The following is a 57,671-nucleotide window of genomic DNA, read 5'->3' on the forward strand; positions in this document are numbered from 1 at the left end:
GGTTGTCGGCGGGGTCGTACTCGAAGTGTTTTTGCACCGCCGCTGGCAGCAGCGAGGGTTGGCTGCTGTGGCGGCGTTGACGCGTGCGCAGGCGGCCGCTGCGGTCGTATTCGCTGCGGGTGCTGATCTGCCCTTGGGTGCGCAGCACTTCGCGGTGCAGGCGGTCGCGTTCGAAGTCGCTGATGACCTGGCCGTCGAGGTTGATCTGGTGCAGGAGGCCGCTGCCGTAGTACAGGCGGTTGACCCAGCGGCCATCGGGCAGTTGGGTCTGGATCAGGTTGCCGAGTTCGTCGTAGTGGTGTTGCAGGCTGCCGGCGGCGCTGTTTTCGGCGAGCAACTGGCCGAGGGCGTCGTAGGCGAAGCTCAGGGTTTGCGCGTTGCCTTGCAGGTCGGTGAAGGCGGGTTACACGCCTGCTTTTGAGGTGTAGGCGATCCGTGGCGAGGGAGCTTGCTCCCGCTCGGCGGCGCAGCCGTCGTGAGCCGGCTGATGCGGTTTATCTGGAGAATGCGTCAGCCTGTTTTGGGGCGGCTTCGCCACCCAGCGGGAGCAAGCTCCCTCGCCACGGGTTGGTGGTGTCGCGGTTAGCGTGGGTCGACGTTATCCAGCACACGGTTGGCCAGCATTGAACTCAGTTCGATCAATTGCTGGATGCCGAGGGCGATGTGGCGGCGGGGGCCTTCCAGGTCGAAGGCCAGGTTGCTGATCATCGCATCGGCTGACGCGAGGTTTTCGCTGAGGTTGGCGAGCAGGCATTCGTTGTCGGCGTTTTTTGCCACGGTGAAGAGCTGGCCCGGTTTGGATGCATCTTCGGGTTTTTCCGGTTTGGGTAACAGGTAGTGATCCAAGACGCGTTTGGTGGTTTCGTCGTGCTTTTTGGCTTTGGATTTGGTTTGCGCGGAAGTGTTGTCCGTTTCCGGAGGGTTTGGAGTTATTTTGAACATAAGCTGGAATCCTCGAGTTAGGCCGCGACCCTTTCCCTACTAAAAGAAGGGTGGCGGCTGTACGCAGGTTAGTAGACCGGGGATTCCAGCATTGCCGGCGCGCCGAAGCGCCCTGCGCACAGCCACCATCAAGGACAGGAATTGGAACACCTGCCTGAGTGGATAGCTCATGCATCTTGCGGAAAACCTCGGGCTACTAAACCCGACCACTGATGGGCAGTGGCAGGGAAACGATAGAACCCATGGGCAAGGCGCACAAGCGGACGGATTCTGGCGTAGTTGTAGGCAATGGCGCAAGGATTCGTAGCTTGGTGGAAGTGTTGTGGGGGGAGAATAAACAAGCCTTCGTAATGCCCAGGATTCGGGGCGAGGGAGCGTGCTCTCGCTCAATGGCGCAGCGGTTTTTCTGTAGGAATGCGCCGGCCTTTTTGGGGCGGCTTCGCCGCCCAGCGGGAGCAAGCTCCCTCGCCACGGGAATTTGCGCTTAACCTGCGCCTAGTAATTTGTTCGCAAGCGCCAGATCGAACGGCTTGTTCCCAAATATTGATTTAGTCGCCAGGGCTTTCTTGAGCACATCCGAATCCAGGCTCAGATTGTTTTTGTGCGCTGCAAAGACAATCGTCAGGAATGGAAACGCATAGTTATCCGGCTCGGCCAACACGTCATCGATTAATGCGGGGGAGCCAAGAACGCTGTGCTCTGCCTTGGGCAGGTAAAATTTCTCGAGCCGTTCGGTTATTTTTTTGACGGTTGCGCTGATGGCTTGAGGGGACGGAGTTCTGATGATGCCGCCCAGCTCGTCACCGAACTGTTTTGCTTCCTCCGACAAGGAGCTCTTCGACAAAAATGATGAATTCAGCAGCCGGCTCTCGTAGGGTGGAGATTGCTCTTTACAGAAGCTGAAGGCCTCGCACGTATAGATCTCCAACCCCGCGTAATAACCGTCGGCCTTGGTCAAGTGTTGAACGTAGATTTCCCCAAGCTTTTCCTTGGCAGCGAGCAGGTCAAGTTTATTTTTGCTGGCCTTCAGGTCAAGGTGGGGTGACGTTGTTTGCTTCAGCGCCGCCAGTAACTCCGCTTCCAGGTACTTGCGAATTTCCACACTCATGACGTAGACCTGAGCGAGTCTCGTGGGGCAATCACTTCATGCTCATCCGTTGGCTCGATCGCCATATAAATGTCAAAGCTTGTCCGGGCTAGAAACCGAGGGCTCTAGAGCCATGCTTTGGTCAGGCCTTTTTTCCAAGTAAAACTTCAGATATTTTTTGGGTCTTTCTTGAAAGGCTCGAGCTTTGCCGAAGCTGTAGGCGTCATCAAAGTACCTATAAGCCTGCGCGTGGTCTCCCAGCTCAAAATAGACCATTCCCAGGTTAATCAGCGGCCCTGTATCGATATCCGATTCCCGGCCATCCAAGGTCTTTTGTGCCCAGTCTTTAGCAGCCTCGAAATCCCCATTGTCAAAATGCAGGTTGAAAAAAGAACCTGTGACCCAGGCTGACAAAGGTGTCCATTCCAGCTTCGGTTCAGGAAGCAATTCCCAAGCTTTTTGGTACAGGGCTTGAGCTTCATTTTTTTTGTTTTGCTCATCGAGCTCATTACCCGACGCCATGATGCGCATTACTTCGTCTGCCAGCGTCGGGCTTTCATCTGCCAAGCCTTTCATAGACGTTCCTGTTACGGCTTTCTGCCGGGCCAATAAAATCACCGGGGTCCTATCTCTATCTGTCGGGAGCGAGCCTTTGGCGGCTTGTCGACAATGACTGGATGCCGGGGCGGTGTGGCGTGGTGATCCTTTCGGACCGAGAGAGTGTCGTTCATCCCGAGAGATCACTGACCGGGCGCCACCATCAATCCCTGTGGGAGCGAGCTCGCGATGGCGGCAGCACGTTACATCTCCGATCCCTCCAGATTGATCCTCTACGCGTTAACTTTGTAGCGGTGAAGTCAACGCGATACTTTTCCAGCTCGCCTTTCGTTTTTTCTCCAAGAGCGAGGCTAAAGCGTCGCCCTCAGGCAGCCCTTTCTTCGGCAGCTTGAAGGGAACCAGAACGTAGAGCTTTACCGAGTCCTCATGGTGTTCATCCACGGGTTCTTCGGTGGTGTTCCAAATTTTGTCCACGACCAACAGCGCGTCGGTATCGCTCGGCCAGCTGAGCTGGGCGAAGTCTTTATCTATTTTTGAAATGATCTGGCCTTCCGACAAGGGGCCGTTATTGAACGTGTGGCGAGCGAGCAGGGAGAGCAACTCAACCGGGAAAACCCAAGGACTGTGCGGGGGAAAACCTTGCTGCGTGAGAGGCCAGTCGCCGGGCAAGCATACGAATAATTCGGTATGAGGGCTTTTGGCAAAAAGTCCGATGGTGAAGAGTAACTTGAACTTGTTCTTACCCTCGATGCAGCTGATACGCAGCTCCAGCCCCGCTTCATTACTGAAGGGACTTAGTTGCGCGGGTAAAACCCAACCTGCTGTGTTGTGCACGAAAGTGGCTATAGGTCCGCCGAATTCTTCGGCCGGGTTCTCAATAACGTCCATGATACTGACGGCCCCGGCATTTCTTAAGACGGCCGCCATGTCTGTAAATCCCCAGGTATTGGCGATGTCCAACGGCGCGGTATTCAGCCGGGTGTGTAGTCGATTGATGTCGGCATGGTGTTCTATAAGAAGATTGACGATGTGCTGGTGCCCGGAGGTGATCGCGTCAATCAGCGGGGTGGTTATGCTGTCAGGCCAACCGTCTACCAAGGCACCAGCCTCAAGAAACCATTGGCATGTTTGCAGATGCCCGTTGCCGGCGGCGGCGGCAAGGGGGGTGCTGTTGCCGGAACTCGCGGCAGGTTGGTCCAGTGCGATACCTAAAGCCACCAATAAGCGGCAAACTTCGGTTTGACCCTGTTCGGCAGCCATGTGCAGTAACGTCTCCTGCCCCTCAAGGCCATACAGGGGCAGGTGCAATAGAGCGGGATTTTCCTCCAGATGCTTTTTTAGCGAGGCTTCATTTCCCGAGGCGATGTCGGCATGAATGACGGATAAAGTCTCGATGTTCTTCTCATAAATTTCTTCTGGGTTGGTCATTTAAAAAATTCCTTTTGCCATTTGATCACCCATTTTTTTCAATGCGTTTTCGACACTGGCCGTCCCACCGATGTCCGCTTTCTGAAGAATTTCATAAACCTTTTTCGCGCTGGCTACCGAGTGATTTCCCCCACCATTTTGGGCCCAAGTGAAGTTGCGCGGATCGTCGTTCAGGCCGATTTTGTGTTTGGCCAGAATTTTTTGCGAGTCGGTAATGTATTTTCGATTTTGCGCTTTCCAGCTTTTCGGAGCTTTTTCGCGGACGATATGATGGTAGTGCGGCTTCACCATACCCTTAGGCGCAGGACCCATCGCTCTCTTCTGTGAGGCGCTGAGTCGACAAACTTCCCAACCCCAAGGATCCACCCACCCAATAGGATTCGGTGCGTATTGATAGAGGTTGAATCCACCCGCCAACCCAATCGGATCCGGCGTAGTAAACCGTCCCACATCCGGATCATAAAACCTGAACGTATTGAAATGTAGCCCCGTTTCCCGATCCAGGTACTGCCCTTGGAACCGCAAATTCTGCTCTTCGATGTAATACGGCTCGCGCACTTCCTCCAGCGTATTGCCCCACACCCGATACGTCGCCTGCCAAACGTTGTGTCCGTCGGCTTCGGTGAGTTGTTCCGGCAGGCCGTTGAGGTCGTTGTGGTAGTAGCGGATCTTTTGCAGCGGGCCGCTGCCGTCGACGCGGGCCAGGGGTTCGTAGCCGTCGTCTTCATAGAGGTACAGGCTGGTTTGCTGGTGGCGGTGTTCCTGCAACAGGCGCAGGCCATCCCAGGTGAAACGGGTTTCGCCCAGCGGGTAACCATTGCTGTCGTGTTCGGTTTTTTCGATGCGCCGGCCCAGCGGGTCGTAGGCCATTTTCACCACGCTGCCGTTGTCGCTGCGCACCTCGATCAAGCGGCTTTCGGCGTCGTAGGCAAAGTGCTGCACGCCGCGTTTGGCGCTGCGTTTTTCGATCATCCGGCCGAAGGCGTCGTAGCGGTAGCGCTTGTCCTGATAGGTCAGCAGTTTGTTGTGCACCACCAATCCGGCGCCGGGCGCTGGGCCGTCGAGCAGGTTGGCGGCGGCGTCGTAGGTGAAGGTCTCGCGCTGGCCGTGCAGGCTGTCCTGGCTGGCGATGATGCGGCCGGTGGCGTCGTAGTGCAGGAGCTGGCGCTGTTGCGCGGCGGGTTGCTGGTCGAGTTTGCCGATGAGGTTGTCGGCGGGGTCGTACTCGAAGTGTTTTTGCACCGCCGCCGGCAACAGCGAGGGTTGGCTGCTGTGGCGGCGTTGCCGTGCGCGCAGGCGGCCGCTGCGGTCGTATTCGCTGCGGGTGCTGATTTGCCCTTGGGTGCGCAGCACTTCGCGGTGCAGGCGGTCGCGTTCGAAGTCGCTGATGACCTGGCCGTCGAGGTTGATCTGGTGCAGGTGGCCGCTGCCGTAGTACAGGCGGTTGACCCAGCGGCCATCGGGCAGTTGGGTCTGGATCAGGTTGCCGAGTTCGTCGTAGTGGTGTTGCAGGCTGCCGGCGGCGCTGTTTTCGGCGAGCAACTGGCCGAGGGCGTCGTAGGCGAAGCTCAGGGTTTGCGCGTTGCCTTGCAGGTCGGTGAAGGTGACGGCGGTGAGTTGGTCCAGCGGGTCGTAGCTGTATTCAGTGCGGCCATCGTCGGTGACTTTGGCGATCAGCCGGCCCACGGCGTCGCGTTCCAGGCGATGGACGATGGGCGCCGGCGGTGTTTCGGGAATGAGCGCCAGGCCCGTGCCGTACGGCGCAGGCATCGCCGTCACCGCCGCGACGTTGTCGAGGCGGTCGTAGTCGTAGCGCTTGGCGCTGCCGTCCAGGTCTTGTTGTTCGGTCAACCGATCCCCGATATCCCAGGCAAACCGGTAGCTCTCGCCATTCTCGTTGGTCAGCGCTTGCAGCCGGCCGAAGCTGTCGTAGGCAAACTGCACCTGCCGGCCCTGGGCGTCGGTGCGCTGGCGGACCTGGCCGCGGCGGTTGTGTTGGTAGCGCGTGGTGTGCCCGGCCGGGTCGGTGTAGCCGGTGAGTTGGCCGGCGGTGTCGCGCTGGTAGTGTTCGGTGCGGCCGTCCGGCAATTGGCTGCTGAGCAGACGCCCCTGGGCGTCGTAGCGGAATTGGGTGCGCTCGCCGAGGGCGTCGGTGATGGTTTGCAGGTAACCGCGCGCGTCGTAGCTGAAGCGCGTCGGGTAACCCGAGCAATCGACGTGTTCCACCAATTGGCCGAACGGGTTCCAGCGCAGCTTCTTGCTTTTGCCGGTGGCGTCGATGATCTCCACGACTTGGCCATGGGTGTCGTAGCGGTAGCGGGTGATGTGGCCCAGCGGGTCGGTTTCCGCGGTGCAGTTGCCGCGTTGATCGTAGCGGTATTTCCAGCTGTGGCCGACGGCGTCGGTGTCCACCAGCGGCAGGGCCCAGTGTTCGAGCCATAACGTCGAACCGCTGCGGCCCAACGGGTCGGTTTCGCTGAGCAGGTTGCCGGCTTCGTCGTAGCTGAATGTGTACTGGCCGCCCTGTGGATCGGTGGCGCTGAGCAACTGGCGCTCATCGTTCCATTCGAACAACCACGTCTGGCCGAGGTTGTCAGTGAACTGGGTGATCTGGTGCTGGCTGTTCCAGTGCCGGGTGCTGACGCGCTGCAAACTGTCGCTGATGCGGGTGATGCCGGCCTTGAGGTCATAGTCGAACTGGTAGGCGTCGCCTTCGTCGGTCCAGTGCCGGACCACGCGCCATTCCTGGTCGTCGATCAGGGCCCATTCGTAGAAGCAGTGCAGGCCGCTGGGCAACTGGTGCTCGACCATCCGTTGCCCGGCGTCGTAGCTGAAGCGCCGTTGCACCTGGCCGGTGGCGTCGCGCACTTCGGCGAGGGTGTTCGCCGCGTCGTAGGCGTAGCTGACCAGCACCTCGCGCGATTGGTCGGGGTAGAGGCGTTCGATGTGGGTGACGCGTTCGCCTGCGCGGATCAGCTCGACTTGCACCAGGTCGAAGGTGTCGCGCAGCCGCACCAGGCGTCCGGCGTCGTCGTAGTCGAGGTGGATGCGGTTGTCGTTGCGGTCACCCAGCTGGTTCAGGCGCAGGTGTGATGGGTTGGCGGGCGAAGGTTCGAACAAGCGGTACAGGCCGTCTTCGCTTTCGATCAGCAATTGCCCGTTCACATGGCGGCGCACGGCCAGGCCTTCACCGGCGCTGAACACCGCGCCGCCCAAGGGGATGGAACCCATGTCGATGGGCCGGCCTTGTTCGTCGGTGTAGACCAGGGTTTCGCCGCCCTCGGGATGGGGCAGGATTTCTACCTGGACTTCGTAGGCGACGCTCCAGCCGGCGCCGAACAGGCTGTCACGGCGTTCGTCGCGGCTGTTGTACACGCGCTGCCAGTCAATCGGCAGGATGCCGGGCAAGACGAAATCCAGGTCCTCGTCACCGCCTAGCACCTTGGCCCCGGTAGCGGCGTGCACCGGGTTCGACGAACCCAGGGCGGCGTTGGCGGCTGCGTTCGCCGCGCTGCTGGCGGCCATGGACACCGCGCCGCCCACCAGCATGCACGGCAGTTTGCTGAAGAACTTGCCCTTGCCGCCCTTGAGCATCAGCAGCGCGGTGACCGCCAGGCCTACGCCCGGGGTCTTGCCGCTGCGGATCTCGCGCACCACCACCGAGCCGCCGCCAATGGTCACGTCAGGGGAAATCAGCCCGGCCGACACTACGGTCGCATCGCAGGTGCTGCGGTCGCCGCTGCGCACGGCGGGCTGGCCGTTGATGGTGACCTTGTCCGAACCTTCGGCCATGAACTGCGGTGGCATCGGCGGATGCTTGGTGCAGATGACCAGGTCTTCCGGCTTGGGCACGGCACCGGGGGCGGGCGTTGCGACGGTGGGGCGCCACATTTGCGAGAAGAAATTCCCGGCCATGTCCAGGTAGCTGGGCTCTTCCTCAGGCTCGGGGGCTTCAAGCTCGGTGCCTGCCGGGGCGACATGGGATTCAATCGCCCCGGCGGCGCGGGCCGCGGGGATGTTGTTGGTGAGGGTGTCTTTGGAGCCGGTGAGGATGTTGGCCTGCACCGTGGGCGGAAAGAGGGCGTTGCCGATGCCCTCGCATATATTGCTCAGGCCTTTGTCGGCCCCGGTCTTGCTCATGGCCAGGCCGACGATGGTGCCCACCACCAGGCCCAGGACGAAGCAACCCAGGCCGCCGGTGACCACGGTGATGCCCGTGGCCGCGACCACGGCGGCGGTCGCCAGCGCGGTGATCGCGATGTTGGCCGCCACCTCCAATACGCCGCCAAGGATGTCGGCCATCATCGAGGTGTGGTTGAGTGCATCGCCCAGGCGGGCGGCCCAGAGCGCGTCAGACATGCACGTTGCTCAGGCGGGTAGGGCGGCCGATGACCGTGAGTTCAAGCAATTTGATGCCTTCCATTGCATCTGTGTCCTTGTGGGTTACGGCATGCTCATCAGGGCCATTCTCAGGCGCTTGATCAGTTTCGGGGTCTTGAGGCAATCGACCGGGCGTTTGTTGCCCAGGGCGGGCACGGTCTGTTCCAGCCACCAGAACCCTTCCTTGAGCCCTCTTTTTCCGTAGAGCACGACGGCCATGTCGAGGTTGTCATCCATGGCCTTGGCCAGCGCGCGCGCGTTGTCGTCGAGGTAGTCCTCTTCGTACAACCGCACGAAATGCTGCCAATCGGCATCGCCGACGTATTCGTCTTCCAGTCCCATTCTAAAAACCTGCAAAGGAAATCAAGTTGCTGCCGGTCGGGTTTCGCGCCGACGGCGCCAGGATCCCATCATAACCATTAGCCTTGGCCCAGGCGCCGATTTGATGGGTCTGGGTGTATTTGTCGCCGGTAATGCTCTTGAGGGAGACCCCCAATTGTTTGCGCACATCGGCCCGGGTCAGGTCCAGGACGTTGTTGAGCTGCACTTTCTTGCTGACCAGCACCCGTGTGGACAGGTCCACGCCCCAGTGATTGACTTCGCCCATGGCGGTCTTGCGTGAGTTGGCGCCATAGACACCGCCCAGGCCGGGGGCGGTGTAACGGTGCCTGGAGGCGACGTTCCACTTGTGCGCCGTCCAAGTCGTGCTGATCCGCCCCGGCTCTTCAAAGCGATACACCGTTCGGTTGACCTTGCGACCCTTGGGCGGCGTCGAGCATTTCATCAGCCCGAAGGGGTCGATCCAACTCACCGGGTTCGGCGCGTACTGGTAGAGGTTCAGCCCTCCAGCTAAGCCGATGGGGTCCGGTGTGGTGAAGCGGCCGATGTCCGGGTCGTAGAAACGCAGGGTGTTGTAGTGCAGCCCGGTTTCGCGGTCCAGGTATTGACCTTGGAAGCGCAGGTTCTGCTCTTCGATGTAATACGGTTCGCGCAACTCTTCGGCGGTGTTGCCCCACACTTGGTAACGGGCTCGCCAGAGTGTGTGGCCGTCGGCTTCCGAGAGCTGTTCGGGCAGGCCGTTGAGGTCGTTGTGGTAATAACGGACCTTCTGTTGCTCGCCCAGGCCGTCGACCCTCGCCAGGGGTTCGTGGCTGTCGTCGGCGTAGATGTAGAGGCTGGTCTGGCTGTCGCGGTGTTCCTGCAAAAGTTGCAGCGCATCCCAGGTGAAACGGGTGCGGTTGAGCAGCGTGGCGTGGCGGTCGTACTCGGCTTTTTCGATGCGTCGACCCAACGGGTCATAAGTCATTTTTACGACCGAGCCGTTATCGTTGCGCACTTCCACCAGGCGTTGTTCAGCATCGTAGCGAAAACGCTGGACGCCACGTCGGGCGCTGCGTTTTTCCACCATGCGACCGAAACCGTCATAGCGGTAGCGCTTGTCCTGGTAGGTCAACAAGCGGTTTTGCGCGACCTGGCCTGTGCCCAGACCGTCCAGCAGGTTGGCGGCCGGGTCATAGGCGAAGCTTTCACGCTGGCCTTGAAGGTTGTCCTGGCTGGCGAGAATGCGGCCGGTGGCGTCATAGTGCAGCAATTGGCGATGGGACGCTTCGGGCTGGCTGTCGAAGCGCTCCACCCGCTGATCGCTGGCGTCATAACCAAACAGCGATTGCGCCACGGGCGGCAGCAGCGTGGACTGACCCTGTTGCCGCCGCTGACGGGCCCGCAGGCGGCCACTGCGGTCGTATTCGCTGCGGGTGCTCTGGCGCCCCTGGGTGCGCAGCACTTCGCGGTGCAGGCGGTCGCGTTCGAAATCGCTGATGACCTGGCCGTCGAGGTTGATCTGGTGCAGGTGACCGCTGCCATAGTGCAGGCGGTTCAGCCAACGACCGTCGGGAAGCAGCGTCTGGGTCAGGTTGCCCAGTTCGTCATAGCGATGTTCGAGGTTCCCCGCCCAGCCTTGCTCGGTAATCAATTGCCCCAGGGCGTCGTAACGCAAGCCCAGGCTTTGTACTTCACCGGTCTGGCTGGTGAAGGTGATCGCGTTGACCTGGTCGAGCGCGTCATAGCGGTACTCGGTGCGTCCGTCTGCGGTGACTTTCGCCACCAGTCGCCCCATCGCATCGCGCTCCAGCTCATGAATGATGGGGGCTTGGGGCGAGAGGTCCAGGTCGGTGCTGCCGGGCACCGCGAGCGCTTCCATGCGGGTGACGTTGTCCAGCGGGTCGTAGGCGTAGCGCTTGAGGCTGCCGTCCAGGCTGTGTTGGGCGGTCAAGCGGTCGGCGGCGTCCCAGGCAAACCGGTAGCGCTCACCGTTTTCGTTGGTCAGGGCCAGGAGGCGTCCGTAGTTGTCGTAGCTCAGCTCCACCCGGCGGCCATGGGCGTCGGTGCGCACCCGCAGTTGACCGCTTAGGGTGTGTTGGAAATTTGTCGTGTGTCCAGCCGGGTCGCTATAGCCGATCAACTGTCCGCTTGCGTCACGCTGATAGTGCTCGGTGCGCCCGTCCGGCAGTTGCTTGCTCAGCAGCCGACCCTGGTCGTCGTAGCTGAAAAGCGTCCGCTCTCCCAGTGCGTCGGTGCTGCTGAGCAACAGCCCGCGCTCGCAATAGCTCAACCGTGTGGTGTAACCGGAACAATCGGTGTGTTCGCTGAGTTGCCCAAGCGCCGTCCAGCGCATGGTCTTGCTTTTGCCGGTGGCGTCGATGACCTCCACCACTTGGCCGTGGGCGTCGTGGCGATAGCGGGTGACGCGGCCCAGCGGGTCGGTTTCGCGAATGCGGTTGCCCCGCGCGTCATAGTGGTACTGCCAGGTATTTCCCGCGGCATCGGTTTCAGCCAGGGGCAGGGCCCAGTGTTCGAGCCACAGGGTTGACTCGCTGCGCCCCAGCGGGTCGCGGGTTTCGCAGAGGTTGCCCGCTTCGTCATAGCTGAACTGATGTTGTCCGCCGTTGGGATCGGTCGCCCCCAGCAACTGGCTTTCGTCGTTCCACTGGAAGGTCCAGGTGCGATCCAACGCGTCGGTGGTTTCGGTGATCCGATAGCGGGTATCCCAGCGACGGGTGCTGATGCGCTGCAAACCGTCGGTGATGCGCGTGGTCCCGGCGGCCAGGTCGTAATCGAAGGTGTAGGCGTCGCCCGCGTCGGTCCAGTGGCGAACCACGCGCCATTCCAGGTTTTCAACCAACGCCCATTCATAGAAACAGCGAAGCCCGGTAGGCAGTTGGTGTTCCACCATTCGCCGCCCGGCGTCGTAGGTGTAGCGACGTTTCACCTGGTCGTTGGACTGACGGACCTGTGCCAGATCGCCCTGGCCGTCGTAGCCATAGTGCATCAGCACTTCCCGGCGTTGATCGGCATAGAGGCGGTCGATCCGGCTGACTCGTTGTGGCCAGCGCTCGTCATACGCCAGTGCGATGCGGGTCAGGTCGAAGGTGTCACGCAGTTGCGCCAGGCGTCCGTTATCGTCGTATTCCAGGTGGATACGGTTGTGGTTGCGGTCACCCAGTTGGTCCAGGCGCAGCAGCGCTGCATTGGCTGGCGTGGGTTCGAACAAGCGGTACAGCCCGTCCGCGCTCTCTATCAGCAGCTCGCCGTTGGCATGCCGTCGCACGCTGAGGCCTTCACCGGCACTGAACACGGCACCGCCCAACGGGATGGAGCCCATGTCGATGCGTCGGCCCTGTTCGTCGCTATAGACCAGGGTTTCGCCGCCGTCTGGATGGGGCAGGATTTCGACGCGTACCTCGTAGGGCACGCTCCAACCGGCACCGAACAGCCCGTCGCGGCGTTCGTCGCGGCTGTTGTAGAAGCGTTGCCAGTCGATCGGCAAGATGCCGGGCAGGACGAAGTCCATCTCCTCGACATCGCCCAGCACTTTGGCCCCGGTGGCGGCGTGCACGGGGTTCGAGGAGCCCATCGCGGCGTTGGCTGCGGCACCCATCGCGCTACTGACCGCCATCGACGCCGCACCGCCGACCAACATGCACGGCAGGTTACTGAGGAATTTACCCTTGCCGCCCTTGAGCATCAGCAGCGCCGTGACCGCCAGCCCGACGCCCGGGGTCTTGCCGCTGCGGATCTCGCGCACCACCACCGAACCGCCACCAATGGTCACGTCAGGGGAAATCAGCCCGGCTGATACCACGGTCGCATCGCAGGTGCTGCGGTCGCCGCTGCGCACGGCGGGCTGACCGTTGATGGTGACTTTGTCCGAGCCTTCGGCCAGGAACTGCGGCGGCATCGGCGGGTGTTTCATGCAGGTGATCATGTCCAGCGGCTTGGGCACGGCACCGGGCGCGGGCACGGCGACCGTGGGACGCCACATCTGCGAGAAGAAATTCTCGGCCATGTCCAGGTAGCTGGGTTCGGCTTCGGGTGCTTCAAGTTCGGTACCGGCCGGCGCGACATGGGACTCGATCGCCCCGGCGGCGCGGGCGGCAGGGATGTTGTTGGTCAAGGTGTCGGTGGAGCCGGTGAGGATGTTGGCCTGCACCGTGGGCGGGAAGAGGGCGTTGCCGATGCCCTCGCATATGTCGCTTAGCCCCTTGTCGGCCCCGGTCTTGCTCATGGCGAGGCCGACCACGGCGCCCACCACCGCGCCGAGCAGGAAGCAACCCAAGCCGCCGGTGGCAACGGTAATGCCCGTGGCCGCGACCACGGCAGCCGTCGCTACCGCGGTGATCGCAATGTTCGCGGCCACTTCCAGGACGCCGCCGAGGATATCGGCCATCATCGAGGTGTGGTTCAGCGCGTCGCCTAGCCGAGCGGCCCAGAGTGCGTCAGACATGCAAGGTGCTCATCAAGCCAGAACGTCGAACAGCAGCGAACCCTTGATCGTTGCCCAATGCGCCGCTTCGGCATCGCCCAGTTTCTCGGCTTTCACGTAGCTCAGAGCAAGCATTTTGCGGGTGCCGGGCAGCACCAGGGCCAGTTGGAACTGGAAGACCTTTTCATTGCCCTTGTTGAACTGGCTGCGCAGTTCGATGGCTTCGACTTCCTGGTTGGCGCCTACGCGCACGGTGGCGCCCGGTTGGCAGCGCAGGTCCTGGACCTGTTTTTCCAGGCGCTTGAGCTGGTCGTCGAGGTTGCTTTGCAGGGTCTCGCCCTCGGCCAGCAAACTGCGGCTGACGATCAAGGACGTGCCCAGTTCGGGGAACTTGAGGATGTTGATTGTCGCGTCCAGCAATTCGCTGGGCGGCAGCTGGAACTGGAATTCATTGAGGCGGTAAGTCATGGCGCAAAAATCTCGAGGTTAGCCCTTGGGTGCAGGGAACGCGGCTTGGATGTTGGCATCGATGCTGCCCTTGACGCCCTGGCCGTCCGGCGTGGCACCCGGGCCGCCGCCGTTGTTCAGGTGCAGCACGCCGCCGGTGTTGAACTCGGCATCGCCGCTGGCGTAGAAGCTGATCTGTACGCCGGTCAGGTTGATCTGGCCGCTGGCGTTGAGCTCCAGGATGCTTTCGCCGCACACCAGGCGCAGGTTTTCGCCCACTTCAATCACGTAGCTCTGGCTGATGCTGTCGGTCTTGCGCTGGCCCACCGAGAGGATGTCCTCCTGCTTGACGATGCGCAGGCGGTTGTTGCCGATGGTCACCGTTTCGTTGTGGCCGATGCTCTTGTTGCGGTCGTGACCCACCGAATGGCTCTCGTCCACTTCAACCACGATGTCCTGGTTGCGCTCGGCGTGGATGTACAACTGCTCGGCGCCTTTCTTGTCTTCCATGCGGATTTCGTTGAAGTTCGCCGGCGTGCCGCCCTTGCTCGAACGGCTTTTCATGCCGCTCTGGGTCGCGTTATCTGGCAGGTCGTAGGGCACGGTCTGTTCGGCGTTGTAGACGCGGCCGGTGATGATCGGCCGATCCGGGTCGCCTTCGAGGAAACTGACGATCACTTCCTGGCCGATGCGCGGGATCTGCATCGAACCCCAGTTTTTCCCGGCCCAGGATTGCGACACACGAATCCAGCACGAGCTGTTTTCGTTGGATTGGTCGTGACGGTCCCAGTAGAAATGCACCTTTACCCGGCCGAATTGGTCGGTCCAGATTTCCTCGCCTTTGGGGCCGACCACCAATGCGGTTTGCGGGCCTTTGACGATGGGGCGGTGGGTAGTCGCCAGCGGACGATAACTCTGCTGGGCGTCGATGCAGGTCAGGCTGCTTTCGAACTGCGCGGTCGGCGCGCCACCACCGGTTTCGCCGCTCTCCTGGGAGAGGTAGTAACGAGCGCCGACGATCAGGTATTCGCGGTTCTGGTCCTGGCGGCTGAAGCCAGTGAGGCTGAACAGATGCCCCGAGCCCAGGCCCCGGGCGTTACCCGCCAATTCCACCTGTTCATGCAGGCTCTGCAAGGCTTCGATGCGGGTGCGGGCGTAGTGTTCGCCGTCCTGGCTCTGCACGTAAGTGCCGGGGTAGTCATACAGCGGATAGTCGCCGGCCGTGTGTGGACGCGGCATGGCCGAGCGCACGTCGATGCGCGCGCTGGGGCGCTGGAAATCGTAGTCGTTGAGCTCAAGCGAACCCGGCTGGACTTCCTGGGCCAGGTGCCAGTCGTGGATGTGGTCGCGCTCGCGCTGCTGCTCGTTCTTCGGGTAGTACGGCACCGAGCCGTAGCCGGGGGCCGTGGTGTGGGCGCCATAGGCGTCGGCCAGCACCAGCACATGGCGGCCCTGCTCATGGCGGAAGAAGTAGTAGATCCCTTCCTGCTCCATCAGGCGGCTGACAAAGTCGAAACTGGTCTCGCGATACTGCACGCAGTATTCCCACTCGCGATAAGGCCGGCTCAGGGCGTCTTCGAAATCGGAAAAACCCAGGTCGCGGAACACCTGCTTGATGATCTGCGGGATGGTGAGGTTCTGGAAAATCCGGCAATCGGAGGTGCGGGTCAGCAGCCAAAACCACGGGCGCAGGGTGGCCTGGTAACTGGCGAACTGGCCCTGGTCGACGTTCTGGCTGCAACGGGCGACGATGCCATGGAAATAGCGCTCGCCCCCGCCATCGAGCTGCAGGCTCACGCACATGGGCTTGCCGAGCAACTGGTTGAGGTCGATGGCGTTGTCCAGCGAGTGCAACTGCAACTCGTAGTTGAACAGCCGCCCCAGCTCTTCGCCACCGCCCATGTCTTTGAGCAACAGCACCTCGAGTCCCAGGGGGCTGGTGACCTTGGCCAGGCGTGAGGCTTGGTTGAATAACATCAATTATCCCTTGTTGATGCCTTGCATTCCCGTAGGAGCTGTCGAGCAACGCGAGGCTGCGATCTTTGCCCAGACCCTTGAGTCTAAAGCGAAAGATCAAAAGATCGCAGCCTTCGGCAGCTCCTACGGGGCGCTTGATAGCTAGAGTAGTGACGCTGATCGCATAATGTAGTGCCTTACGTGAGGCAGAGGAACCCGGTTCTTGATTGTTACCAGGCATTACTTGAATATCTGCTCCTTCGCGCGTCACCTCACGTCCATGGAAAGCGATTACTGTGACCTCTTACCGCATTCAAGAAGCCGATCTCGAAATCCCCGATACCTGGCAGGACCAGAGCATCAATATTTTCAAGCTGCCGGCAGTCGGTCCTGCTAAAGAAGCCAGTTTCGTCATCAGCCGCGATGCCAGCCAGGGCGACGCTCCTTTTGCCGAGTACGTGGACCGCCAACTCAAAAGCGCGGAGCAGCAGTTGCCGGGCTTCAAGCTGGTGCAGCGCTGGGACACGGTGCTGCAAGGGCACACCACCACGTTGCTGGATTACACCTGGCAACGCGAGGGGCGCGACCTGATGCTGCGCCAGGTGTTCATCGAGCGTAAGCCCTCGGTGCTGATCACCACCTTGACCACCACACCGACTGATTTCGCCTATCACGAGCCGGCCTGGAAGCTGGCGATGCATTCGTTCAAGCCACAGCCGCCGATTGTCTGAGCATCGACACGTCCCACTGAGCAGTCATACGAATCAGTAAGGTAGATGCGCGCAATGGATGCACAGGCAGCAGCACGTCTGGGTGATGAAATAGCCCACGGGTTCGGGTTGGCCGCAATGGTCGCCGGCGCCGTGGCCGGTGCTTTGATCGGTGCCGCGGTCGTTGCCGCGACGGTCGCCACCGGCGGCGTGGCGCTGGCGATCATGGCCGGTTCGATTGCGGCCGGCGGTTTGTCGATGTTCCAGATCGTCAAGGGCCTCTCCACCATCTTCAACCTGCCCGAGCCCACCACGGGGGCGTTGATAGTGGGCAGCTTCAACGTCTACATCAACGACCGCAATGCCATGCGGGCGGGCGAAGACACGTCATCTTCCTGCACCGGGCTGCCGCTGAACCATCCGATCTGGCCCTTTCCGGTGCTGATCGCCGAAGGCAGCGCCACGGTCTTCATCAACGGCAAACCGGCCGCGCGCCTGCACAGCAAAATGGTCTGCGGTGCTCACATCAAGAGCGGCAGCCCGAATACGTTCATCGGTGGGCCGACGGTGTCGGTGGCGTTTGTCCTGGATCTTGAAGGCTGGATGCACACCGGGTTGGAGGTATTGGGGTTGTTGGCGGCCGGTGCGGCATTGGTCATGGCCGCCATGGCAGGTATCGCCGTTCTTGTCGAATTCGTGGTGGTGGGCGGGTTGATCCTGGGGGGCATGGAGCTGCTAGGCGATTTAGGTGATCGTCTGGGGCCAGGCTATCGGGACTTGCTGCAAGGTGTCGCCGGTATGGCAATGCTGGGGCTGAGTCCGAAAATGGCGAAGGCGGCCAAGCCTGCCGAACTGCCGCCGCCCAAGTACAAGCCGGGCGTGACCGAGGCCGACATTCTGGCCATGCCGAAGGGGGCTCGACCCGACGCCGACACGTACCTGTCACCGCAGTATGTGAAAGAACACCTGGGCCAGTTCGAAAACGGCGCCTCACGCTTCACCACAAAGAACAACCTGGATAAGTACGGCATCGCCCAGCGCGACGGCACGACGTTCCTGATGCCCAAGGCTGAAGCCGATCAATTGATTGCCAATGCCAAGGGCGACAAGAGGGCATTGGAGAAGGCGCTTGGGCTTCCAGAAAATACCCTGGAAAGTAGTACCCTGGTGCGGGTCGATATCCCCGCGCCTAAAGACATGAACCTGCGGATTCCTTCAGGTAACGAGGCCGGTGCTAACGAGTTCTGGATTCCTGGCGGCAAGCTGCCGACCGGTGCCAGCGAGGCGGTCATCGATGCCGGGGGCATTTTGCCCAAAGACTTCAGTTGGACGCCGCTATGACGGTAGAGGTAGGCAAGTCATGAAATTTCAAGATGTTCTGGTCAGTCGCGAGCACATGTTTTCCGTGGGCATCGAACAAGACTCGGGTCGGTTCTATGTGTCCATACCGGTCAGCAACGGCATGGCCGACTACGAGGAATACTATGAAATCAATCAGGCGGCTTTTGAGCTGTTCAGGCGTGACCCGGACGCCGCGCTACCGTTTGTGGTGCGTTGCAGAAAGCGTGAGTTGGACGAGCTATTGATTGTCCAACCGGGAACGAATCGCGGCACCGCCATCTGATCGTCGAAGGGCAAGGAAGGTGAGGCGGGCTCGCCTACACGGAGGTAGTGAGAATCCAATGAGTGCCAACCTGGACAACGTATGGCAACTGGCCCTGGCTAATGACGAGCTGGACAAATTCCTTGTCGGCGAGCGGTTCTACTTCCAAGAAGCCCAGAACGACAACGAAGAACCGCAGAACATCGTCGCGGCTTTCGATTTGCGGGTGCTGCGTTACTGGCAACAGACCCGCGACCCCCAGTTCCCTGAGCGCCTAGTGGCGGCTTTGCTCAAGATTCTCGCGAGCTATCCTGATCGTAATCGGGCGATTTATGTCGCCGCGGTGTGGGTCTGGTACTACCGGCTTTGCCTGAGCAAAAAGCAGACACAACCCGAGGGGCTTTATGCCGACCTGTTCGAGGTCGATATGGGCGCGGTGGCGCTGGCCCTCCAGCGGCAGCTTGAGCTCAACAAGGCTGAGCTCGTCCAGGACACGCGGTGGGCGGGCGGCAGCTGGAACAGCCAGAAGGGCCTGTGGGCGCCGCTGATGCGCACCGCTCTGGGCGTCCGGGATCAGCTGGGCGGCCCTGACTTCGTGCCGGTCAATCGCTGAGTGATGAATGATGTGCTGAAGGCCTACGTGGAAAGAGCCGACGGTGACTCGATTCGTGTTCGAATCATGGATCACGCGCTGGATTCTCCCCTGCGTGCCATCGGGTTTTCGAATGCGGCAGAACAAGATATCTACCTTTTGCGCGTCGCGGACGACAAGCGCAAGGCTAAGGTCTTCGATGAGCTGCGTTCTTTGCGGGTGGCCTTTTCGGCGGGCAAGGAATGGTGTCCCTGCGAAGTGTTCGAATATCTCCGTGACGAGCAACTGCTGAGCGGCAAGTACTTGCGAGTCGCGTGGACGCAGCCTGGCCAATACATGCTTACGAACGCGTGATATTGCTTCCGCTGGGCTGCGTTGTAGGAGCTGTCGAGTGCAACGAGGCTGCGATCCTTCCCCAGACACTTGAGTCTCAAGCGAAAGATCAAAAGATCGTCCGAACGCGGCCCGAGCCTTCGGCAGCTCCCACAACGTTCCTGCCATGAACCTCAGCGTTTGGCCTTTGCCGGGAACAATGCTTTTACCGCCGCATCAATCACACCCTTGATGCCCTTGCCTTTGGCATCCACTTCGCCGGCGCCACCGGAGTTGAGGTCCAGACGGCCGCCGGTGTCGATGTTGCCATTGCCACTGGCGTAGATATTGAACGCGGTGCCCGAGATATTGATTTCGCCACTGGCATTGAACTCCAGCACGCTTTTGCCACACACCAGTCGAATCTGCGACCCCGCCTCCATGAGGTACTGGGTCGCGACGCTGTCGCTCTTGGTTCCGCCGACGACCAGGGCATCGTTGCGTTGTACTGCCCGCAGTCGGTCTTGGCCAATGCGTACGGTTTCGTTGTGGCCGATGCTTTTGTTGCGGTCATGGCCCACCGAATGGCTCTCGTCCACCTCGACCACGATGTCCTGGTTGCGCTCGGCATGGATGTACAGCTGCTCGGCGCCTTTCTTGTCTTCCATGCGGATTTCGTTGAAATTCGCTGGCGTGCCGCCCTTGCTCGAACGGCTTTTGGTGCCGCTCTGCGTGGCATTGGCGGGCAACGCATAGGGCACGGTTTGTTCGGCGTTATACACACGACCGGTGACGATGGGGCGGTCCGGGTCGCCTTCAAGGAAGCTGACGATCACTTCCTGGCCAATGCGCGGGATCTGCACCGAGCCCCAGTTCTTGCCGGCCCAGGATTGCGACACCCGGATCCAGCACGAGCTGTTCTCGTTGGATTGGTCGTGACGGTCCCAGTAGAAGTGCACCTTCACCCGGCCAAACTGATCGGTCCAGATTTCCTCGCCTTTGGGGCCGACTACCAACGCGGTTTGCGGACCCTTGACGATGGGGCGGTGGGTAGTCGCCAGCGGACGATAACTCTGTTGGGCGTCCAGGCAGGTGAGGCTGCTTTCGAACTGCGCCGAAGGCGCGCCGCCGCCGGTTTCGCCGCTTTCCTGGGAAATGTAGTAGCGGGCGCCGACGATCAGGTACTCGCGGTTCTGGTCCTGGCGGGTGAAGCCGGTGAGGCTGAACAGATGCCCCGAGCCCAGGCCCCGGGCGTTGCCGGCCAGTTCGACCTGTTCGTGCAGGCTCTGCAAGGCCTCGATGCGGGTGCGGGCGTAGTGCTCGCCGTCCTGACTCTGCACGTAGGTGCCGGGGTAGTCATACAGCGGATAGTCGCCGGCCGTGTGTGGACGCGGCATGGCCGAGCGTACGTCGATGCGCGCGCTGGGGCGCTGGAAATCGTAGTCGTTGAGTTCCAGCGAGCCGGGCTGGACTTCCTGGGCCAGGTGCCAGTCGTGGATGTGGTCGCGCTCGCGTTGCTGCTCGTTCTTCGGGTAGTAGGGCACCGAGCCGTAGCCGGGGGCCGTGGTGTGGGCGCCGTAGGCGTCGGCCAGCACCAGCACATGGCGGCCCTGCTCATGACGGAAGAAGTAGTAGATGCCTTCCTGTTCCATCAGGCGGCTGACGAAATCGAAACTGGTCTCGCGATACTGCACGCAGTATTCCCACTCGCGATAAGGCCGGCTCAGGGCGTCTTCGAAATCGGAAAAGCCCAGGTCGCGGAACACCTGCTTGATGATCTGCGGGATGGTGAGGTTCTGGAAAATCCGGCAATCGGAGGTGCGGGTCAGCAGCCAAAACCACGGGCGCAGGGTGGCCTGGTAACTGGCGAACTGGCCCTGGTCGACGTTCTGGCTGCAACGGGCGACGATGCCATGGAAATAGCGCTCGCCACCGCCATCGAGCTGCAGGCTCACGCTCATGGGCTTGCCGAGCAGCTGGTTGAGGTCGATGGCGTTGTCCAGCGAGTGCAACTGCAACTCGTAGTTGAACAGCCGCCCCAATTCTTCACCGCCGCCCATGTCCTTGAGCAACAGCACCTCAGGTCCGAGGGGGCTGGTGATCTTGGCCAGGCGGGTGGCTTGGTTGAATAACATCGAGGGTCTCGTGCAGGTGAATAGCTGAAGGAACGCAACCTACTGTGGGAGCGAGCCTGCTCGCGATAGCGGTGTGTCAGTCAACATTGATGTTGAATGTAACTCCGCTATCGCGAGCAGGCTCGCTCCCACAGGGTATCTTCCACAGGAGTGACTGTGTTCCTAACAGTCAGGCCGCGTCACTGAAGTCGTACTGCAATTCGTTGTCCACGGCGCTGATTCGCACCCCGGCCAAAGCCTTGCCTTCGAGCATGCGGGTCAGGAACTCGCGGCTCATGTCCGGCAGCAGGCTGTTGGTCAGGATGGTGTCGATCATGCGCCCGCCGCTTTCGGTTTCGGTGCAACGCGAGACGATCAAATCGATCACCGCGTCGTCGTAGTCGAAGGCGACTTTGTGGGTGCTCTCCACGCGCTTCTTGATGCGGTTGAGTTGCAGGCGGGTGATGGCCTTGAGCATCTCGTCGCTGAGCGGGTAGTACGGGATCGTCACCAGGCGGCCCAGCAAGGCTGGCGGGAAGATCTCCAGCAGCGGTTGGCGCAGGGCCTTGGCGATGTCTTCCGGCTCGGGCACGTTTTGCGGGTCTTTGCAGACCTGGGCAATCAACTCGGTGCCGGCGTTGGTGGTCAGCAGGATCAAGGTGTTCTTGAAGTCGATCACTCGGCCTTCGCCATCCTCCATCACGCCTTTGTCGAACACTTGGAAGAAGATTTCATGCACGTCCGGGTGGGCTTTTTCCACCTCGTCCAGCAGCACCACGCTGTACGGTTTGCGCCGCACGGCTTCGGTCAGCACGCCGCCTTCGCCATAACCGATGTAGCCCGGTGGCGCGCCCTTGAGGGTCGACACGGTGTGGGCTTCCTGGAACTCGCTCATGTTGATGGTGATGACGTTCTGCTCGCCGCCGTACATGGCTTCGGCCAGGGCCAGGGCGGTTTCAGTCTTGCCCACGCCGGAGGTGCCAGCAAGCATGAACACACCAATCGGCTTGCTCGGGTTGTCGAGGCCGGCGCGGGAGGTCTGGATGCGCTTGGCGATCATCTGCAAGGCATGGTCCTGGCCGATGATGCGTTTTTTCAGGTGCTGGTCGAGGTTGAGCACGGTCTCCAGTTCGTTGCGTGCCATGCGACCCACCGGGATACCGGTCCAGTCGGCCACCACCGAGGCCACGGCCTGGTAATCCACGGTCGGCAGGATCAGCGGGGTTTCGCCTTGCAGGGCGCTCAGGCGCTGTTGCAGGTCCACCAGTTTTTCGCGCAGGGCGTGGCTTTCGTTGTCGGAAACTTCGCTGTTGTCTTCGCTGTCCACCACGCCAACGCGTTCGCGCAAGGTGGCGCGGGTGGCCAGCAGTTCGTCCACCAGGGTTTTCTCTTCGGCCCAGCGGCTTTCAAGCTCGGCCAGGCGTTCGCGCTCGGCGCTCAGCAGGGTTTCGCTGTGGGTCTGGCGGCTGCCGATGACCACGCCAATGGCGTGTTCACGGGCGATGATTTGCAGCTCGGTTTCCAGTGCTTCGATGCGCCGACGGCTGTCGTCCACTTCGGCCGGTACGGCGTGCAGGCTGATGGCGACGCGGGCGCAGGCGGTGTCCAGCAGGCTTACGGATTTGTCCGGCAGCTGGCGCGCGGGAATGTAGCGGTGAGACAGCTTGACCGAGGCTTCCAGGGCTTCGTCGAGGATCTGCACCTGGTGGTGTTTTTCCATGGTCGAAGCCACGCCACGCATCATCAGCAGGGCCTTGTCTTCCGACGGCTCGGCCACTTGCACCACTTGGAACCGGCGGGTCAGGGCCGGGTCTTTTTCGATGTGCTTCTTGTACTCGGCCCAGGTCGTGGCGGCCACGGTGCGCAAGGTGCCACGGGCCAACGCCGGCTTGAGCAGGTTGGCCGCGTCGCCCGTGCCGGCGGCGCCACCGGCACCCACCAGGGTGTGGGCTTCGTCGATGAACAGGATGATCGGCTTGGGGGAGGCCTGGACGTCTTCGATGACTTGGCGCAGGCGCTGTTCGAATTCACCTTTCATGCTCGCGCCGGCTTGCAACAGGCCAACGTCGAGGCTGCGCAGTTCCACGTCCTTGAGGGCCGGCGGCACGTCGCCGGCGACGATGCGCAGGGCAAAGCCTTCGACCACGGCGGTCTTGCCCACGCCGGCTTCACCGGTAAGGATCGGGTTGTTCTGCCGGCGGCGCATGAGGATGTCCACCAGTTGGCGGATCTCTTCGTCACGGCCGACGATGGGGTCGAGCTTGCCGCTGCGGGCCTGCTCGGTGAGGTCGACGGTAAAGCGCTTGAGGGCTTCCTGCTTGCCCATGGCGCTGGGGGGCATGGCGCCGCTGGCTTCGCCCGGCACGGCACCGGCATTGAAGCCGTCGCTGGCGGTCAGGGCGTTTTCCGGCGAGTCGCCGACGTATTCGTCAAAGCGTTCGCTCAGGGCTTCGACCTTGACCTTGTCGAACTCCGACGACAGGCCCAGCAGCGCGTGGCGCAGGCTCGGGGTCTTGAGAATGCCCAGCACCAGGTAACCGGTGCGCACCTGGCTTTCGCCGAACATCAGGCTGCCGTAGACCCAGCCGCGTTCCACGGCTTCTTCCACGTGGGACGACAGGTCGGTGATGGATGTCGACCCCCTTGGCAGGCGGTCCAGGGCTTCGGTCAGGTCGCGTGCCAGGCGCGCCGGCTCGATGTTGAACTGGCGGATGATGCGGTGCAGGTCCGAGTCCTGCAGTTGCAGCAACTGGTGCAACCAGTGGGCCAGTTCCACATAAGGGTTACCGCGCAACTTGCAGAACACGGTGGCGGCTTCGATGGCTTTGTAGGCCACGCTGTTGAGTTTGCCGAACAACGCGGCGCGACTGATTTCACCCATGCTCATGGCTCCTTGAGGTCTGTGAGGTGTTGGCCTGTTCGGCGTAATGCCGGGCCAGTATTAAATCGTTGGCATCTGTTTCGGGGCGGCCCAGCCAGGTGTTGAAGCCCAGGCGGAAACGACCATTGAGTTGCAGTGCCGGGACTTCGGGTTGTTCCAGGACCAGGTTCAGGTCCCAGTCCAACTCATGGCCCAGGTATTCGGCGACCCAGGCCACCAGTTCGTTGAACGGTTGGCTGCCGGGCAGCATGCCCATGTAGTCAACGAGCTTGAGTGGTCCCAGGCGAATGCGGAATTTGTGCTGGCGATCCCACACGAAGCGGCCCAGGCAGAAGTCCACACCCAATTGGTGAGCGTTGACCCCGACGCGGCTGCGTTCGGGCAATTCCAGCCATTGGCCGACGTACTCTTCGATCTCCACCGGCAGGCCGAAGTACTCGCTGAGGATCGCCTTCAAACCGTCGGGGTAGCGGGTTTGCGCCGACAGGTGGCCGCTGTAGTGCAGCTTCGCCGTGTCGGGGATCAACCCCTGGTTGAGCAAGCTCGGCATGCCCCGGCCACTGAGTGCCGCCAGGCGCGCCGACCAATAGTCATCGTCCGGGCGGTCATGGCTGATCGTTGGCCGCGCTTCGGCCCAGGCCCGATAAAACAGGCTGAGCAGGCGGTGGTGAAACACATCGAGGAAGCGTTTGCTGGTGCTGTCGGCGTTGTTGCGCTGGCGTTCGCGTACGTATTCGGTGATGTGCAGCGGCATCGGGCCGTTGGGGCCGCCGAGGCCGAAGAAAAATTGCTCCAGGCGCGCCGGCGCACCGTCGCTGCCCGGTTGCACCGAGGCGAGGGTGGCCGGGGCGAAGGTGCATTCGGCCCGTTGCCCGAGGCGCAGCGGGTCATCGGCCAGGCGCAGGGAATGGCCCAGGCGCGGCAGCTCGGGGGATTCGCACTCGATGCGCCGCAACGCCTGGAAGAAATCGTATTCCCAGGGTTCCTGGTGCATCGCTTCCAGGGTACTCACAGGGTCGGACGATGTCCGGGCTTGGCTTTCCATCGCATGATCTCGCCGCGTTCGGTGGTTCGGATCACCGTCTCGGTAAAACTGTTGATCGACACGTAGCGTGCCAGGAAGCGCTCGAACACCGCGCCGAGCAGGAACACCCCAGTGCCGCGAAACGCGTTTTCATCAAATTCCAAGGTGATCTCCAGGCCACGACCAAACACGATCGGGCCGGGCATCGGCAAGCGCCGGGTACAGGCTTTGCTGCTGACTTCGCGCAGGCCTTCGATCTGCAATTGCAGCGCCGCGTCGTTGCTGTCGCCGTACAGGCGCAGCAGTTCACGCAGGGCGGCTGCGCCTTGGCCTTGTTCGCTCAACGACAGGTAGTTCAGCGACAACTGGCTGATCAATCGCCAGGCCTTGGCGTCGTGGGCATGGCTGGCCCGTGGGCGGCTCGGCCCGGCCACGCAGCGCACCGCGCCAACCGGCGCACTGTCGGCCAGGGTGAAGTCGGTCTTGCCGTTGCCCACGCTCATGAACAGCGGCAGGTCGCGGTTGGTGCACAGCGCGGTCACGCCCAGTTGGCGCAGGTCGTGGCGATAAGGCGCTTGCTGGCTGTCCACCAGGCTGACGAAGGTTTCGCTGCCGATGTAGGTCGAGCGCGGGCCGTTGCGTCGTTGATCGCTGGACAGCACGCGCGGTTCGCGCCGCACCGTGTAGTAGGCCTGGTCGCGGCCATAACGGGATGGATCGCGCACGGCGTAGAACGGCAGGAACGGTTGCTCCGGCCCGGTGCCGTGGCCGTTGAGGCCGCTGAGCGAGTGCACTTCGAAATCCATCGGCCGGGTGCGGTCGGCGATTACGTGGTGTTCGTTGACCCGATCCGACAAGTGAATGCGATCCAGGCGCTTGTGGAACAGGTTGATGGCAGGGGTGCAGAACGGCAGGAACTGCGAAGCACCGACGCTGCCTTCCAGGCTTGGGTCGTGGCGGTCGAACAGCACGATCAACTCCAGCTCCCGGCCGTCGCAACGCTTGACCGCGTGGCTCAACTGGGTGAAGTCGACGAACAGGAAACGGTGGGGCAGGGCGAAGTATTCCTGCAACAGGCGATAGCCCTGGAAGGCTCGCGGTACCACCGGCAGTGCGGCGTCGGCGTCGTCGAAGCCGCGCGAGCGCAACGCATCCTGCGGCAGCCGCTCCACCCAGTCGCCGCCGGGCTTGCGGGCGAACACCGCGCAGGCATTGCCCAGCAGTTGTTCGTAGAGGCGGAAGGGCTGTTCGTCGGCGCCACTCAAGTACAGCGGCAGGTTGTCCAGGGCCAGGCTGTTGAACGGCAGTTCGGCGCCGGTGCGCAGGGTCAGGCGCAGGCCGGCCTTGGCTTTCGGTTCGCTGGCGGCCAGGCGCCCGAGCACGGCGGACGGGTTGCCGAAGTATTCGGCCTGGCTGACCTGCAACGGCCACAACGTCACCGCGTGGGCGGTGCGGTACTCGCAGCAGGTCTGGGTTTCGCGCCCCAGGGCGGCGCGCAGGACGGTATCGCGGGGCAGCGGGAAACCACTGCTCAGCGAGCCTTCGTCCGGGTCGGTCTGCAATTGCACCACGGTCATCGACGGCGTCGGCGCCAGGTAATGGGGGTAGGCGATTTCCAGCAGGTTGTGGGTGAAGGTCGGGTACTCGGCGTCGAGCTTGAGCTGCACCCGCGCCGTCAGGTAGGCGAAGCCTTCCAGCAGGCGCTCGACATATGGGTCGGCGCAGTCCATGCCGGACAAGCTCAGCCGACTGGCGATCTTGGGGTATTCCTTGGCGAACTCCGCGGCGCTTTCGCGCACGTGGTGCAGTTCCTGGTTGTACAGCTCAAGCAGGCGTGGGTTCACGAGCGTCTCCGCTGGTCGGCGTTGACCACGCGCACATGGCCGGTTTCCAGGTCCAGGTCGGTTTGCAGCATCAGGCGCAGGGGCACCGGCTGGGCCCAGAGATCGCCTTCGATCTCGAAACTCAACGCGTTGTGGTTCATCTCGGCCGTCGCCCGGGCTCGCACCCGCAGGGTGTGGCGCAGGATGCGCGGTTCGAAGGTGGCAATGGCCTGGTGGATCAAGGTTTCCAGGGCCGAGACATCGACGTTCGACGCGCTGTTGCCGGCCAATGCCGGCAGCCCGAAATTCACCACCGATGTGCCCGCCGGGGTATGCAGCGTGGCATCGGCGCTGAGCAATGACGTGGTGTTGAGCAGCCACGCCAGGTCACGCAGCACCGAGGCTTTCAATTGGGTCAGGGAGAGCACGCGCTTGTCGGCGCTTTCCTTGGGGTTGGTCGGATCGTCGTCGGTCAACCGGTCCAGCAAGGACGGTTGCAGGCGATCGCGGGTGGCGATTTCGGTTACCACGTGAAAAGGCCCGTGTAATTCTTCTGGTCACCTGCGCCACGCATGCAGCTGGCGGTGCGGGCGATTATCGAGGGTTCGAGTTGCCCATTGATCTGGCGTATGGCGCGATACTCGGACCGACACTCCGGACTGTCCTCAGCCGCTGCCGTCAAATGAATAACGATGACAATGGGCACCTTGCCGAAGGTTTCGACATGGGGTTTGTCTTGTCTGTCGACAGTGAATTGGCAGGGCCATGGCAAGTCGAGTGGCAGTAGGGTCTGGTCTGGTTTGCGTAGCGCGCAGCGTTGTTGATCATTGACCAACGTCAACTGTTGCCCGTTCATCGAGACGACTTGATTCACCGCTGCGGCTGGCGTCGCCGGTTCGGCTTGCTGCCCGGCACAGGCAGTCAGACTCGAAAACAAGCAGCCAACGAATACGGCGCAACGAGCCTTGTTCATAAAAGCTCCCAGAACCAGATCGCCCTGGATCGATAGGACGGATCGTCATACCGGCTGGCGGTAAAGCCACGGTTCCACAGGTCGATGTGATCGCCGGTGCGACTGTCCAAAGACTCCCCCATTTGCTGGAAACAGTCCTTGAAGAAGATGAGGCCTCTTTTTTCCATCAGCTTGCGACGCTCTTCTGCACCACCTCCGAGAATCGTCGGACGGCCCAAGTGATGCTTCCACAACCAGTTTGCCAGTGATTCAGCCCCCCGGGCATGCCCATGAGCGCACTTGGGTTCGGTGTAGGTGGACTTGTTGACCTTGATGTTCAGCTCGGTATTGAGCGTGATGCTCATGCGAATCGCGCACTGGTTGGCCCATGGCCCGTCGCAAGGCTTCGCGTCGGGGTAGGTTACCAGCAGATCGGAATACGCTTTCCACAAATTGATAAACGAAGGCTTGGCCATGACTCAGATACCACGTGGGAAAGGATTGGGATTCGAGCAAGCACCAAACACCCCCGGCGCGTGGCACCGGGGGCGTGTTCGTTACACCTTGATGTTCTGACGGATGTTCCAGCCGAACTTGACCGGACCGCCTTCCTTGGTGCCGTCGGCTTTCTGTGGCTGGTAGTCCACCAGCACCTTGGCGAAGTTCAGGGTGACGTTTTCGGTCAGGCGATCATCGCTGCCCGAGCCGCCGGTGCTCAGGGACGTGACCAGCACTTCTTCCAGGTTGATGATCATGTACTCGACCTGGCTTTCACCGCCGGCCTTGCGCACGGTCAGCTTGACCTTGTCGATGTGCTTGCCGCTGGCGCAGTGCATCATCAGGTTCGGCGACGCCTTGTCGACGAACTTGGTCAGGGACAGGTCCTGGACGTTGACCTTGCCCGCACCACCGCCGCTGCCCACGTGCATGTTGCCGGACTGGGACATGCCCCAGCTCCAGTTCAGGACATCGATCTCGTCCTTGTGGGCCTTGTCCATGGACTCGCCCTTGATGTCGCCAATCTTGATGAAAATATCAACAGCCATGTTTTCTCCCTGTGTGGTCTCTACCACATTGTTTGGTTGACGCTGACCTTGCGAAATTACTGTCGTTGAACGCTACGAAGGCGATCTCCAACCCACTGAAGACTCCCTATGGGAGCGAGCCTGCTCGCGACGGCGGCGTGTCAGGCAGCGCAGGTGGCGACTGATCCACCGCTATCGCGAGCAGGCTCGCTCCCACATTTCTCCTGCGTACGGTTCAGCTGGTTTTTACGCACCCTTGGCCGACGGCAGTTTCGATACCAGGCGCAGCGACACGGTCAGCCCTTCGAGCTGGTAGTGCGGGCGCAGGTAGAACTTGGAGTTGTAGTACCCCGGGTTGCCTTCGACTTCTTCGACGATCACTTCGGCTGCTGCCAATGGGTGCTGGGCCTTGGTGGTCTCGGTGGAGTGCGCCGGGTCACCGTCGACGTAGTTGAGGATCCAGTCCTGCAACCAGCGCTGCATCTCGTCCTTCTCTTTGAAGGAACCGATCTTGTCGCGCACGATGCACTTGAGGTAATGGGCGAAACGGCAAGTGGCGAACAGGTACGGCAGGCGCGCGGCCAGGTTGGCGTTGGCGGTGGCGTCCGGGTCGTCGTATTCGGCCGGTTTCTGCAACGACTGGGCGCCGATGAACGCCGCGAAGTCGGTGTTTTTCTTGTGCAGCAGCGGCATGAAACCGTTCTTCGCCAGTTCCGCTTCACGGCGGTCCGAGATGGCGATTTCGGTTGGGCACTTCATGTCCACGCCACCGTCGTCGGTCGGGAACGTGTGGGCTGGCAGGTTTTCCACTTCGCCGCCGGACTCCACGCCACGGATGCGCGAGCACCAGCCGAAGTGTTTGAACGAACGGTTGATGTTCACGGCCATCGCGTAAGCGGCGTTGGCCCAGGTGTATTTGGAGCTGTCGGCACCGTCGGTGTTTTCTTCGAAGGCGAAGGCTTCCACCGGGTCGGTCTTGGCGCCGTACGGCAGGCGCGCCAGGAAGCGTGGCATGGTCAGGCCGATGTAGCGCGAGTCTTCCGATTCACGCAGCGAGCGCCAGCCAGCGTATTCCGGGGTAGTGAAGATCTTGGTCAGGTCGCGCGGGTTCGACAGTTCCTGCCACGAGCCCATGCCCATCACGGTCGGCGATGCCGCCGCGATGAACGGCGAGTGCATGGCCGCGCAGACTTTCGACAGCTCGCCCAGCAGTTCGACGTCCGGTGGCGACTGGTCGAAGTAGTAGTCGCCCACCAGGCAGCCGTAAGGCTCGCCGCCGAACTGGCCGTATTCTTCTTCGTACATCTTCTTGAAGAGCGGGCTCTGGTCCCACGCGGTGCCCTTGAATTTCTTCAGGGTCTTGTGCAGGTCGGGCTTGGAGATGTTGAGCACACGGATCTTGAGCTGCTCATCGGTCTCGGTGTTGTTGACCAGGTAGTGCAGGCCACGCCAGGCGCTTTCCAATTGCTGGAAGTCCGGGTGGTGGATGACCTGGTTGACCTGGGCGGTGAGTTTGGCGTCGATGGCGGCGATGATCGATTCGATCGACTTGATGGCGTCGCTGGACACCAGGTCGGTCTGCGCCAGGGCCTGCTCGGCCAAGGTACGCACGGCCGTTTCAACGGCTTCGCGAGCACGCTCGGTCTTGGGTTTGAATTCTTGCAGCAGCAGGGACGCGAACTCGCTGGTTTCTTCAGTGGCGCCCAGGTTCTGCACGCCTTCGCGGGCTGTATTGTCAGTCATGATCATTGGTCCTGTGCTGGCTTCGGCGCGCTCGCCAGGGCCTGCAACAGCGCTGGGTCCTTGATCGCCTTCATGATGATTTCTTCGGCGCCGGTCTTGCCGTCCATGTAGGTCAGCAGATTGGCCAACTGGGTGCGCGCTTCGAGCAGCTTGTTCAGCGAGTCGACCTTGCGGGCCACGGCCGCCGGGCTGAAGTCGTCCATGCTTTCGAACGTCAGGTCCAGGCTAAGGTTGCCTTCGCCGGTCAGTTCGTTAGGCACATGGAACGCCACGCGCGGCTGCATGGCCTTGAGGCGCGAGTCGAAGTTGTCGACGTCGATCTCGAGGAACTTGCGGTCGGCCACAGCTGCCAGAGGCTCGGCGGGCTTGCCGGCGAGGTCGGCCATGACGCCCATGACGAAGGGCAACTGGACCTTTTTCTCGGCGCCGTAGAGCTCGACGTCGTACTCGATCTGCACTCGAGGCGCGCGGTTGCGCGCGATGAATTTCTGAGAACTTTGCTTCGCCACGTTGCTGCTCCTGGTCGCTTGAGCGACGGTGTTGGCGTCATCGGGGGTACCGGTGACGTGACTGCGTGATCCGTTCGCTTTTTATTCGCTATCTGGGCCGCGCAGGTTTTCAAATTGACTCATGCCGTCGGGAATCAGGTTGCGCACGATGGCCGCGAAGTCGGCGTGCACCAAATTCTTGGCCCGGTTCAACAGCACCGGTAGCGGGCTGGAGGGCTCATGACGGGTGTAGTAAGCGAGAATCCGGTCCAGGCTGCGCAGCACGTCGTCGCGGTTGTTGATTTCGCCGCTGGCGGTGCTCGTGCTGGTGTTGCACGGTGCGCCTGGCGCGCTGGCATATTCTGTTGTCGCGGCACTGTCGTCGCTGGCTGGATCGGACAGGGCGCTGTCGCCGCTCTGCGGGGCGAACTGGCCGAGAATCTGCAGGGCCATCTTCAGCGGTTGCTTCAGCGGGCCAAGGTCCACGCCTTGGGCGGAACCGACCTGGTCGCTGACCTGCTGCTCGATGGCTTCGGCGGCGCTGCGGGCTTCGAGCAGAGCGGCGCGGATGATTTCCAACTGCTCCGGATCGCTGTCGAGCAGGGCCCCGGCGAGTTGCTCGGCGCCGAGGTTCTCATCCGGGAAACTTTGCAGGCCGCTGGCGTTGGCGGCGGCGCGCAGACTGACGGCACCGAAGGTCCGCGAACGGGCCAGGATGCTCTCGCGCAGCAGGCGAATGGTGACATCGGACGTCAGGCCGGCGAGGGCATTGATGCGCACGGTGGGGTCGTTGTCGTCATCGGCGTCCAGGCGCGGATGCAACTCGGCCCAGTATTGCTTGAGCAGTTCGCTGATCAGTGTCAGCACACGGGCCATGCCCGGCAGGCCTTCGAGGGCCAGGGAGCTTTGCAACAGGAAATAGGTGATGCGCAGGTCTTTGCTGCGTTGCAGCAAGTCCAGGCTCTGCTGCTGGATGCTGCGCCACTCAGGAGGTTCGGCAGGCAGGATCGAATCGCCCATGCTGCGTTCGGGCTGGCCCCGGGAATCGCGTTCCAGGCGCAAGAAATCCGCGTCATATTCCAGATCTTCACCGCACGGAGAAGTAGCGGAAACGGCAGCGAGCAACAAAGGCACATCCACTTGAATCGATCTCCCTATCACCCGCTGAAAAAAGTCGGGCAGTTCACACACAAGTTCCGGATGAAACTCACATGTTCCTTGATGGTGATGGCCCTTTAGGCTTGCGATGATCTTAAAGTGCCATCATGCATATTCAAGAAGTTGTGCATTTTTGGTGTAGTACTTATCGCTTGTCAAGGTAAGCTATTTCACCAATGTATCCCCGCTGTAACAGTTGTGATGGGCTTAACAGCCTGCCCGACCCATCGGTCGAAGCAGCAACTGATGGGGGGTTTTTGTCACGCAAGCCGGTTATGATCAGCAATCATGCTGGCAAAAAGCCGTTTCACGGTTGTTGGCACAGGTTGCCGGCGGGTAGTCAGGGCTTGAATCCTCACTCCCGCTCGCGTGCGAATATTCAGCAAGGAGGCAAGATGCCACTGTGTTTGACTATCACTAGTTATCACAAAATTACCCCAGGCCAGTGTTCCGAGAAGTCCATGGACCAGGGGGTGATGGCAATTGGCCGTAATTCCGATAATGACTGGGTATTGCCGGACCCTGAGCGCCTGGTTTCCGGCAAACATTGCGTTATCCAATACAAAGATGGGCGTTATTACTTAACCGATAACAGCACTAATGGTGTGGAATTGGTCAAGGCCGGCGTTCGCCTGCGCAAGGGCAACAGCGAACCCCTGCAAGACGGTGAAGTGATCCGCATCGGTGATTATGAAATCCAGGCGCGCGTTGATTTCAGCCTGCCGGTCACCGACAGCAACCCGTTTGCCGAATCCCCCAGCAGCTTCGAGGCCTTGATGGGGCGCCAAGGCGCCGCCGGGCATGCGTCGTCGCCGATTCAAGTGGCTGCGCCTGCGCATTTTCAGGGCGGATCGGCCATGGACACCCTGCCGGACCTGTTCGATTTCTTGGCACCGACCAGTGTCCCGCCGGCCACCCAGCCTGACCATGTTCCGGCTGAGCAGCACAACTTCCACCCGCCGACGCCGATTCCCCGGCCGAGCCCGCCGCCCGTGGCCGAGCCCGTGATGCCGCCGCCTGCCTCGGTGATTCCGGATGACTGGGACCCCTTCAGCGACAAGCCTGCGCCAGTGGCGGTTGCCCCGCTGCCCATGGCCCCGCCGCCGGTACCGCTACCGCCGGTGGTTGAGCCGGGCGCGACGCCTGTTCCGCAGGATCCGCTCGCCGACATCTTTGCTGAAATCAGTGCACCGCCGCCGGCACCCGTGCCTGAAGCGTCAGTCACCCGCGTCGACCCACCGGTCGCACCTCCAGTTGCGCCAGTTGCGCCAGTTGCGCCAGTTGCGCCAGTTGCTCCAGTTGCTCCAGTGACCCCGACCGAGACCGCCCAACCCGATTTGCTGCAAGCGTTCCTGCGCGGTGCCGGGCTGGATCAGTTGCGCCTGGACAAGGCCCAGGCCGAAGCACAGATGGAGAGCATCGGGCGCAGTTATCGGTTGATGGTTGAAGGCCTGATCGATGTTCTGCGCGCCCGCAGCAGCCTCAAGGGTGAGTTCCGCATCCAGCAGACAATGATCCAACCGGTGGAAAACAACCCGCTGAAATTCGCCCCCAATGTCGATGAAGCCCTGCTGTTGCTGTTGCGCCACGGCAATCAGGCGTTCATGGCCCCGGACGCGGCGGTGCGTGACAGTTTCGATGACTTGCGGGCCCACCAACTGGCGGTGATGGCCGGTGTGGAAGCGGCCATCAAACATTTGCTGACGCGCTTCGAACCGGCGCAGCTGGAAGAGCGCATGGCCAAGCCCGGTGGGCTCTCGGGTATTTTCAGCGGCTCGCGCCAGGCCCAGTACTGGCAGCAGTTCACCGAGCTTTACGGCAACATTTCCCGCGAGGCTCAGGAGGATTTCCAGGACCTGTTCGGTCGCGAGTTCAGCCGCGCCTACGAGGAACACAGTACGCGACAGCGACGCCGCTAAGCGGCGTCATCCCATAACAAGATTGATCAGCACACAACGGATAGCTCAAACGTCATTGAGGACGCAGGATGATTCCCAGGTTTTTACTCGCAGTCGCCACCGTGCTTCTGCTGACGGCGTGCGCAAAGGATGTGGCCAGCCTCCAGCCCGAAGACGCTGAGGCCGACACCGCCGCCATCGAGCTGCACTTTCACGCCATTGCCGGCCTCAACCCCGGCGCCACCGGCCATCCGGCCCCGGTCCGGGTGCGCATTTTTGAACTGAAAAATGCCGCGATCTTCGGCCGTTCCGATTATTTCGCCCTGGCCGAACGGGCCCAGGCCACGCTGGGCGCCGACCTGATTGACCAGGACGAGGTGCTGGTCCGGCCCGGCCAGCAACTGAGCCTGCAACGCGACCTTGATCCGGCCACGCGGCATATCGGAATACTGGTGGGCTATCGCGAGCTGGACCAGTCGCTGTGGCGCACAGTGATGAATGTCCCGGCGCGCGAATACACCGAATACCAGATCAGCCTCGATGTGCGCGCCGTGCGCAGCGCCGTCGTCGTCCCCCCATCCAGCCCTGCCCAATAAGCAATCGGAGCCCCCATGTCCTGGAACAATCGCGTGGTCTGGTCGGAAGGCATGTTCATTGGAACGCAGCACTTCCAACAGCATGACCGTTACCTGGAAAACCTCATCGACGCACGCAGCCGCCCGTTGTCGGCCGGCGCCTGGGGGTTTTCCGAATTGCTGATCGACCAGGGCCTGCTGGCCCAGGGCAAGCTGGCGATCATCTCGGCGCGCGGCCTGTTGCCGGACGGTACGCCCTTCAACATTCCCCAGGATGACCTGGCGCCAACCCCACTGAACGTCGATGACAACCTGCGCGATGGCCTGGTGTACCTGGCCTTGCCGCTCAAGCGTGCCGGCGCCCGTGACACCGTGGACGAAGGCGAAGACCTCGGCGCTGCACGTTATGTGAGCCAGGTGTGCGAAGTGCGCGACGACAACGCACCGTTCGAAAACCGCGCACCGGTCGCCCTGGGTTCCCGGGCGCTGCGGCTGTTGACCGAACAGGATGGTATTGGCGACTACGCCGCCATTGGTGTGGTGCGCATCAAGGAAAAACGCGCCGACCGTGCGTTAGTGCTCGACGACGCCTACATCCCGCCGCTGCTGGATGTCATCGCCTCCAAGCCGCTGGCGGCGTTCCGCAGTGAGCTGCTGGGCCTGCTGCATCAACGCGGCGAAGCCCTGGCCGGGCGGGTGGTGGCGTCCGGTGCCGGCGGTGCCTCGGAAATTGCCGATTTCATGCTGTTGCAACTGGTCAACCGCGCCCAGCCGCTGATCCAGCACCTGAGCCAGTTGAGCCCGCTGCACCCCGAGCGTTTCTACAGCGAACTGGTGGGCCTGGCCGGGGAGTTTTCCACGTTCACCGCGTCCGGGCGACGACCGCAACAATACCCGTCTTACCAGCACGATGACCTGGCGCTCAGCTACGCGCCCGTGATGCAGGCCCTGCGTGAAGCCCTGTCGATGCTGATCGACAGCAAGGCGACGCCGATTCCGATTGTCGAGAAAGCCTATGGCATCCACGTGGCGATGCTGTCCGACAAGACCTTGCTCGACAGCGCCAGCTTCATTCTGGTGGTGCGCGCCGACGTGCCGGCCGAAACCCTGCGCAGTCGCTTCGGGCAGCAGAGCAAGGTCGGTTCGGTGGAGCACATCCGCGACCTGGTCAACCTGCAACTGCCGGGCATCGGCCTGCTGCCGTTGCCAGTGGCGCCTCGCCAGCTGCCGTACCACGCCGGCTCCACCTACTACGAGCTCGACCGAGGCAGCGACCACTGGCAGCAGTTGAGCAACTCCGGCGGCTTTGCATTCCATGTCGCCGGCCAGTTCCCAGGGCTGAACCTGGCCTTCTGGGCGATCCGAGGATAAACCGCGATGAGTAACGACGATCGTACCCAGTTCATGCCGACGCCCGGTGGCCGTGGTGGAGATCCTTTTCGCCCGGACGCTGGTCGGCCACAGCCGACGCCTGCGCCTGCACCGCTGTCGATGCCGGCCGCACCGGTGCTGACTGGCAAGGCCGAGGGGCTTAACCCGTTGGAACGCGCCGCCGGCCCGCTGCTGGCCCTGCTGACGCGTCTGCGCAATACCATTGCCCACCCGGCGCCGGCCAGTTTGCGCGCGCAACTGCTGGCCTACCTGCGCCAGTTCGAAGAGCGCGCCGAGGCCGCCGGCGTGGTGCGCAACGATGTGTTGCTGGCCCGCTACGCCTTGTGCACCGCGTTGGATGAAGCGGTGCTGAGCACGCCGTGGGGCGGCACCAGTGACTGGGGCAAACAAAGCCTGTTGATCACCGTGCACAACGAAGCCTGGGGCGGCGAGAAGGTGTTCCAGTTGCTGGAGCATTGCCTGCAAAGCCCGCGCGAGCGCCTGTATCTGCTGGAGCTTCTGTATCTGTGCATGTGCCTGGGTTTCGAGGGGCGCTACCGGGTGATGAACGACGGTCGCAGCCAACTGGAAGCGTTGCGTGAGCGCACCGCCGCCGTCATCCGCAGTGCGCGTGGCGACTACGAGCGCGAGCTGTCGCCGCACTGGCGCGGTGTCACCGTGGCCCGTGATCGACTGGCGCAATTCATGCCGCCGTGGATCGCCGTGGCCATCGGTGCAGCCCTGTTGCTGGCGCTGCTGTTCGGCCTGCGCATGAAGCTGGCGTCCGATGCCGAACCGGTGTTCAAGAACATTCATTTTTTGGGCGAAATACCGGTGCAGACCATCGATCGCCCTGTGTTGCAGCCGAAAGTGGTCGAGCGTCCACGGCTGGCCGGTTTCCTTGCCGATGAAATCCGAGCCAACCGGATTGCCGTGGAAGACGCCGTCGACCGTTCGGTGGTGACCATCCGTGGCGATGAACTGTTCGCCTCGGCCAGCGCCAGCATCAATGACGATTTCCAGCCGCTGATGCTGCGCATCGCCGATGCGGTGCGCAAGGTCAAGGGCCAGGTCCTGGTGACCGGGCACAGCGACAATCGCCCGATCGCCACCCTCAGGTTCCCGTCCAACTGGGCGTTGTCCGAAGCACGGGCCCAATCGGTGCTGCACATTCTTTCGGCCAAGACCGGTCAGTCCGAGCGCTTCAGCGCCGAAGGCCGCAGCGACACCGAGCCGTTGGCGTCCAACGCCACCGCAGAAGGACGTGCGCGCAATCGGCGGGTTGAAATCACAGTATTGGCGGAGGGGGTCGAGTGAAGGCGTTTTTCAGTTTTATGACCCGCTGGGTCATCCCATTGCTGGGGCTGATCGCCCTGAGCCTGATCATCTGGTTCGTTGGTCCGTTGCTCGATTGGCTGGTGCCCGAAGGCCGGCGCTGGGCCTTGATCATCCTGGTGTTCGCGGTATGGATCGCCTACCGGGTGTTTCGCATCATCCAGGCGCGCCGTCAGGCCGCCGAAGTGATGCGCAGCCTGGCCGCGCAAACCCCGCCGGACCCGACCAGCATCGCCACCGCCGAGGAGCTCGAAACCCTGCGCCAGCGCATGGACGAAGCCTTGGCGCTGCTCAAGAAAGCCAAGCTGGGCGGTGACGAGCGCCGTAACCTCTACGAGCTGCCGTGGTACGTGATCATCGGCCCACCGGGTTCGGGCAAGACCACCGCGCTGGTCAACTCCGGGCTGCATTTCCCATTGGCCGCGCAACTGGGCGCCGGTGCGGTACGTGGCGTGGGTGGCACGCGCAATTGTGATTGGTGGTTCACCGACCAGGCGGTCTTGCTCGACACCGCCGGCCGCTACACCACCCAGGACAGTGACGCGACCATCGACAAGGCGGCATGGCTGGGTTTCCTGGGCCTGTTGAAAAAACAACGGGCGCGGCGCCCGATTGACGGGGCGTTCATTGCCATCAGCCTGTCTGACCTGCTGCTGGGCAGCGACGCCGAGCGCGCCGCCCATGCCGCGGCGATTCGCTTGCGGATCCAGGAGCTGTACACCCAACTGGGCGTGCGCTTCCCGATCTACCTGATGCTGACCAAGCTCGATCTGGTGCCTGGGTTCATGGAGTATTTCGATACCCTGAGCAAGGAAGAGCGCGCCCAGGTCTGGGGCATGACCTTCGCCCTGGACGATGGCAAGAGCAACGACAGCCCGTTGGCGCATCTGCAAAGTGAATTCACCGGCCTTGAGCAGCGTCTCAACGACCGTTTGGTGGAACGCCTGCAACAAGAGCGCGACCCGGCGCGGCGCGATCTGATCTACGGTTTCGCGCAGCAGTTCGGCGCCTTGAAAGATTGCCTGCAAAGCTTCCTCGAAGGCGTGTTCAAACCCAACGCCTTTGAAGAGCGTGTGTTGCTGCGCGGGGTGTATTTCACCAGTGGCACCCAGGAAGGCAGCCCGATCGATCGCCTGATCGGCTCCATGGCCCAGAGCATGAACCTGGACCGTCAGCACCTGGCGCGCCAGACCGACACCGGGCGCAGCTACTTCATCGAAAAACTCTTCACCGCCGTGGCCTTCGCCGAGCGCGGGCTGGTGGGCGTCGATCCGAAAGTCGAGCGACGGCGCAAGTGGATCGCTCGCGGTGTACTGGCCTCCACCGTGGTGTTGGTGCTGGTGGTCAGCTCGTTGTGGTGGGTCAGCTACCGCGCCAACCAGGCCTACATTGCCCAGGTCGACCAGAAGGTCGCGCCGTTGGGCCAGACTGTGCAGAACCTCAGCCCGGCGCAACGTGAGGTCCTTGCCGTGTTGCCGTTGCTCAACGCCGTGAAACACTTGGCTGACGACGCCCCGAGCTGGGCCGAAGGCCTGGGCTTGTACCAGGGCGACATGCTTGAAGCCGAGTCCCGCAGCGTCTACCGTAAGCTGCTGATCGCGGTGTTCGCGCCACGTCTGCTGACGCGCATCGAAGAGCAACTGCACAGCGGCGGCACTTCGGATTTCCTCTACGAAGGCTTGAAGGCTTACCTGATGCTCGCTGACTCCGAGCACTCCGATGCCGATTTCATCAAGGCCTGGATCGCCCTGGATTGGGACCGCAGCCTGCCGCGCGATTTGCCGGCCGAGCAGCGTCAGGCCCTGACCGCGCATTTGCAGGCGCTGTTCGAACGGCGTCCGCCCGTCGCGCGCCTCGACCCACGCCTGATCGAAGACCTGCGTCGCCAGTTGCAGCAGTTGCCGGTGGCCCAGCGGGTCTATGATCGGATCAAGCGCCAGAAACTGCCCGAAGGCATCCCGGACTTCCGCATCAACGAAGCCGCCGGGCGTGACGCGGCGCTGGTGTTCAGCCGCAAGAGCGGCAAACCGTTGGGCGAGCCGTTGAGTGGGTTCTTCACCGTCAAGGGCTACCGCCAGGGCTTCTTGCTCGCCAGCCTGAGCCAGACCGGCACCCTGGCCGAAGAACAATGGGTGCTGGGCCGCGAAGAGGCCGATCAGCAGAACGTCGCCAGCCTGGCCGCCGATGTGCGTCGCCTGTACTTCCAGGACTACCTGCGCCAATGGGACGCCTTGCTGGCCGACATCGACTTCGTGCCGATCACCAGCGTGGCCCAGGCCGCCGATGTGCTGCGGGTGATTTCTGGGCCGACCTCGCCGTTGAAAAAACTGCTGGTGGCGGTGGCGAAGGAAACCGACCTGCAACAGGATGAGCGCCGGTTGGCCGCCCAAGGTGCACCGGTAGAAGGCGGTGTGGACAAACTCAAGGAGCGCCTGGGCAACTTGCTCGGCCAGGAGCAGGCGACGCAAAACGTGCCGGCGGCGAGCGATGATCCGATCACCGCGCACTTTGCCGCGCTCAACAGCATCGTCAGCAAAAACGAAGGCGAGCCGGCGGCCATCGACGGCTTGCTGGCGGACATGAACGCTCTGTACGTGCAGGTCAGCGCCATGGTCGGTGCCAGCGGCGACGCCTTGCTCGGCGAAGCCAAGAACCAGGCCGCGGCCGCCGCTACGCGCGTCAGCCTCAACGCTGAACGCCAGCCACCGCTGGTGCAGGGGCTGGTCAAGTCGGTGGTCAACTCCACCACCAACAGCATGATGGGCGGGGTGCGCAACCAACTGAACGCCGCCTGGACCAGCGAAGTGGTGAACATCTATCGCCAGTCCCTGGCCGGGCGCTATCCGATGTCGCGAGGCAGTGCGCGGGACGCCACCCTGGATGACTTCGGCCAGTTCTTCGGCGTCGGCGGGGTGATGGACAACTACTTCCGCAAGTACTTGCAACCCTACGTCGACACCTCGACCCCGACCTGGCGCTGGCAGCCGGGCGCGGCGCAGAAGCTCGGCATCGCCCCTGGCGTGCTGCAGACCTTCCAGCGCGCGGCGACCATCCGCGATGCGTTCTTCCGTTCCGGCGGCACGCAGCCGATGGTGCGTTTCGAGCTCAAACCGGTGGCGATGGACTCGACCATCACCCAGTTCCTGCTTGACCTCGACGGCCAGCAACTGAGCTACGACCACGGCCCAAGCCGCCCGACCGCCATGCAATGGCCGAACCCGGGCAGCATCGGCGTGGTGCGGATCTCGATCATGCCGCCGTCGTCCAGCGGTCGCTCCGGCATCACTCTGGATGGACCGTGGGCCTGGTTCCGGCTGTTGGAGCAATCGGACCTGACCGCCGGCAACTCGCCGGACCGCTTCAACCTGCGGCTGCGGGTCGATGGCGCCAGCGCCTCTTACGAGTTGCGGGCCGGCAGCGCCTTCAACCCGTTCAAGAGCCGGGTGCTCACTGGCTTCAGCCTGCCGGAGCGGCTATGAGTACGCCGGGCTTCTATGGAAAGTTGGCCAGTCGCGGAGATTTCGTCAGCCGTGGCTTGCCCCAGAGTTTTATCGGCCCGTGGGATTCGTGGTTGGCGGCGGGTTTGCTCGCCAGCCAGACCAACCTTGGCGAGCGTTGGCTGGACGCTTATCTGGTCAGCCCGCTGTGGCGCTTCATGGTCGCGCCGGGTGTGTGTGGCCCGGACGCCGCGGTCGGGGTGGTGATGCCGAGCATCGACCGGGTCGGCCGCTATTTCCCGCTGACCGTCGCGATGCTGCTGGAGCCCGACGCGGACCCGGCGTCCGTGGTGGGCGGTGCGGACGAGTGGTTTGAGCGGGTCGAAAACCTGTTGCTAAGCACGTTGAGTGTGGAGGCCAGTTTCGAGGCGTTCAGCGCGGAGCTGGAAACCTTGGGCTGCCCGATGTTCCTGCCGCGCACGCCGAGCAGTCGCTTTGCCAGCCTGCATCGCTTCGATGCCACCGACCAGCAGCGGCGCATGAGCGCCCTCGCCGAGGCGGCCTGCGAAGGCGCGAGCCTGTGGTGGGGTCAGGGATCGGAACGCATTGCCCCGGGTTTGATGCGCTGCCAGGGACTGCCGGCGGCGGCTGATTTTGCGCAATTTTTGCTCGGCCAAGAAGGTGTTGTGTAGATGCGTCCAAGTGCCGGAAAAGCAATCAAGTCTGCAAGCAAGAGCCATGTCGGGATGGTCCGTCAGGTCAACGAAGACGCCTGCCTGGACCTGCCGGAAAACGGCCTCTGGGTCGTGGCCGATGGCATGGGCGGGCACGCGGCGGGCGACTACGTCAGCAGCCTGATCGTCGACAGCCTGCGTAGCATTGCCGTCGGGCGCTCGCTGGACGAATACGTCGCGGCGCTGCAAAGCGACCTGTTGCGGGTCAACGCCGCCGTGCGTGAAGAAACCGCCAACCGTGGCGTGACGATGATGGGCAGCACCGTGGTGGTGTTGGCCGCCCGCGACCTGCGCGGCATGTGCCTGTGGGCCGGTGACAGCCGTTTGTATCGCCTGCGCGACGGCGTGCTCGAAGGCATTTCCCGGGACCATAGCTACGTCCAGGATTTGCAGGACAGCGGCCTGCTCAGCGAAGCCGAGGCGCGGGTGCATCCGCGGGCCAACATCGTCACCCGGGCCATTGGCGTCGAGGCGCAACTGAACCTGGCGCTGACTGAGCTGCTGCTGGTGCCTGGCGACAGTTACCTGTTGTGCAGCGACGGGCTGACCAAGACCGTCGAGGACGATGAAATCCGCGAAGTGCTGAATCACGACGAGCCCGGCGAAATCGCCAGCAGCCTGGTGTCCCTGGGGCTGATGCGTGGCGCGCCGGACAACATCACCGTGGTGGTCGTGAAGGTGCCGTCATGAGCTTGACCCTGAACATTGTCATCCCCGGCTATGACATCGAAGGGCCTATCGGTGAAGGCGCGATGGCCAGCGTGTACCTGGCGACCCAGCGTTCGCTGGAACGCAAGGTGGCGTTGAAAGTGATGGCGGCAGCCCTGGCCGCCGACCCGACCTTCTGCGAGCGCTTCCTGCGAGAAGGCAAGACCCTGGCGCGTCTGTCGCACCCGCACACCGTCACCATCCATGACATCGGCAATGTCGGTGAGCTGTATTACATGGCGATGGAGTACTTGCCCAACGGTACGCTCAAGGAACGCATCGCCGCGGGCCTGACGCCGGAGCAGGGTCTGATCTACATCCGCCAGATCGCCTCGGCTCTGGGTTATGCCCACGGGTTGGGGCTGGTCCACCGTGACGTCAAACCGGCCAACATCCTGTTCCGCGCCGACGGCACGGCGGTGCTCTCGGACTTCGGCATCGCCAAGTCCCTGGACGACCGCACCCAATTCACCCAGGCCGGCTTTGCCGTCGGCACGCCCAGCTACATGAGCCCGGAACAGGCCCGAGGCCAAGACATCGACGGCCGCGCCGACCTGTATGCCCTGGGCGTGGTGCTCTACGAAATCCTTGTTGGCAAGCTGCCGTATACCGGCAACGACGCACTGTCCACGGCCCTGGCGCACCTGACCGAACCGTTGCCGGAATTGCCGGTGCACCACGGCCGTTATCAGGAGGTGTTGCGCAAGCTGCTGGCGAAGGATCCGGCGGAGCGTTTCCCGGACGCGGCGGCGTTGCTGTGGGCGTTGGATAACCTGCCAGACGAGTCGGCGGACGCGACGCTGATCCGGCCGTTGTCGCCGCTACTGCCGCAGACGCCGAAACCGGTGGATGAATTGGCGGGTTTGACGCCCATGTCCATCAACATTCCCAGCGGCCCGGCTGACTCACCCCCGCAGCCACAATCGCAGCCCAAGCCAGCGCCGCCGCCGACAAAACCGACGGCCCAACCCTCGGTGTCGGAGCAACGCAAGGGGCCGGTGTTTGCCCTGGCTGCCGTTGCGGTCGCCGTGGCGCTGGCGTTGGGTGGCGCGAGTTATTGGTGGTTGGCCGGTGATGACGGCAAAGAGGTGAAGAAGCCGGTGGCCACGACGACCTCGGTCAAGCCTTCCGAAGTGCCGCCGGTCAAGCCACCCGTTGCCCCTCCAGTTCAGCCGCCGGGGGCGACCGAGGCCGATGGCGGTCAGCGTCCGCTGTTGATGGCCGGCAAGAAAACCTTGTTCCAGCGTGTGCTCAGCAAGCCGGGGGCGAAACTCGCCGAGGCGCCGGGCGCTGCGCCGGGCAAGGCGCTGCCGGCGTTTTCCGTGTTGTACGTGTATCAGCGCAAGGACATCGACGGCGGTTCGTGGGTGCGGGTCGGCGCGGCTACGGACGGGCGCAGCGACGGTTGGTTGCCCGCCGCCCAGGTCAGCGACTGGAAGCAAAGCCTGGTGCTCAAGTTCACTGAACGTTCTGGCCGCGCGCCAGTGATGTTCCTGCGTCAGCCCGGCGACGTGGAAAAACTCTTGGCTAACCCTTCGGCGGCCAAGAACGTGTTGCTCAAGGCGCAGAAAAACCCACAAGAAGACCAGCAAGTGCTGGCCTTGGAACCGGCCGCCAGCGCCGTGCCGCAAAACCAGTTCTACCTGTTGCCGATCTTCGATTCCCGCGAGAGCCTCGATGAAAACGGCCAACTGGTGCAGTTGCTGAACGTGGCGTCCATCGACCCGGGCAACACCCCCAGGGCGACGACCAATACGCCGATCACCACCGCCAACGCCGACGCGTTCCGCACCGCCGTGGTGCTGGTGGTGGACACCACCGTGTCGATGCAGCCCTACATCGACCAGGTGCGCGATGTGGTCCACGAGCTGCAAACCCGCATCGCCGAGCGCGGCGAGTTGGACAGCGTCAGCTTCGCCATGGTGGGTTTTCGCAGCAGCATCAAGAAAACCCCGGGCCTGGAATACGTCGCCAAGACCTTGATCACTCTGGAGCAGGGCCGCGACCCGCAACGCTTCTTGGACCTGGCGCGGCAGGTCAAGGCATCGACGGTGTCGAGCCATTCGTTCAACGAAGATGCGTTCGCCGGGGTCATGGAAGCTGTCGAAGGCATGGACTGGTCCGGTTACGGCGGACGTTTGATCCTGTTGGTCACCGACGCCGGTGCCCTGCGCAAGAACGATCCATTTGCCGCCACGCAAATGAACGAAGCCGAAGTCCGCCAGGCCGCCCTGGGCAAGCAGATCAAGATCTACGCCCTGCACTTGCTCAGCAACGCCGGCAAGAAAACCCACGCCGGCGCCCAGAGCCAATACCGCATCCTGACGGCCGACGCCAACCCGCAGATCGGTGATCTGTACATTCCGGTGCCGGGCGCTGACGTGCGCAAGTTCGGCGAGCGCGTCGATGAGATCGGTTCGGTGTTCGCCGACCTGGTCCATCAGGTGCGCAGCAACAAGGCGCAAAGCGTGCCGCTGCTCAGCGCGGCGCCGAGCCTGGCCGACAAGTCGGCCGCGGTTGGCTACGCGATGCACATGGACTTTTTGGGGCGTAAATCCGCCAGTCAGGCGCCGCAACTGGTCAGCGCCTGGACCGCCGACCGCGACCTGACCAACCCGGCGTTGCCGGCGTTCCAGGTCTGCGTGATGCTGACCAAGCTGCAACTCAACGACCTGCAACAGTCGCTCAAGTTGATCGTCGACGCGGCCCGCAAGACCCAGAGTTCGCCCAAGGATTTCTTCCAGGAAATCGCCAGCGCCAGTGCCTACATGAGCCGCGACCCGGCGGCCCTGCGCAAGGGCGGCAACCTGGCCGACGGCGGGATTCTCGGCGAGTACCTCCAAGGGCTGCCGTACCGCAGCAAGTCGTTGAACATGACCCAGGACTTGTGGCTGTCCTTGAGCGTGGCCGAGCAGGAAGACTTCATCGACGAGCTGGATTCGAAAATCCGTCTCTACGAAACCTTCCACAACGACCTCGCCAACTGGGTGCGCTTCGGCGATGCCGAGCCGGGTGATGCCTTGTACCGCGTTCCGTTGTCGACGCTGCCGTGATGCTGACCCTGAACGCCGTGCACAAAAGCCGGGGCACCGGCAGCCAGCGCTACAGCCTGGTGATTCCACGGCTGCACTTACGGGGTGGTGAACAACTGGCGGTGGTCGGTCCCAGCGGCTGTGGCAAGAGCACACTGCTGGACTTGCTGGCGCTGGTATTGGCGCCGGATCAGGCCGGGCAGTTCGACTTCACACCTGCCAACACGCCGTTGGACATCGCCAAACTGTGGCGTGCGTCTCAACAGGGTACCTTGGCCGAGTTGCGCAGCCGTTACCTGGGTTATGTTCTGCAAACCGGCGGCCTGTTGGGCTTCCTGGATGTGCGCGGCAACATCGCGTTGTCGCGCAAATTGCTGGGTTTGAAGGATGACGCAAGCGTGACGCGCCTGGCGGGGCAGTTGGACATTGCCGATCAACTGGACAAGAAGCCGGCGGATTTGTCCGTCGGCCAGCGTCAGCGGGTCAGCTGTGCCCGGGCCTTGGCCCATGGGCCCCGTCTGCTGCTGGCCGATGAACCGACCGCCGCCCTCGACCCGCTAAACGCCGAGCGTGTCATGCAGTTGCTGGTGACCCAGGCGCGCGAGCACGGCGTGTGCTGTGTGGTCGCGACCCACGACGAAGCGCTGGCCCGCGCCAGCGGTTTGCAGGTGCGGCGCATCAGTTGCCGTCGCGATGTCGACGGCGGTGTCACCGCCACCCTTGGGGAGGCTTGCTGATGCGCGGCGCGCTGGTGGCTTCCCTGGCCTGGCAGGATTACCGCAACGATGCGTGGCTGTCGGCCTGCTCGGTGTTGGCTTTGGTGGCCGTGGTGGCACCGCTGCTGGTGCTGTTCGGCCTGAAGTTCGGCCTGGTCAGTAGCCTCACTGAACGCTTGCAGAACGACCCGGCCACCCGGGAGATCATTCCCTTGGGCGGCGGTCGGTTCAGTGCCGAGTTCGTCGAACAATTGAGCCTGCGCAGCGGCGTGGCCTTTGCTTTGCCGCGCACCCGGCAAATCGCCGCCACGGCGGATTTGAGCAGCGATGCTTCGACCGTCACGGTCGAGATGATCCCCACCGCGGCCAACGATCCCTTGTTCGATCATTTGCCGGTGCCCCAAGGCTTGGATCAAGTGGTGCTCAGCCAGACCGCCGCTGAAAAGCTCGGCGCCAAGGCCGGCGATTGGTTGCAGGCCAGTTTCGGCCGGCAGGTGGCCGGTCGCAGCGAGGCGCAGCGCACGCGCGTGCAGGTGCTGCACGTGCTGCCATTGGAAGCCTTCGCCCGGGACGGCCTGTTTGCGCCGCTGGCGTTGCTGGAGGCGGCTGAGGATTACCGTGACGGCCGTGCCGTGCCCGCGTTCGGCTGGCCGGGGGAGGCGGTGGGTGTGAGCGGGCAGCGGGTCTACCCGGCGTTTCGTTTGTATGCTCGCAGCCTCGGCGATGTCGAGCCGCTGCGGCAGTATTTCGTCGGGCAAAACCTGCTGGTATCGACCCAGGCCCAGACCATCGCCCAAGTGCAATCGCTGAGTCGCAATCTGTCGATCGTGTTCTGGATCATCGCCGGGTTGGCGTTGGCCGGGGCGTTCGCGGCGATCTTTGCCGGTGCCTTGGCGGCGGTCGAGCGTAAGCGCCGGGAGCTGTCGGTGTTGCGCCTGCTGGGGGTTTCTACCGCGGCGCTGTTGTTGTTCGTGGTGTTGCAGGCGCTCTACAGCGCCACGTTTGCGGCCCTGCTGAGTGCTGGCCTGTATGGCTTGGCGCAGTCGGGCCTGAATTATTTATTTGCGCAGATGCCTGGCGAATACGCCAGTCATCTGCTGGTGCGTCATTACGCGTTGGCCCTGGTGGCTGTGCTCGGCGTCAGTGCCGTGGCGGCAGCTTGTGGTGGCTGGCGTGTGGCGCGCATCCAAGCGTGTGAAGGAATTCGCGATGTATAAGTTATTGGGCGCCGCCGTGGCGCTGAGCCTGGCCGGTCTGGTCTGGGCCGATGAAGGCACGGACAAGCTGGACAACCCCAAGCCGTTGCCCGACGACGTCAGCCTGCCGCTGCCGTGTGATGGCCACATGGTGTTCCGCTACGTCTACATCCTCGCCCAGGGCACCCTGGATGACCGCGAGGTCAGCCTCGGTTACCCGTTCAGTGAAGGCGAGGCGGGCTATAAACAGTCGTTCATTTCCGGCTACCGGCGCGACTTCATCAACGGCCAGTTCACCCTCAAGGACTTGCCCAAGGATTGGAACAAGACCATCACGCCGTTGATGCCCAAGACCAATGCCAAGACGCCGCTCAAGCCGATGCTGTACTTCATTGGCAAGTACGAGGTCACGGCCCGGCAATACGCTCAGGTCATGGCCCAGGCGCAATCGCTTGCCAGCGGCGAAGCGGCGCCGGCCTGCGAAACCTTGCAAGCCGATTTGCCCCAGGGCGTGGTCGGGCGTTTGCCCAAGGTGAAACTGTCGAAGTTCGAGGCCGAGCGCTTCTCGGCGGTGTACAGCGCCTGGCTGATGAAATACCACAAGGACTTGCTGCCGGTGAGCGGTCGCGGCACTTCCGCCGAAGACGGCGGGCTGGGTTTCGTGCGCTTGCCGACGGAAGTCGAATGGGAATTCGCCGCCCGAGGCGGGCAGGCCGTGAGCCGTCAGGACTTGGAAGGGCGGCTGTTCCCAAGGCGCCTGGAAGGCAGTGAAAGCGACGGGCCGCTGGCCGATTGGGCGGTGTTCAACCAAGTCGCCGGCGGCACTGGCCAGGCGGCGCGGTTGATGCCCATCGGCACCAAGCTGCCGAACCCCATTGGCCTGTTCGACGTGGTCGGCAACGCCGCCGAGATGGTCCAGGAATCCTTCCAGTTGGTGCACGCTGGTCGCCGCCAGGGCGCCTATGGTGGCTTCGTGGTCAAGGGCGGCAACTACCTGGAAGGCGAGGGCACACTGTTCACCGGCATGCGCCGCGAATACCCGCTGTTCGCCGCCGACGGCACCGAGCAAAGCAACGAAGCCACCGGTTTTCGCGTGGCCATTGGTGCGTTGTTGGCGCCGCGTTCGCGCTACAAGGAATTGTTTGTCCAGTGGCAGAAAGAAGGTCGGCTCGCGTCGCTGACCGATGCGATCGACGAAGCCGAAGACCCGACCAAGCGCCTGGACAGCATCATCGCCGCCAGCATCGACCCGCGCCTGCAAGCCGAGCTGGGGCTGGTCAACGAAGAGCTCAAGCGTAACGTCTCGCTCATCGCCCAGCAGCGTGAGGAAGCGGCGGGCAACCTGATCCAGTCGTCGGCCCTGGTGGCTGAGACGATCAACAACTACAACATTCGCCTGACCAATCTGCAGAACAGTCGGCAAGCCGCCCTGGATGCCAAGGACGCGGCCAGCGCCCAGCTGTTCGCCACGGCCATCAACAACGGTCGCAGTGCGCTCGATGGCGCGGTGGCGATTTATATCGACAACTTGGCGACCGGCACGCGCTACACCGATGCCGTGATCCAGGCGCAGTTCCAGCGCATCAAGGAAGAGCTTGAGCGCAAACCGGTACTGGGCAAGAGCCTGGTGGCGCGTGCAACGTTATTCGTTCGTCATGTCGGGGGCTATCGTCAGCAAAAACGAGCCGACCCGGCGGCGATATTGAAGGAGCTGCTCGCATCGAACGCTCAGCGGTCTTGAGCGTTCGTTGTCAGCGAGCTTGGAAGGGGCCCAGGCGGCGATAGCGCCGCGCTGAGCTGGTCAACACTTAAAACGAGAACACAACTATGCTTTTCTCCCGTAAACCTTTTGCTTCGGTTTCCAAGCGTCACCTGCTGATGGTCGCTGTCGGCTTCAGCACCGTACTGACTGGTTGCGCCACGTCGCCGACCTCCAAGGTCGCCTCGAGCACCAAGGTCGAGTACTACCCGAACTGCTACGAGCCGGTGCAGCATCTGCGCGCCACCGAAGGCGACATGACCAAGTCCGTGGTCACCGGCGCGGCCGTCGGTGCCGTCGGCGGTGCACTGCTGGGCGCCCTGACCGCCGATAAGGAAGACCGTGGCCGCAACGCCGCCATTGGTGCCGCGGGCGGCGCCCTGGCCGGTGGTGCCGCCGGTTACTACACCGAGCGTCAGAAGCAGATCGCCGATGACAATCAGCGCATCGCGTCCTACGCCACCGACGTCAACAAAAGCGTCTCCGACATCGATCGCAGCACCGCCTACGCCAAGACCTCGCAGCAGTGCTACCAGAACGCGTTCAGCAAACTGGTTGCCGACCGTAAGGCCAAGACCGTCAACGACACTGAAGGCCGCAAGCGCCTGGCAGAAATCGTCTCCGGCCTGAAAGAGTCGAACGACCTGATTGTCGTGGTCAATGGCAAAGCGTCCGAGGACCTGAACAACTACACCCAGGCTTACGAGAAAGATCTGCAGCAAGTGGGTGTGCAGCGTAATGACGTGGTGATCGTGGCCACCGCCGATACCAAGCCGGTTGTGGCGCCGTCCAAGACCAAGACCAAGACCAAGACTAAGAAAGCCACGAAGCCGGCGAAAAAACCGGTGCTGCCAACCGTGCCGAAAGAAGCGGTGACCACCGAGAAAACCCTGCAGACCGCCAAGGCCAAGCAGGATGAAAGCAGGCAGGTTGCCAGCGCCGGCACCAGCCAGGTCAACAGCATGTGCAAAAACCCGGACCTGGGCGACTGGGCACCGGTGCCTTGCCCGAATGTTTGATTGAGCGATGTTGTTGATCATTCCCTTGCACCCGCTTGGGAATGATCAACAATAAAACGGTGGAAAAGCTTGCTCGTGACAGCGTTGGTTCAGGCATCGATGTTGACTGCAACCCCACGATGGTGCGCGGGCAAGTCCGCAATGTAGTGCAAAGCTTCTTGGCGATTTGGCCGTTGCTGGTCGCGTGTATGTCGAAGGATTTTTCGGCTTGCATAAACCCTGCAGACAATCGCCATGACGCGGGTTCAACGTCCTTCTTGTAGCCCACAAAGTCCTTTGGCTACCCCTCGCGGATCTCTCTCCCATTCTGGAAACCTGTGCTAACGGCGCTCTTTATCCTGCGAATTGTCTTGCGGGTCGAACGCGCATGGCGCAGGAACGCGATTGGAACGTGTTCGGATTTGTATTGTATGGTAGGGCGTTAACGAAATACGGGTTAGCTGACTCACGGAAGGTCATGAGATCTTTCTACTTATCAAAAAGTAAAGAGAGAAGTTTATGCAGGAACATTATAATCCGGCCGACGTCGAGGCAAGGGCTCAGGCAGATTGGGCTGCCAGAAAAACATTTGAGGTTTTCGAGGATACTTCGCGACCTAAATATTATGCATGTTCCATGTTGCCGTACCCGTCGGGGAAATTGCATATGGGACACGTCCGTAACTACACCATCAATGATGTACTGGCGCGACAAAAGCGCATGAAAGGCTTCAACGTCCTGATGCCAATGGGCTGGGATGCCTTCGGGCTGCCCGCAGAGAACGCTGCCCTGGCTTCCAATCAGTCACCTTCTGCCTGGACGCGTCAAAATATACAAGACATGAAGGCGCAGCTGAGTCCCCTTGGGCTTAGTATTGATTGGAACCGTGAAGTCGCAACCTGTGATCCTGATTATTACAAGTGGAATCAGTGGTTCTTCCTGAAAATGCTTGAAAAGGGTATTGCTTACAAACATACCCAAATCGTTAACTGGGACCCTCTCGATAAAACCGTACTGGCGAATGAACAGGTTATTAATGGTCGCGGTTGGAGATCAGGAGCACTGGTCGAAAAGAAAGAAGTCCCCGGTTATTATTTTGCTATCACCCAATATGCCGAAGAGTTGTTGAGGGATATCGATAGCCTGGATGGGTGGCCGGAAATGGTCAGAACCATGCAGCGTAACTGGATCGGTAAAAGTGAAGGGGTGAGTTTTGGGTTCCCTCACCAGATAAAAAACCAGAATGGGGAGCTTATCGAGGACGGACGGTTGTCGGTGTTTACCACTCGCGCCGAAACCGTGATGGGCGTGACTTTCTGCGCGATTGCCCCAGAACATCCAATCGCTTTGCGGGCGGTAGAGCTTAATCCTGAACTGGCTCAGGTGATCGAGCACTTCAAAGGTGGCGGTACCAGCGAAGCACAGCTGTCTGGCATTGATCAGGACGGTGTTTTCACTGGCTTCACGGTGGCGCACCCGATCAGTGGCGCTTCGATCCCGGTTTGGGTGGTGAATTACCTGGTTGCGGGGTATGGCACGGGTGCGGTTATGGGAGTGGCGGCGCACGATGAACGTGATTTTTCGTTGGCCAGCAAAAAAGGCCTGCCGATCCGGCAGGTCATTGCCATTGAAGGGCTTGAGTTTGACGACCGCTCATGGGATGCGTCATACGCCGCGAAGGATAAAGGCGTCCTGATCAATTCTGGCGAGTTTGACGGCCTGGAACTTAAAGAGGCGAGCGAAGCTATCAGTGCCAGACTCACCCGTCACGGCGGTGAGAAAAAAATCAATTGGCGACTCCGAGACTGGGGAATATCTCGCCAGCGCTACTGGGGCACGCCTATTCCGATGATATATTGCGATAAGTGTGGCGATGTTCCCGTACCGCTCGAGGATCTGCCGGTCATTCTGCCTCTGGACTGCAGACCCGACGGTTCTGGCAATCCTTTGCTGCAACAACCTGATTTCTTGCATGTCGATTGTCCAGCTTGTGGTGGCCCCGCACGGCGTGAAACCGACACGATGGATACCTTTGTCGATTCCAGCTGGTATTTCATGCGCTACTGTGAGCCAGGTAATCAGAGCGCGATGATCGCTGGCCCGGCGAAATACTGGATGCCGATGGATCACTACATCGGCGGCGTCGAACATGCTGTCCTGCATTTACTGTACGCACGGTTTTGGACCAAGGCGATGCGTGACGAAGGCCTGATCGATATCGATGAACCCTTCAAGAATCTATTCACTCAGGGCATGTTGCTGCGCGAATGCTTCTACAGAGAAGCCCAGGACGGCACCAAGCGTTGGTTCTATCCGGCGGAAGTCGACGTCAGGTTCGGCGATGGTGGGCAGGCAATCGAGGCGGTTGCCAAGGAAGATGGTTTGCCCGTGATCATGGGCGGCATCGAAAAAATGTCCAAATCTAAAAATAACGTCGTCGAGCCACGGGAAATCATCGAGAGATTCGGTGCCGACACGGCGCGTCTGTTTACTATTTTCGCAGGGCCACCCACACAAAGCATTGTCTGGAGCGACAGCGGCGTCGAGGGTGCCTATCGCTATCTGCGACGGTTATGGAGTTTCGCCTTCAAATACCAAGACACCATCATCGCGTCCGCAGCGCGGCGAAACGTCCTGAACGAACGCTCGACACTTCAATTCGAGATTCATAGCGTGCTGGAGAGTATCAACAGGGACTATGAAAAGCTGCGCTACAACACGATCGTTTCCGGTGCGATGAAAATCCTCAATCTGCTTGAGGGCGTGAAGGACGCCCCTGGTAGCGTTATTCGAGAGGGAATCGAAATCCTGCTGAAAGTCATCTACCCCATCACGCCGCACATCGCGCATGTCCTCTGGGCCGAGTTGGGGTTCGACAGAGATATTCTCGAATCTCAATGGCCAGCGCCATCGCCTGACGTACTGACTCGCTCGGAGCTGAAACTGGTCGTGCAGGTTAACGGTAGGTTGCGCGGGGAAATCGTAGTGTCTGCGACGGCCGACCGCGCAGAAATAGAGGCTTGCGCCCTTAGAGACGAAGCAGTAGCGCGCTTTATAGACGGTACCCCGAAAAAAATCGTGATTGTGCCGGGGCGTCTGGTCAATATCGTCCTGTAACCATCTGAAGCAAGGGTCGTCGGTCCTTGCTCTCCGTTACATCAGCGTCCGCTCTCAAGGCGGGCGCTGTGCCTAACGCCTTCCGGCCGACTATTTTTGTTTACGTCTCACCCTTCAGCTGACACCGATAGACGTATGAGATGGGGTATATCGACAACGTTCGGCGCTCAGTTGAGCTCATTGGCCAAAAAGCCGATCTGGCAATACGGTTGGCGTTCTAATGTTCAAAACGATAATTATTTTTTCTGGCATTCACACTTTGCCGGTGGTGATACCAGTAGCGAGACGGACAGTGCGGCTATTTTATCCGACAGGCAAGGTTTGCAGTCGGTTAGTGCCCTGTGGTTAGAGATCGAGGCGACAATTGGGTCACCGCAAAAGTTGCTCAGGGCATACGCCAACGGACATACCTATGGCACGGAGGGGTATTCGCACACGGACAGTAGTCGAGAGGACAATGTTTCTTCAATCTATTTTGCCCATGACGACTGGCAGCAGGATTGGGGGGCCGAGCTATTGTTTTACGGCGAGGGAGGGGAAATTATAAGGTCCGTGGCTCCTCTGCCAGGGCGTATCGTCATATTTCCTGGATGTATTCTTCACCGCGCCAGCTCCCCCAGTAGGATCTGCCCTACGTTGCGGGTCAGTTTTGTTTTCAAGTCGGCACCCAAGTAAGTTGGCTACTGAGCAGTTGTGTTGGCGGATTTTCGTTCGTTTTGCGGTGGGTTCGGAGTTGCTTTAGCGGCGCTCTAAAGCGCTGCCTTGTTCATGAACTGCCCGGCGTTTTGAAGGAAATGTCCGAGGAGCAGGAGAGCAAAAAGATCAAAAGAGCGCAGCCTTCGGCAGCTCCTACAGAAATCGATGTAGGCGCTGCCGAAGGCTGCGATCTTTTGATTTTGTTTTCGTGACTTGGCAGTCATCTTTCGCGAAAATCAGCTTATCTTCCGCTAAAGCGATCAGATGATGGCGTTGCGCCGAAGAATCGCTAAACTGCCAGCCATCGATCTTTTCTCACGAGGCTGTGCCCATGAAATTTCGTTTTCTGCTGTGGATGCTAGGACTGTTGATGGGCAAGGCCAGCCGGACCAATCCGGCGTTCCAGCAGCAGTTGGGCGACAAGGAGCTGGTGTTCCAGCTGCAAACCCTGGACGGTAAAGTCGCCCGGCATTTCACCGTGAAAAACCAGCGCATCACCAGCCAGGCCGGTACTTACCCGGCGCCTGCGTTCGCCATCGCCTTCAAGGACGCCGCCTATGGCTTCGCCACGATGCAGGCCAAGAACAAACAACTGGCGTTCATGACGGGGATCCAGGACAAGTCGATCCAGATCAAGGGTAACCCGGCGCTGGTGATCTGGTTCCAAGGGCTGACCAAGTACTTGAAGCCGAAGAAGGCCAGGAATGTTTGAGCCGCGCAGATTCTATGTAGGAGCAAGGTCGTGTGGGAGCAAGCTTTGCCCCCACAGCTAAATCCCCTCGCCACAGAAGCTCATCTGCGGCACTGCAATCAGTGGTTGAACTGCGAAGCCAGTTCGCGCAGCAGCACTTCAGCCTCGAGCACTTTGCTGACTACATCATTGACCTTGTCCCGAGACAGGCCTACGCGCTCGAGCAATGCATCGGGAATTTCCTCGTCCGGCCCGGAGCCGATCCCTCGTGAGCGCAGCAGGCGCACGGCCAGGCACACCAGGTTTGGATACTCGGCGTACTCGCCGTCGTAGTACGGGTCGTGCTGGAAGCGCAGGGCGGTGGCCAGTTCGTCGGGCATGTCCCAGTAGCGCATCAGCCAGGCGCCGATCTGCTCGCGACTGATACCCAGCAGGTGCTGCTCCACGTAGCTGTGGCATAGGTGTGGGTTGACCTCCAGGTGCCGGCAGATCAACGAGAAGTGCGGCGGAAACACGTGGGCCAGCAGCAGATAGCCGAAGTTGTGCAGCAGGCCGGAGAGGTAGGTCAGGCCGCCTTCGGGGCGCTGGGCGCGGGGCATGGCGCGGGTCAGGCCTTCGATGACGGCGGCGGTGTAGATCGACTGGTGCCAGTACGGCGTGGTGTGTTGCGGATGGTCCTTGGGCAGGCTGAGGGTCTTGCCCAGGGCCAGGCCCAGCGCCAGGTTGATCACCAGGTCGAAGCCCAGCACGCGGACGATTGCGTCTTCCACCGAGCGAATCTTGCCCGGTGAGGCGTAGTAGGGCGAGGCGGCCCAGCTCACCACTTGCGCGGCCAGGGCCGGGTCGGTTTCCACCACGCCGGTGATGTCATCGATGGTGGCGTCCGGGTCGACCCGCAGCTTGATGATTTTTTGCGCGGTTTCGGCCAGCGGCGGGATCTCGATGGTCTCTTCCAGCCGTTGCTGGATACGCCGGGCGGTGAACGCCTGTACGGCCTGGGTGATTTCCTTGCGGTCGTCGTCCGGGCGGTCCAGATTGGGGGTGATGTTACTCACGGGTTCGCCGAACGTCGCGGCGCTGGCCTTGGTGAGCATGGTCTTGAACGCTTCGCTGGTGACTTCCAGCAGCAGCCCCGGCTCGCCGGAGTTGATCAGCAACTTCGGTTCGCGCAGCAGGCTTTCTTCGTACAGGCACGGCGAACTGGTCAGCGCCGGCAGGCCGGGCAGCAGGCTCAGGCTGTGTTTACCGAGCATGCGCTCCAGGCGTTCGGTCGGCACTGCCGTGAGTTTGCGACCAGTGAGTTCGGCCAGGCGGTTGAGGTCCAGCAGTTGGCTTTGCGGAAACAGCACCATCAGTGCGCCAACGGCATCGTGCAGCAACACCGCCTGTACTTTGCGGGCTGGGTTCAGGCCGGGGCGTTCAAGCACTTCGTCAAAGCCGATGCCCAATTTATCGAGCAACAGCCGAATAACAGACGGAGCGTGCGGGGCTTCGGGGACGAGGGCAGCTTCTGTCATGGTCTGTATCCGTTTTTCTACAAGTTGATCAGTATAACCAGCTTGTCCGGTACGCGCGTCCGGAAAACTGAGCGCGTGCTCACACTTGGCCGTATTGCTGCCCGTGACGCAGCCAGCGATCCAGCAGCGGGCTGACGTGGTCTGGCCAGCGTTCCAGCAGGGCCTGGGCGGCATCGCGTACGGCGGGGAGCAGGTCGGCGTCGCGCATCAGGTCGGCTACCTTGAATTGAAGCAGGCCGGTCTGGCGCGTGCCGAGCATTTCACCGGGGCCGCGCAATTGGAGGTCTTTTTCGGCGATGACGAAGCCGTCGTTGGTTTCACGCATGATTCCCAGCCGCTGGCGCCCGATCTGGGACAGCGGTGGGTGATACAGCAAGACGCAATGGCTGGCGGCGCTGCCCCGGCCCACCCGGCCGCGCAACTGGTGCAGCTGCGCCAGGCCCAGGCGCTCGGGGTTCTCGATGATCATCAGGCTGGCATTGGGCACATCGACCCCAACCTCGATCACCGTGGTCGCGACCAGCAGTTGCAGGGCGCCGGCCTTGAATTCAGCCATGACGGCGGCTTTCTCGGCGGGCTTCATGCGCCCGTGGATCAGCCCGACCTTCAACTCGCCGAGGGCCGCAGTGAGGTCCTCAAAGGTAGTTTCGGCCGCCTGGCAGGTCAGCTCTTCAGACTCTTCGATCAATGTGCACACCCAATAGGCCTGTCGCCCTTCGGCACAGGCGCTGCGCACGCGTTCGATCACTTCCACTCGTCGGGTGTCGGTGACCAGCACGGTGTTGACCGGTGTGCGGCCGGGCGGCAGTTCGTCGAGGATCGAGGTGTCGAGGTCGGCGTAGGCGCTCATCGCCAGGGTCCGCGGGATTGGCGTGGCGGTCATGATCAACTGATGAGGGCACATCCGCCCACCCACGCCTTTTTGCCGAAGGGCCAGGCGCTGTTGCACGCCGAAGCGGTGCTGTTCGTCGATGATCACCAAAGCCAGGTTCTTGAACTGCACTTCGTCCTGGAACAGCGCATGGGTGCCGACCACCATGGGTGCGCCTTCGGCGATCTGTGCCAGGGCGGCGACGCGGTTCTTGCCTTTGAGCTTGCCGGCCAGCCAGGCGACTTCGATGCCCAGCGGTTCGAGCCAGCGCTGGAAGGTGATGAAATGTTGTTCGGCCAGGATCTCGGTGGGCGCCATCAGCGCCACCTGATATCCGGCCTCCAATGCCTGCAGCGCCGCGAGGGCGGCGACCACGGTCTTGCCGGCGCCGACATCGCCCTGGATCAGTCGCAGCATCGGCTCGGGCTGGCTCAGGTCGTAGGCGATTTCGTTGCCGACCCGTTGTTGGGCACCCGTGGGGGCGAAACCAAGGTTGGCCAGGTAGCGGGCCGGCAGATCCTTGGCCTTGGGCATGGCCGGGGCGCGCAGGGAGCGCAGGCTTTCGCGCAGGCGTTGCTGGGACAGTTGATGGGTCAGCAGTTCTTCGAACGCCAGACGATGTTGCGCCCAGTGATGGCCGAGGGCGAGTTCGTCGACATCGGCGTCGGCGGGCGGATGGTGCAGGTAGCGGATCGCATCGGCCAGCGGTGCCAGTTGGTAATCCCGGGCCAGTTCCGTGGGCAGCCAGTCGGGCAGGCTGCTGGGGCCGAGCAGGGTCAGGGTTTGCTGGCAGAGCTGGCGCAGGCGTTGTTGGGTCAGGCCTTCGGTGAGCGGATAGACTGGGGTCAGGGTTTCATCCACTGGCGGCGGTTCGTCACCGGTGATGCTGCGGTATTCCGGGTGATAGATCTCCAGCCCCGAAGCCCCGGGCCGCGCCTCGCCGTAGCAGCGCACACGGGTGCCGCGCTTGAGGCCTTCCTTTTGCGCATTGCTGAAATGGTAGAAGCGCAGACTGAGCCCGCCGGTGCCGTCCTG

The 57,671-nt window shown here is 61.9% G+C and carries 42 protein-coding genes and 1 pseudogene (1 of these 43 running past the window's edge); 20 read left to right on the top strand and 23 right to left on the bottom strand.

The features are described 5' to 3' along the window. The 10 genes and pseudogenes from AACY31_RS07770 to AACY31_RS07815 form a co-directional block, all read right to left on the bottom strand. A pseudogene (locus AACY31_RS07770) lies at nt 1-397 on the bottom strand (hypothetical protein); the annotation flags it as partial. 185 nt (nt 398-582) lie between these two features. Next, nucleotides 583-942 carry a DUF6124 family protein gene (locus AACY31_RS07775; protein ID WP_339483724.1) on the bottom strand — a complete coding sequence of 120 codons (360 nt, stop codon included), beginning with the start codon at nt 940-942 and terminating at the stop codon, nt 583-585. A 484-nt stretch (nt 943-1,426) separates the two neighbouring features. Next, a complete protein-coding gene (locus AACY31_RS07780; protein ID WP_339493167.1) occupies nt 1,427-2,050 on the bottom strand; it encodes a hypothetical protein in 624 nt (207 codons plus the stop codon). A 72-nt stretch (nt 2,051-2,122) separates the two neighbouring features. Next, nucleotides 2,123-2,605 (bottom strand): hypothetical protein, encoded by a 483-nt coding sequence (locus AACY31_RS07785; protein WP_339483726.1) that lies wholly within the window; start codon nt 2,603-2,605, stop codon nt 2,123-2,125. A gap of 261 nt (nt 2,606-2,866) precedes the next feature. Beyond that, entirely contained in the window at nt 2,867-4,015 is a 1,149-nt protein-coding gene (locus tag AACY31_RS07790) for an ankyrin repeat domain-containing protein (RefSeq protein ID WP_339483727.1), read from the bottom strand. Continuing rightward, nucleotides 4,016-8,374: an RHS repeat-associated core domain-containing protein gene (locus tag AACY31_RS07795; RefSeq protein WP_339504293.1), complete on the bottom strand. Its 4,359-nt coding sequence runs from the start codon at nt 8,372-8,374 to the stop codon at nt 4,016-4,018. A gap of 84 nt (nt 8,375-8,458) precedes the next feature. Next, on the bottom strand, nt 8,459-8,737 hold the full coding sequence (locus tag AACY31_RS07800; RefSeq protein ID WP_046064499.1) for a hypothetical protein: 279 nt from the start codon (nt 8,735-8,737) through the stop codon (nt 8,459-8,461). A gap of 1 nt (nt 8,738) precedes the next feature. Then, the gene (locus AACY31_RS07805; protein WP_339504294.1) at nt 8,739-13,178 is read right to left on the bottom strand and encodes an RHS repeat-associated core domain-containing protein; all 4,440 of its coding nucleotides are present in this window, start codon (nt 13,176-13,178) and stop codon (nt 8,739-8,741) included. 12 nt (nt 13,179-13,190) lie between these two features. Further along, complete coding sequence (locus tag AACY31_RS07810; RefSeq protein WP_046064497.1) at nt 13,191-13,625, bottom strand: DcrB-related protein; 435 nt, start codon at nt 13,623-13,625, stop codon at nt 13,191-13,193. Between the two features lie 18 nt (nt 13,626-13,643). After that, nucleotides 13,644-15,581: a type VI secretion system Vgr family protein gene (locus AACY31_RS07815; RefSeq protein ID WP_339504295.1), complete on the bottom strand. Its 1,938-nt coding sequence runs from the start codon at nt 15,579-15,581 to the stop codon at nt 13,644-13,646. Between the two features lie 275 nt (nt 15,582-15,856). On the opposite strand from AACY31_RS07815, the gene AACY31_RS07820 reads away from it, so the two are divergent. Genes AACY31_RS07820 through AACY31_RS07840 form a run of 5 tightly spaced genes read left to right on the top strand, consistent with a single transcriptional unit; the run spans nt 15,857 to nt 18,819 of the window. After that, entirely contained in the window at nt 15,857-16,291 is a 435-nt protein-coding gene (locus AACY31_RS07820; protein WP_339483704.1) for a DUF1795 domain-containing protein, read from the top strand. 54 nt (nt 16,292-16,345) lie between these two features. After that, on the top strand, nt 16,346-17,611 hold the full coding sequence (locus AACY31_RS07825; RefSeq protein WP_339483705.1) for a PAAR domain-containing protein: 1,266 nt from the start codon (nt 16,346-16,348) through the stop codon (nt 17,609-17,611). Between the two features lie 19 nt (nt 17,612-17,630). Further along, nucleotides 17,631-17,894, top strand: a complete 264-nt coding sequence (locus tag AACY31_RS07830) for a hypothetical protein (RefSeq protein ID WP_339504296.1) — start codon at nt 17,631-17,633, stop codon at nt 17,892-17,894. A gap of 58 nt (nt 17,895-17,952) precedes the next feature. Beyond that, nucleotides 17,953-18,486 carry a hypothetical protein gene (locus tag AACY31_RS07835; protein WP_339504297.1) on the top strand — a complete coding sequence of 178 codons (534 nt, stop codon included), beginning with the start codon at nt 17,953-17,955 and terminating at the stop codon, nt 18,484-18,486. Nucleotides 18,487-18,489: 3 nt separating this feature from the next. Beyond that, on the top strand, nt 18,490-18,819 hold the full coding sequence (locus tag AACY31_RS07840; RefSeq protein ID WP_339483709.1) for a hypothetical protein: 330 nt from the start codon (nt 18,490-18,492) through the stop codon (nt 18,817-18,819). Between the two features lie 152 nt (nt 18,820-18,971). Here the strand turns inward: AACY31_RS07840 and AACY31_RS07845 are convergent, their stop codons facing one another. The 11 genes from AACY31_RS07845 to tssA all read right to left on the bottom strand — a co-directional run bounded on the left by AACY31_RS07845 (nt 18,972) and on the right by tssA (nt 31,967). Then, nucleotides 18,972-20,912: a type VI secretion system Vgr family protein gene (locus AACY31_RS07845; protein ID WP_339504298.1), complete on the bottom strand. Its 1,941-nt coding sequence runs from the start codon at nt 20,910-20,912 to the stop codon at nt 18,972-18,974. 169 nt (nt 20,913-21,081) lie between these two features. Then, a complete protein-coding gene (gene tssH, locus AACY31_RS07850; RefSeq protein WP_339479713.1) occupies nt 21,082-23,772 on the bottom strand; it encodes a type VI secretion system ATPase TssH in 2,691 nt (896 codons plus the stop codon). Continuing rightward, nucleotides 23,765-24,817, bottom strand: coding sequence for a type VI secretion system baseplate subunit TssG (tssG, locus tag AACY31_RS07855; RefSeq protein ID WP_339504299.1), 1,053 nt, complete (start codon nt 24,815-24,817; stop codon nt 23,765-23,767). Before tssG ends, tssH begins: the two co-directional genes overlap by 8 nt. Next, nucleotides 24,781-26,640, bottom strand: coding sequence for a type VI secretion system baseplate subunit TssF (gene tssF / locus AACY31_RS07860; protein ID WP_339479709.1), 1,860 nt, complete (start codon nt 26,638-26,640; stop codon nt 24,781-24,783). The genes tssG and tssF overlap by 37 nt, the downstream gene beginning before the upstream one ends. Then, nucleotides 26,637-27,149 carry a type VI secretion system baseplate subunit TssE gene (gene tssE, locus AACY31_RS07865; RefSeq protein ID WP_003206934.1) on the bottom strand — a complete coding sequence of 171 codons (513 nt, stop codon included), beginning with the start codon at nt 27,147-27,149 and terminating at the stop codon, nt 26,637-26,639. Before tssE ends, tssF begins: the two co-directional genes overlap by 4 nt. Then, entirely contained in the window at nt 27,143-27,592 is a 450-nt protein-coding gene (locus tag AACY31_RS07870) for a hypothetical protein (protein ID WP_339504300.1), read from the bottom strand. Before AACY31_RS07870 ends, tssE begins: the two co-directional genes overlap by 7 nt. Beyond that, nucleotides 27,589-28,047 carry a T6SS effector amidase Tae4 family protein gene (locus AACY31_RS07875; protein ID WP_339479705.1) on the bottom strand — a complete coding sequence of 153 codons (459 nt, stop codon included), beginning with the start codon at nt 28,045-28,047 and terminating at the stop codon, nt 27,589-27,591. Before AACY31_RS07875 ends, AACY31_RS07870 begins: the two co-directional genes overlap by 4 nt. 81 nt (nt 28,048-28,128) lie before the next feature. Then, complete coding sequence (locus AACY31_RS07880; protein ID WP_250962946.1) at nt 28,129-28,617, bottom strand: Hcp family type VI secretion system effector; 489 nt, start codon at nt 28,615-28,617, stop codon at nt 28,129-28,131. A gap of 225 nt (nt 28,618-28,842) precedes the next feature. After that, nucleotides 28,843-30,339 (bottom strand): type VI secretion system contractile sheath large subunit, encoded by a 1,497-nt coding sequence (gene tssC, locus AACY31_RS07885; RefSeq protein ID WP_339479701.1) that lies wholly within the window; start codon nt 30,337-30,339, stop codon nt 28,843-28,845. A gap of 2 nt (nt 30,340-30,341) precedes the next feature. Then, nucleotides 30,342-30,848, bottom strand: coding sequence for a type VI secretion system contractile sheath small subunit (tssB, locus tag AACY31_RS07890; RefSeq protein ID WP_003206923.1), 507 nt, complete (start codon nt 30,846-30,848; stop codon nt 30,342-30,344). A gap of 81 nt (nt 30,849-30,929) precedes the next feature. Beyond that, nucleotides 30,930-31,967, bottom strand: a complete 1,038-nt coding sequence (gene tssA / locus AACY31_RS07895; protein WP_339479699.1) for a type VI secretion system protein TssA — start codon at nt 31,965-31,967, stop codon at nt 30,930-30,932. A 413-nt stretch (nt 31,968-32,380) separates the two neighbouring features. Here tssA and tagH point away from each other — a divergent pair, with 413 nt between their 5' ends. The 15 genes from tagH to AACY31_RS07965 all read left to right on the top strand — a co-directional run bounded on the left by tagH (nt 32,381) and on the right by AACY31_RS07965 (nt 54,269). Continuing rightward, on the top strand, nt 32,381-33,904 hold the full coding sequence (tagH, locus tag AACY31_RS07900) for a type VI secretion system-associated FHA domain protein TagH (protein ID WP_339504301.1): 1,524 nt from the start codon (nt 32,381-32,383) through the stop codon (nt 33,902-33,904). A 68-nt stretch (nt 33,905-33,972) separates the two neighbouring features. Next, nucleotides 33,973-34,479, top strand: coding sequence for a type VI secretion system lipoprotein TssJ (gene tssJ / locus AACY31_RS07905; protein WP_339493032.1), 507 nt, complete (start codon nt 33,973-33,975; stop codon nt 34,477-34,479). A 15-nt stretch (nt 34,480-34,494) separates the two neighbouring features. Continuing rightward, on the top strand, nt 34,495-35,829 hold the full coding sequence (tssK, locus tag AACY31_RS07910) for a type VI secretion system baseplate subunit TssK (RefSeq protein ID WP_339479693.1): 1,335 nt from the start codon (nt 34,495-34,497) through the stop codon (nt 35,827-35,829). Between the two features lie 6 nt (nt 35,830-35,835). Further along, on the top strand, nt 35,836-37,146 hold the full coding sequence (locus AACY31_RS07915) for a DotU family type VI secretion system protein (RefSeq protein WP_339479691.1): 1,311 nt from the start codon (nt 35,836-35,838) through the stop codon (nt 37,144-37,146). Next, nucleotides 37,143-40,643, top strand: coding sequence for a type VI secretion system membrane subunit TssM (gene tssM, locus AACY31_RS07920; RefSeq protein ID WP_339504303.1), 3,501 nt, complete (start codon nt 37,143-37,145; stop codon nt 40,641-40,643). The genes AACY31_RS07915 and tssM overlap by 4 nt, the downstream gene beginning before the upstream one ends. Continuing rightward, on the top strand, nt 40,640-41,293 hold the full coding sequence (tagF, locus tag AACY31_RS07925) for a type VI secretion system-associated protein TagF (RefSeq protein WP_339504304.1): 654 nt from the start codon (nt 40,640-40,642) through the stop codon (nt 41,291-41,293). Before tssM ends, tagF begins: the two co-directional genes overlap by 4 nt. Beyond that, nucleotides 41,294-42,025: a PP2C family protein-serine/threonine phosphatase gene (locus AACY31_RS07930; RefSeq protein WP_339479685.1), complete on the top strand. Its 732-nt coding sequence runs from the start codon at nt 41,294-41,296 to the stop codon at nt 42,023-42,025. Further along, the gene (locus tag AACY31_RS07935) at nt 42,022-45,096 is read left to right on the top strand and encodes a serine/threonine-protein kinase (protein WP_339493034.1); all 3,075 of its coding nucleotides are present in this window, start codon (nt 42,022-42,024) and stop codon (nt 45,094-45,096) included. Before AACY31_RS07930 ends, AACY31_RS07935 begins: the two co-directional genes overlap by 4 nt. Next, nucleotides 45,096-45,812 carry an ABC transporter ATP-binding protein gene (locus tag AACY31_RS07940; protein WP_339479725.1) on the top strand — a complete coding sequence of 239 codons (717 nt, stop codon included), beginning with the start codon at nt 45,096-45,098 and terminating at the stop codon, nt 45,810-45,812. The genes AACY31_RS07935 and AACY31_RS07940 overlap by 1 nt, the downstream gene beginning before the upstream one ends. Then, a complete protein-coding gene (locus AACY31_RS07945) occupies nt 45,812-47,008 on the top strand; it encodes an ABC transporter permease (RefSeq protein WP_339479682.1) in 1,197 nt (398 codons plus the stop codon). Before AACY31_RS07940 ends, AACY31_RS07945 begins: the two co-directional genes overlap by 1 nt. Then, nucleotides 47,001-48,728: a formylglycine-generating enzyme family protein gene (locus AACY31_RS07950; RefSeq protein ID WP_339479680.1), complete on the top strand. Its 1,728-nt coding sequence runs from the start codon at nt 47,001-47,003 to the stop codon at nt 48,726-48,728. Before AACY31_RS07945 ends, AACY31_RS07950 begins: the two co-directional genes overlap by 8 nt. Nucleotides 48,729-48,814: 86 nt before the next feature. After that, nucleotides 48,815-49,765, top strand: a complete 951-nt coding sequence (gene tagQ, locus AACY31_RS07955) for a type VI secretion system-associated lipoprotein TagQ (RefSeq protein WP_339504306.1) — start codon at nt 48,815-48,817, stop codon at nt 49,763-49,765. A gap of 498 nt (nt 49,766-50,263) precedes the next feature. Beyond that, entirely contained in the window at nt 50,264-52,861 is a 2,598-nt protein-coding gene (gene leuS, locus AACY31_RS07960) for a leucine--tRNA ligase (protein WP_339504307.1), read from the top strand. Between the two features lie 135 nt (nt 52,862-52,996). Next, nucleotides 52,997-53,536: a 2OG-Fe(II) oxygenase gene (locus tag AACY31_RS28875; protein WP_445261529.1), complete on the top strand. Its 540-nt coding sequence runs from the start codon at nt 52,997-52,999 to the stop codon at nt 53,534-53,536. A 352-nt stretch (nt 53,537-53,888) separates the two neighbouring features. Further along, nucleotides 53,889-54,269, top strand: a complete 381-nt coding sequence (locus tag AACY31_RS07965; protein WP_339479674.1) for a helicase — start codon at nt 53,889-53,891, stop codon at nt 54,267-54,269. A gap of 98 nt (nt 54,270-54,367) precedes the next feature. Here the strand turns inward: AACY31_RS07965 and AACY31_RS07970 are convergent, their stop codons facing one another. Then, nucleotides 54,368-55,765, bottom strand: coding sequence for an aminoacyl-tRNA deacylase and HDOD domain-containing protein (locus tag AACY31_RS07970; protein ID WP_339504308.1), 1,398 nt, complete (start codon nt 55,763-55,765; stop codon nt 54,368-54,370). 79 nt (nt 55,766-55,844) lie between these two features. Then, nucleotides 55,845-57,671: the 3' portion of an ATP-dependent DNA helicase RecG gene (gene recG, locus AACY31_RS07975; protein WP_339504309.1), read on the bottom strand. The gene runs 249 nt beyond the window's last position; only the last 1,827 of its 2,076 coding nucleotides appear in the window; its start codon lies off the right edge, out of view — the gene reads right to left on this strand; its stop codon occupies nt 55,845-55,847.

Origin of the sequence: Pseudomonas sp. RL_105y_Pfl2_101 (assembly GCF_963970585.1) — a bacterium.
GTDB lineage: Bacteria > Pseudomonadota > Gammaproteobacteria > Pseudomonadales > Pseudomonadaceae > Aquipseudomonas.

Bases quoted from the DNA above. Each gene is read 5' to 3' on its own strand.
- AACY31_RS07775 (WP_339483724.1), bottom strand. From the start codon at position 942: ATGTTCAAAATAACTCCAAACCCTCCGGAAACGGACAACACTTCCGCG.
- AACY31_RS07780 (WP_339493167.1), bottom strand. From the start codon at position 2,050: ATGAGTGTGGAAATTCGCAAGTACCTGGAAGCGGAGTTACTGGCGGCG.
- AACY31_RS07785 (WP_339483726.1), bottom strand. From the start codon at position 2,605: ATGAAAGGCTTGGCAGATGAAAGCCCGACGCTGGCAGACGAAGTAATG.
- AACY31_RS07790 (WP_339483727.1), bottom strand. From the start codon at position 4,015: ATGACCAACCCAGAAGAAATTTATGAGAAGAACATCGAGACTTTATCC.
- AACY31_RS07795 (WP_339504293.1), bottom strand. From the start codon at position 8,374: ATGTCTGACGCGCTCTGGGCCGCCCGCCTGGGCGATGCACTCAACCAC.
- AACY31_RS07800 (WP_046064499.1), bottom strand. From the start codon at position 8,737: ATGGGACTGGAAGACGAATACGTCGGCGATGCCGATTGGCAGCATTTC.
- AACY31_RS07805 (WP_339504294.1), bottom strand. From the start codon at position 13,178: ATGTCTGACGCACTCTGGGCCGCTCGGCTAGGCGACGCGCTGAACCAC.
- AACY31_RS07810 (WP_046064497.1), bottom strand. From the start codon at position 13,625: ATGACTTACCGCCTCAATGAATTCCAGTTCCAGCTGCCGCCCAGCGAA.
- AACY31_RS07815 (WP_339504295.1), bottom strand. From the start codon at position 15,581: ATGTTATTCAACCAAGCCTCACGCCTGGCCAAGGTCACCAGCCCCCTG.
- AACY31_RS07825 (WP_339483705.1), top strand. From the start codon at position 16,346: ATGGATGCACAGGCAGCAGCACGTCTGGGTGATGAAATAGCCCACGGG.
- AACY31_RS07830 (WP_339504296.1), top strand. From the start codon at position 17,631: ATGAAATTTCAAGATGTTCTGGTCAGTCGCGAGCACATGTTTTCCGTG.
- AACY31_RS07835 (WP_339504297.1), top strand. From the start codon at position 17,953: ATGAGTGCCAACCTGGACAACGTATGGCAACTGGCCCTGGCTAATGAC.
- AACY31_RS07840 (WP_339483709.1), top strand. From the start codon at position 18,490: ATGAATGATGTGCTGAAGGCCTACGTGGAAAGAGCCGACGGTGACTCG.
- AACY31_RS07845 (WP_339504298.1), bottom strand. From the start codon at position 20,912: ATGTTATTCAACCAAGCCACCCGCCTGGCCAAGATCACCAGCCCCCTC.
- tssH (WP_339479713.1), bottom strand. From the start codon at position 23,772: ATGGGTGAAATCAGTCGCGCCGCGTTGTTCGGCAAACTCAACAGCGTG.
- tssG (WP_339504299.1), bottom strand. From the start codon at position 24,817: ATGGAAAGCCAAGCCCGGACATCGTCCGACCCTGTGAGTACCCTGGAA.
- AACY31_RS07870 (WP_339504300.1), bottom strand. From the start codon at position 27,592: ATGAACAAGGCTCGTTGCGCCGTATTCGTTGGCTGCTTGTTTTCGAGT.
- AACY31_RS07875 (WP_339479705.1), bottom strand. From the start codon at position 28,047: ATGGCCAAGCCTTCGTTTATCAATTTGTGGAAAGCGTATTCCGATCTG.
- AACY31_RS07880 (WP_250962946.1), bottom strand. From the start codon at position 28,617: ATGGCTGTTGATATTTTCATCAAGATTGGCGACATCAAGGGCGAGTCC.
- tssC (WP_339479701.1), bottom strand. From the start codon at position 30,339: ATGACTGACAATACAGCCCGCGAAGGCGTGCAGAACCTGGGCGCCACT.
- tagH (WP_339504301.1), top strand. From the start codon at position 32,381: ATGCCACTGTGTTTGACTATCACTAGTTATCACAAAATTACCCCAGGC.
- tssJ (WP_339493032.1), top strand. From the start codon at position 33,973: ATGATTCCCAGGTTTTTACTCGCAGTCGCCACCGTGCTTCTGCTGACG.
- tssK (WP_339479693.1), top strand. From the start codon at position 34,495: ATGTCCTGGAACAATCGCGTGGTCTGGTCGGAAGGCATGTTCATTGGA.
- AACY31_RS07915 (WP_339479691.1), top strand. From the start codon at position 35,836: ATGAGTAACGACGATCGTACCCAGTTCATGCCGACGCCCGGTGGCCGT.
- tagF (WP_339504304.1), top strand. From the start codon at position 40,640: ATGAGTACGCCGGGCTTCTATGGAAAGTTGGCCAGTCGCGGAGATTTC.
- AACY31_RS07930 (WP_339479685.1), top strand. From the start codon at position 41,294: ATGCGTCCAAGTGCCGGAAAAGCAATCAAGTCTGCAAGCAAGAGCCAT.
- AACY31_RS07935 (WP_339493034.1), top strand. From the start codon at position 42,022: ATGAGCTTGACCCTGAACATTGTCATCCCCGGCTATGACATCGAAGGG.
- AACY31_RS07940 (WP_339479725.1), top strand. From the start codon at position 45,096: ATGCTGACCCTGAACGCCGTGCACAAAAGCCGGGGCACCGGCAGCCAG.
- AACY31_RS07945 (WP_339479682.1), top strand. From the start codon at position 45,812: ATGCGCGGCGCGCTGGTGGCTTCCCTGGCCTGGCAGGATTACCGCAAC.
- AACY31_RS07950 (WP_339479680.1), top strand. From the start codon at position 47,001: ATGTATAAGTTATTGGGCGCCGCCGTGGCGCTGAGCCTGGCCGGTCTG.
- tagQ (WP_339504306.1), top strand. From the start codon at position 48,815: ATGCTTTTCTCCCGTAAACCTTTTGCTTCGGTTTCCAAGCGTCACCTG.
- leuS (WP_339504307.1), top strand. From the start codon at position 50,264: ATGCAGGAACATTATAATCCGGCCGACGTCGAGGCAAGGGCTCAGGCA.
- AACY31_RS28875 (WP_445261529.1), top strand. From the start codon at position 52,997: ATGAGATGGGGTATATCGACAACGTTCGGCGCTCAGTTGAGCTCATTG.
- AACY31_RS07965 (WP_339479674.1), top strand. From the start codon at position 53,889: ATGAAATTTCGTTTTCTGCTGTGGATGCTAGGACTGTTGATGGGCAAG.
- AACY31_RS07970 (WP_339504308.1), bottom strand. From the start codon at position 55,765: ATGACAGAAGCTGCCCTCGTCCCCGAAGCCCCGCACGCTCCGTCTGTT.